Genomic DNA, 56,506 nt, shown 5'->3' with positions numbered 1-56,506 from the left:
TGGCCACCGTCGCACGCAGTGCATGGACGTCGCCCATGCTGGCGAGGTCGCAGACAAGCGGCGTGACCCCGGCGCCGGCGCCGGCGGCGGCAGCCTCGATGCGGCCGGCGTCCGAGCCGACGGTGAAGACCGTGTGGCCGGCGTCGCGAAGGGCGCGGGCCGTGGCGATCCCGGACGGCCCGCTGCCGCCCGCGACCAGCACGGTCAAGGAGCGTCCCGAACTCATCCGGCGTTCAGTGCGCCGCCGGTGGCTGCACCCGTATCCGAGGAGCCGATGATGCCGGCCGTGGATTCAATGACAGGCCGCATCTTCTTCTCGAGGGCCTCGTAGAACATGGACAGCGGGAATTCGTCGTCGAGGACCTGGTCCGTCAGGCCGCGGGGCGGGCCGGCCAGGGGGAGGGCGTCCGGACCCTTGGCCCAGACGGAGGCCGGGTGGGGTGTGACCGTGCCGGAGATGAGCTCGTAGGCGGCAAGCCAGTGGGCGATCTTGGGCCGGTCGATCGAGCGCCAGTACAGCTCCTCGATCCGGGCACCGAGTTCAACCACGACGTCGGTAGCCTCGTCCCAGTCGATGCTGAGCTTGCTGTCGGTCCAGTGCAGGACATGGTGCTGGTGCATCCAGGCGAAGAGCAGCTGGCCGCCAAGCCCGTCATAGTTCCGGACCCGGTTCCCGGTGATCGCGAAGCGGAAGATGCGGTCAAAGATGACGGCGTACTGGACCAGTTTGGCGTGCCGGCGGGCTTCGGGGTCAGCGTCCTGGTCCTTCTCGATCTTCACCGACTCGCGGAAGGCGGTGAGGTCGCAGCGCAACTCCTCAAGGGAGTAGAGGAAGAACGGCATGCGCTGCTTGATCATGAAGGGGTCGAAAGGCAGGTCCCCGCGCATGTGGGTGCGGTCATGGATCAGGTCCCACATGACGAAAGTCTCCTGCGTGAGGCCCTGGTCCTCCAGCAGCGCCGCCGCCTCCTCGGGCAGCTGCAGCGAGGTGATTTCGGCGGCCGCGCGCAGCACGCGGCGGAAGCGGGCAGCCTCGCGGTCGGCGAAGATCGCCCCCCACGTGAAGGTGGGCGTGTGGCGGACGGCGACGCTTTCGGGGAAGAGGACGGCGGAGTTCGTGTCGTAGCCCGGGGTGAAGTCGAGGAAACGGATGGGGACGAAGAGCTTGTTGGAGTAGTCGCCCTCTTCGAGTCCCCCGATGAACTCCGGCCAGATGACCTCGATCAGCACGGCCTCGACGAAGCGGTTGCTGCTGCCATTCTGGGTGTACATGGGGAAGACGACGAGGTGCTGGAGCCCGTTGATCCGGTGCTGCTGCGGCTGGAAGGCCTGCAGCGAATCGAGGAAGTCCGGCACACCAAAGCCACCGTCCGCCCAGCGGCCAAAGTCGGCAACGAGCAACTCGAGGTAGCGGGCGTCATGCGGGAAGGCCGGGGCCAGGGCCGAGACTGCTGCGGTGATGGTTTCGACATACCCGGCCGCGGCTTCGTGCGCCGCGGCGTCGGGGACGGACCCGTCTTGTTCCTGAAGGGCCTGCAGCGCCGTGGCGGCAGCCTTGAGCTGCAGCCACTGCGGGTTGCTGGCCGTGAGCGGGGCAGGGGCGGTGAGAGCGGTCGTGGTCATCGTCGACGGTCGCCTTTCTGGTTGCTGTGGAGCGTCGCTGGATCTAAATCGAGCGTAGCAAGCAAAAAGCATCTCTAATGCAAAACAGCACTGAGCATAAGAACCTCTGTGGCAACTGGCGGCGAAAGGCTGCTCCAGCCGAAGGAGTGAGCGGGCTGCAGGTGCCGCGGGCTGTGTGGCAGCTCTCGCCCGGCGCCGTCGGGACTATAGCCCGGCGTCGTCTGCGGGAACGAGCTTGAGTGAAACGGAGTTGATGCAGTACCGCTGGTCCGTGGGGGTGCCGTAGCCTTCGCCGTCGAATACGTGGCCCAGGTGGGAGTCGCACGTGCCGCAGCGGACCTCCACCCGGTCCATGCCCATGCTGCGGTCATGGATGTACCGCACGGTGCCCTCGGCGAGGGGTGCCCAGAAGGAAGGCCAGCCGCAGTGCGAATCGAATTTTTCGTTGCTGGTGAAAAGCTCGGTGCCGCAGGCCCGGCACTTGTAAACGCCCTTCGTGTGGGTGTCCCAGTATTCGCCGGTGTAGGGCCGCTCGGTGCCGGACTGGCGCAGCACCCGGTACTCCTCCGAAGACAGCTCCTGCCGCCACTGGGCATCCGACTTTTCGACCGGCGCCTGTTGCGTGGCGGCGGCGGAGGCAGCGCTTTCGCCGCTCACGGGGGAGGGCACTGTCACGGGCATGGTCTTGGACTTGTGGTTGAAGATGCTCATAGCTTGAACAACGTTCAGGAGTCGCCGATAAATCCCGAACCGGCGTACAGATGCAGGACAGGCAGTCCAAGCTTGTCCTGCGCCTTCGTGGCCCAGTCCGTGTGGAAGGTGTCGGCCACGGCGTGCGGACGGGTAATCACCACGGCTTGACCGGCGCTGAGGTCCTTGACCTTGGCCACCAGTCCGTCAACCGCCCTGCCCTCGACGATTTCGCCGGAAACGCCCCCGCCCAGGCCCGCCAGCGCCGCCAGCGACGCGGCCAGGGTGTCGGCGGCAGCTGCCCGCTCCGCCGCGGGGTCGGAGTGTGCCGTCAGCTCACGGAAGGCCTTGGCGACCTCGAGCATGGAAAGGTTCTCCAGGAAATCCACCACCAGATGCCGCTCGGTGTTGGCCGGAACCAGTACCAGCAGGGGGGCGTCACCGTCGGCAATCAGGGTCTCAATGTTGACTCGGTCATCCGCGCTCAGGGGCTCTTCTGTCAATATGACGATTGGATCACTCATGCCCCCAGCCTAGTCGTGCTGCTGTCGGGCTGCATGGTTCTGTCCCGGCGGTTTCACCCAGCGTCCCCGGGAGGGGCGACGCTGGCCAGGCAATGCCATAACAGCGGCAATACCAAGGTTGCGGCACCCTTCCGTCAGAATGGTGCCATGGCATCCTCCCTGCGCCTCCAGCCGGACCTCCACCGGACCGCCCGCGGAACGGCGGCCCCCGCCGCCCCGGTCCTTCCCGGCCCGGTCCCCACAGCCGCCTCCGGCAGCGCCAAGTGGGCGGTGGGCGGCATCATCGGAGGCAGCGCCGCCGCGGGCGTCCTGGCCGCCGGGTCGTCTGCCCTGGCGCTGTATTTCGCGCGCCGCGTCATCACCCCGGCCAGGTTCCGCGCCCCGGATCAGGAGGTGCTGGCCGTTATCCGCGACGGTCAAACGCAGCAGGCCATCTTCGCCGCAACGCCGGAGTCCACCGTGGACGGCGTGTACGGGTTTTTCTTCGACGGCGGCCTGGGGCACGCCCGCATTGGCCGGATCGTGTCCTACTCGCCGGCCGAACGCACGGTGCTCCGGGAAGTCGAGACCGTCTACAGCGGGGACATGGCCACCGCCCGGCGCGGCTGGTGGAGCGGCGCCGCCTTTCCTGATCCGGCCGCGATCGGGGTTGCGGCCGAGGACGTGCTGATCGACGTCGAAGGCGGGACCGCGCCCGCCTGGCTGATCCGGGCCGAGCCGGCGCCGGACGATGTGGCTGCGGGCGTCTGGGCCATCATGGTGCACGGACGCGGCGCCACCCGGCAGGAAGGCCTGCGGGCCGTCGGGACAGCCCGGGCGCTGGGCCTGCCCAGCCTGCTGATCTCGTACCGCAACGACGGCCTGGCGCCGTCGGCCAGCGACGGGCGGTACGGCCTGGGTTCCACGGAGTGGCGCGACGTCGAGGCCGCCATCGCCTATGCCCTCCAGCAGGGCGCCCGCGAGGTGGTCTTGTTCGGCTGGTCGATGGGCGGCGCGATCTGCCTCCAGACGGCCGACCTCTCGCGGCATCGCCAGCTGATCCGGGCTCTGGTCCTGGACGCCCCGGTGATCGATTGGGTCAACGTGCTGGCCCACCATGCGGAACTGAACCGGATCCCGTCGTCCGTGGGCCGCTACGGACAGCTGATGCTCAGCCACCCCCTGGGCCGGCGGCTGACCGGGCTGGCCGCCCCCGTGGACCTCAAGACAATGGACTGGGTCTCGCGGGCAGTGGAGCTGCGGACGCCGACCCTGATTGTGCACAGCGTGGATGACGAGTACGTCCCGTACGGGCCGTCCACCGCCCTGGCCGAGAAAAATCCGGAGATGGTCACGTTCGAAGCTTTCGACGCCGCCCGGCACACGAAGGAATGGAACGTGGATCCGGAGCGCTGGGAGCGGCTGGTCACGGCCTGGCTGCGCCAGCAGCTGGCACCCCGCCCCAATCCGGGCGGCCACGAATCCGCCGAGGGAAACACGCCGCCCGACTGATTCATTGCCTACATTTGCACTCCCGACGTGCGGAAGGCCGGGTCAGTGCTGCCGGGTCCCGATCCTGGCCGTGCGCGCCGCGGTCAGCCGAATGAGCTCCGCCGGAACCAGCTCGATGTCCAGCCCGCGCCGGCCGCCCGAGACCAGGATGGTCTCGAGCAACAGGGCGCTCTCATCCACCACGGTGGGGGAGGACTGGCGCTGGCCTAGCGGCGAAATACCGCCAAGCACGTAGCCGGTCCGTCGCTGCGCGACGGAAGGGTCCGCCATCGCGGCCTTCTTGCCGTCCAGGGCGGCCGCCATCGCCTTAAGATCCAGGCTTCCGCTGACGGGCACGACGCCGACGGCGAGCCGGCCGTCGACGTCGACCATCAGTGTCTTGAAGACCCGCGCCGGGTCGATCCCCAGCACGTCCGCGGCTTCGAGGCCGTAGCTGGCGACCGCCGGATCATGCTGGTAGGGATGGGCAATAAAAGCAACCCCGGCCGCAGCGAGTGCTGCGGTGGCCGGTGTTCCCTGGGACGCTTGTCTACGGGCCATATTGGCGGGGTGTCCTCGGCTGATGTTCCCGTGCCGAAGGTCAGGCCTGCGCCGGCGTGGGCCGGGAGGCCAGAGCGGCAACTTTGCGCTTGATCCGGCCCAGCATTGCCGTCATGCCACGCATGCGCAGGGGAGTGATGGCTCGGGTGAGGCCCAGCTGTTCGGGCATGTCGTCCGGGACAGCCAAGATCTCCGCGGCGCTGAGCCCATCGAGCCCCTCGTGGAGCACGCCGGCGAAGCCGCGGGTGGTCGGTGCTTCCTTGGGCGCCTTGAAGTAAAGCCGGACGCGCTCCGGGGCGCCGCCGTCGGCCTGTTCCGTCTCGATGGTGAGGAACAGGGGCGTCTGGCACTCCACCACCTGCTCAAGCAGTTCGGGGTGGTCGCGCAGCCGCTCCGGAAGCTCCGGAAGTCCCTGTGAGAACTCCAGGAGCAACTGCAGCCGCTCGGGTTCGGTCAGGGCCTGGAAGTCGTCAACGATATCCGCCAGTGCGGCGGGGAGGGCAGAAGTATTCATCACTCCCAGCTTACGCACGTGCGGCAAATGTGTCCCGATCGCATCTGCTGCCTGGCTGAGGAACCCTGCCGCCGGAGCCGTGCCGAGCTTGCCTGACTCCGGCCGCCTGGAATGGGCACCTGGCTCTGTCCGCTCAGTAACCGGCCGGGACGGTCCCGCGTTCGGCTCCCTTGGCGATCGGAACGCGCACGGCGTTGCCCCATTCGGTCCACGAACCGTCGTAGTTGCGCACGGTGTCGAAGCCCAGCAAGTATTTCAATGCAAACCAGGTGTGGCTGGAACGCTCGCCGATCCGGCAGTAGGCGACGACGTCGTCACCCGGCTTGAGCCCTGCCTCGCCCAGGTACAGCGCTTCCAGCTCGCCGCGGTTCCGGTAGGTGCCGTCTCCGGCAGCCGCGCGGGCCCACGGGATGGAAGCCGCCGTCGGAATGTGGCCGCCGCGCAGCGCGCCTTCCTCCGGGTAAGCCGGCATGTGGGTGCGTTGGCCGGTGTATTCCTCGGCGGACCGGACGTCGATCAGCGGCTTGCCCAGGTGCGCCAGGACGTCTTCCTTGAAGGCGCGGATCGGCGCATCGTCCCGTTCCACGACAGGGTAGGTGCCGGGGGTCGGCACGGTGGTTTCAGTGGACAGCGCGTGGCCCTCGGCAATCCACTTGTCCCGGCCGCCGTCCAGGAGTCGGACGTCCTCGTGGCCAAACAACGTGAACACCCACAGCGCGTAGGCTGCCCACCAGTTGGACTTGTCGCCGTAAATGACCACGGTGCTGTCCCGGGAGATGCCCTTGGCCTCTGCCAGGGCGGCGAAGGCCTTGCCGTCCACATAGTCGCGCTCGACTTCGTCGTTCAGATCCGTGTGCCAGTCGACCTTCACCGCTCCGGGGATGTGCCCCGTTTCATACAGCAGCACATCCTCGTCGGATTCGACCACCACGAGTTTGCCGCCCTTGAGGGCGCCGGCTTCAATCTCCGCGGCGAGCCACTCGGTGGAAACCAGCCGCCCCGGGTGGGCGTAGGCGGCGAACTTCTCGTTCTGCTCAACGGGGTAGGGCATGATGATGGCCTTTCACTGAAGCGGTCAGGAGGCCTGGCACAGTCAAGCGATAGCGGCGCCGGGCCTGTTACAACACTAGTCACGGTCCCGCGGGAATGCTCCACCCGGTTAACACGGGGAAATGTGGTCTTGCTCACGCTGGCCGCCGGGTCGCTTTCGCCGCACGGGGGCGGCCTGGCTTTGCCGGTATTCTTGCTGGGGACAAGAGACCAGCAGAACGGACCACCTTGGTACAGATCGAACAGCTCGCCGCACGTACACCGGCAGTTTCCGTGGACGAACTCCTCAACGGGTTCTATCCGTCGCCGCGGTTCGGTGAGGTGTCGTTTTCCAGTTACCGTCCCGATCCCGCCCAGCCGAGCCAGGCCCATGCGGTGCGCGCCCTCGAGCACTTCGCATCCGGTGTGGGCGCGCGTGACGGCGACGGCCTGTTCAAGCGGCTCTTCGGCAAGAAGGACACCACCCGGGCGGGCATCTACCTCGACGGCGGATTCGGCGTCGGCAAGACCCACCTGCTCGCATCGCTGTGGCATGCCGCCCCGGGTCCCAAGGCCTTCGGCACCTTCGTCGAATACACCAACCTCGTCGGCGCCCTGTCCTTCCGCAAGACCGTCGAGGCCCTGAGCCACTACAAGCTTGTGTGCATCGACGAGTTTGAACTCGACGACCCGGGGGACACCGTGCTGATGTCCCGGCTCATGCGCGAACTCGCCGACGCCGGCGTGAAGCTCGCCGCGACGTCGAACACGCTGCCCGGTTCGCTTGGTGATGGGCGCTTTGCCGCCGTCGACTTCCAGCGCGAAATCCAGGTGCTGGCGGACCAGTTCGACGTCGTGCGGATCGACGGCGAGGACTTCCGCCACCGCGGTCTGCCGGCAGCGCCGTCCCCGCTGCGCAATGACGACCTGACGCACCACATGCATGCCGAGTTCGACGGCAAGACCGTGGCCCGCGACGAGTTCAGCACCCTGATCAACCACCTGGCCGGTGTGCACCCAAGCCGTTACCGCCAGCTGTTGGAGGGGATCGAGGGCGTCGTGTGGAAAAACGTGCACACCATCACCGAACAGGCCGTGGCGCTGCGGTTCGTGGTGCTGGCGGACCGGCTGTACGACAAAGACGTGCCCATCCTGGCCAGCGGCGTGCCGTTCGACAAGCTCTTTACCGAGGAAATGATGACCGGCGGCTACATGAAGAAGTACTTCCGGGCCGTGTCCAGGCTTACCGCGCTGGCCCGCGAGGGGCAGAACCACGAACCGTCCTAGGAACCGGACCGCCTAAACACCAAACGCGGAGTCACTTCCGGCCCAACCGGAGCTTCCCACTGGGCCGGAACTGACCCCGCGTTTTCTTAATTGGGCGCAGCCGTTAGCCGTTAAACGCCGAAGTGCCGGCGCCGCCTCTCGGCGGGACCGACACTTCGCTGACGTACCTGGGTCAGAGGCCCGGCTGCCGGGGTTCCCGGGCTGCAGGGGGCTCATCCGCGACGGGACGCTGCTCGGCGACGGGTTCCGTGTTCGGCCTGTCGTCTGCTTGATCCACGAAGCCTGAGGCGCCCCTCTGCACTGCATCGATTTTGTCGGCGTACTTTCCGCCGGTCTTCGAGTCGACGAAATCGCCGGCCTTCTCGATGCCGTCCTTGATGGCCCCTTCGTTGCCACCAATGACTTGCTGAGCCTTGCCCTTCAGATCGTCAAGTAATCCCACAGGCACCTCCCTTCGGTCGCGGAGCCAGATCGCTCCTCCGGATTCGATAGTAACTGCCGGTCCGGACCGTGCCAAGGGTTTGCGTCATCCTTAGGGGCAACTGTCAAGAGTCTTGTGGCCCCGTCTGGCCGCGGGCACGAAAAAAGCAGCCCCAGGGGAGCTGCTTATTCAGTGGGCGATACTGGGATCGAACCAGTGACCTCTTCCGTGTCAGGGAAGCGCGCTACCGCTGCGCCAATCGCCCGCAACCGGAAGAATCCGGAGTGGAATTGTTTGAATCTTTTACACAAGAGAGCGGACGACGAGATTCGAACTCGCGACATCCACCTTGGCAAGGTGGTGCTCTACCAGCTGAGCTACGTCCGCAATATGAAGTCCATGCCGGCCTGGCCGGTGGTGCTGCATCAAGCAAGTTGCCTTGCTTTGGTGGGCGATACTGGGATCGAACCAGTGACCTCTTCCGTGTCAGGGAAGCGCGCTACCGCTGCGCCAATCGCCCATTTTATCCGGCCGAAACCGGAAACCATGGTTTTCACCGAGGTGGGTACGGGATTCGAACCCGTGTATACGGCTTTGCAGGCCGCTGCCTCGCCTCTCGGCCAACCCACCGTGTAAGCAGGATTCCGAAGAACCTTTGCCGTGACAGTGTCCTGCGAGCGGACGACGAGATTCGAACTCGCGACATCCACCTTGGCAAGGTGGTGCTCTACCAGCTGAGCTACGTCCGCATTATTGGACTGCATTTCCTTGCCGTATTCGGCATTTCCTCGCGTTCCAACGAGTAAGAACTCTATAGGAGGTTCCGGGAATCCACAAATCGACGTGCGTCGGCGACGCCCTGAGGGCCCAATTTCCTTGATTTCTAGAGGGTTTCGGAAATTACAGGGCTGTAATTAGTTCGGCTTCGGCCACGGCTTCAGCTTCGGTCCGGCGACACGTTGGACCGCCGGGACGGCGCCGGCGGCTCGAACGGCTTGCCGGGGCATGATGCTCCCGATCGGCGTCGGGGGTTAGGGCGGGGAACGGCTCACCCGGGGCCGATTTCTAAAATCCCTCCGGGTGAGCTAGCATTCAATGTCGTTAGGGCGATTGGCGCAGTGGTAGCGCGCTTCGTTCACACCGAAGAGGTCACTGGTTCGAACCCAGTATCGCCCACTAACGAAATGGTCTGTTCCGCTGACTCGGCGGGACGGACCATTTTGCTTTTCACCGTTGTCTGACCCCCGTGAAAGAGTCTTTGTATGACCGCTCCACTCCTTGCTCATGCCACTGATTACGGCCGGATGTACGCACGCTCCACTTCGGCGCAGTTCTCTGTCCCCTCCATCACCACAGTTATCGGGCAGCAACCCCACGGACTCGACGGTTGGTTCGGCTACATGGGAGCCAACAGCCTGGCCCAGGATCCTGAACTCCCCGGCATCCTGGGAAGCCCGGCCAAGCTGCGCCAGGCGGTAAGCCGGGCAGCCAAGGCGGCGGAGCATCACCGGGATCAGGCCGCGAATCGCGGAGACCGCGTCCACAACTACTGCGAGCAGGTTGCGCTGCGCGCACTCGGCCGGCCCCACCAGATGAAGGAAGCGCGCGAGGCCCTTGCCGCCAACGGTGAGGAAGCCTTCGCGGCGCGCTTCGACGAGTGGTGGGAGCTTTTCCAGGTTGAGCCCATCGCCCCGGAGATCACGGTGTGGAACAAGACGGTTGGTTACGCCGGCACTTTGGATCTCGTAGCAAGGATCAATGGCCGGACCTGTCTTATCGATTACAAGACCAAAGGCACCAGCCGGGACGGGACCGTCAAACCCCTGGATGACAAAGTGGTCATGCAGCTCGTCGCTGGCATGAAGGCGGAGGAAAGCCTGGTGGATCCCGTGGCGGGGGAGTGGGAAGCCTGGCAGCACGGCGAATCCCCAATCCTGCTCGCCGTGGCGGTGGGCGAGACAGAAGTCCGGCCGCAGCGGGCCAATCCCGAAGTTTTGAAACACCACTGGTGGAAGTTCTGTGCGCTGCGGCGTGTTTGGGAGATGTCCGCCGACTCGGCCGCGGCGGGTGCAGCCTTGCTCCCGCTCGCACCTCCCGTAAGGCGCTGAGCCGGCCTGCCTTCAACTGTCGCCCGCGGCACAGCTTGGGTCAGTCGCCCACAGCGTCCCGGCCTCGCCGCACAATGAGTGGGTCCGGTTCGTAGACCACCGTGGTGTCCTTCCCCTCGTAGGGGAACTGGTTGAGGAAGAAGCGCATAGCGTTGATGCGGCCGCGTTTCTTGTCGTTGGACTTGATGGTGATCCACGGCGCGTGGTCCGTGTCGGTGCGGAGGAACGTCTGCTGCTTGGCTTCCGTGTACTCCTCCCACCGGTCGAGTGAAGCCAGGTCTACGGGCGAGAGTTTCCAGCGCCGGACCGGGTCTATCTGGCGGATCGCGAAGCGCGTGCGCTGCTCGCGGCGGGTCACGGAAAACCAGAATTTGTTCAAATGAATACCGGCGTCGACCAGCATCCTCTCAAAGTCCGGCACCTGCCCCATGAAGACGCGGTAGTCCTCGTCGGTGCAGAAGCCCATGACGCGTTCGACGTTGGCACGGTTGTACCAGGAGCGGTCGAACATTACGATCTCGCCCGCCGTCGGAAGCTGCTGGACGTAGCGCTGGAAGTACCACTGCCCCTGTTCCCGGTCGGAGGGCTTACCGAGCGCCACCGTCCTTGCCGCCCGGGGATCCAGGTGCTCGGCGAAGCGCTTGATCGTTCCACCCTTGCCGGCCGCGTCCCGGCCCTCAAACACGATGACGTTCTTGAATCCGCGGTCCTGGCCCCAGTACTGGAATTTCAGTAGCTCAATCTGCAGCAGGTATTTCTCCAGCTCGTAGTCCTGCCGGGACATCCGTTCCTCGTAGGGGTAGTCCTCCCGCCACGTCTCCACAGCGGAGCCCCCGGGGTCAATCAGTTCCGGATCCTCGCCTTGGCCGCCGCTCACCGTATAGCCCAGCTCCACGAGCTCGTCGATCGCCTGCCGCAGGTTGTCCCGGACCCACCAATCCTTGCCGGGCTCCCACAGTCTGGAGGACTCTGCCATCCGGATCTCCTTCACTTCAGCGAATCGTCGACCGGAGCTCTAGAACAAAGCGTAACGAGCCAGTGCATCATGTGGAACGTTCTGATGGCAGGGATTCGATCGGCTGATGCCGGCATGGCCAGCTGAACGCCCAGCGCGGCGCGGACTGCAACTAAACTGGACTGAATCCCTAGCCGCTCACCGTGAGGACAGACTGCACATGGCCATTTTGAATATCCGCATCATCGGTGATCCTGTGTTGCGCACAGTCGCCGATCCCGTGACGGAATTCGGGCCTGAACTGGCAAAGCTCGTCGCGGATATGACCGAAACCATGGAAGACGTCGAGGGCGCCGGCCTGGCTGCGCCCCAGGTCGGTGTGAGCCAGCGCGTCTTCACCTACCGGATCGGCGGCGTCGAGGGCCACATCATCAACCCTGTGCTGGACAACAGCGAGGACTTCCAGCCGGACCAGGTGGAGGGATGCCTTTCCATTCCGGGCCTCGGCTTCCCGGTCCGCCGGCACCGCCACACCCGTGTGACCGGAGTGGACCTCCATGGCAACCCCGTCACCGTGGAGGGTGAGGGCATGCTCGCCCGCTGCTTCCAGCACGAGACCGACCATCTGGACGGCATCCTCTACACCGACCGGCTCGAGGGCGAGGACCGGAAGGCCGCCCTGCGCGCCATCCGCAACGCCAACTACGAAGCCATCACGGAAAAGACAACGACGAAGCGCGCCAAAACGGTCGGCACGAGCTTCGGCGGGTCCAGCTTCGGAATCAACCCGTGAGGGTTCTTTTCGCGGGAACCCCTGCCGTCGCCGTGCCGTCGCTGGACGCCTTGATTGACGCCGGGTTCGACGTCGTGGCCGTCCTCACCCGCCCGGACGCCCCGCTGGGGCGTAAGCGGGTCCTGACGCCGTCGCCCGTGGCTGCCCGCGCCGCCGAGCTCGGGATCGAGCTCATCCACGCGGCCAAGGTTGACGCGGAGGTTACGGCCCGGATTGCCGCCGCAGCGCCCGACGTCGCGGCGATCGTCGCCTACGGCGGACTGATTCCCCGCGCGGCCCTCGACGTGCCCCGCCACGGCTGGGTGAACCTGCACTTCTCCCTCCTGCCGGCCTGGCGCGGCGCCGCCCCCGTGCAGCGCGCGGTCATCGCGGGTGATGACGTCACCGGCGCCGTCACCTTCCGTCTCGAGGAGGGACTGGACACCGGCCCTATTTTCGGCACCCTCACCGAAACCGTGCAGCCCGGAGACACCGCCGGCATCTTGCTGGACAGGCTGTCCCACAGCGGCGCCATCCTGCTCGCCCAGACGCTGTCCGCGATCAACGCCGGCAAAGCCGTGGCGCTGCCCCAGCATGGGGAGGTCAGCCTGGCGCCCAAGCTCGGCCTCGAGGACGGCCGGCTCGACTGGAGGCAGCCCGCGCTGGCCATCGGACGCAGGGCCCGCGGCGTCACGCCCGAACCCGGCGCCTGGACGATGCTGGAGGGCCAGCGGATCAAGCTTGACCCGGTTCAGCCGGCGCGGGAGGCCGCCGCGCTCCCGCCCGGGCAGCTGGCCATGGACGGGAAACGAGTCCTGGTGGGCACGGGCTCACACCCCGTGGAACTGACCCGGATCCAGCCCGCGGGCAAGAAAATGATGGCCGCCGCTGATTGGGCGCGCGGACAGGCAACACTGGAAAGCGTGGTATTCGAATGAGCGACTCCACAACCGGCAGCAACGGCCGCGGCAGGGGACAGCAGCCCCGCGGGCGCAGCGGTGGCCAGTCCGGCTCCCAGCCAGGCGGGCAGCCGGGCAGCCAGGGTGCCGGCGCCGGCAGCCGGCGCAATGCCCAGGGCCGGGAGCGCAATCGCGGCCCGCAGCGCGGCTTCACCGAGAGCGCCCCTTCGCAACGCACCCGACGGGCCGATCCTGCCCGGCTGGTCGCCTTTGAAGTGCTCCGCGCCGTCGCCGCCGAGGACGCCTACGCAAACCTTGTACTGCCCGCCCGCATCCGGCACCACGGACTGGACAAACGCGACGCCGGTTTCGCCACCGAGCTCAGCTACGGCGCTCTCCGCGGCCAGGGCACGTATGACGCCATCCTGGCGCGCTGCGTCGACCGGCCGCTGGACCAACTGGACCCGGCGATACTCGACGCCCTGCGGATTGGCGCGCACCAGCTGCTCGCCATGCGGGTCCCCGCCCACGCCGCCCTGGACCAGACTGTAGGGCTGGCCCGCGCGGTGATCGGCGCCGGCCCCTCGGCCCTCATCAATGCCGTGCTCCGCAAGGTCTCTGCCCGCACCCTCGAGGAATGGCTCGACCTGCTGCTCAGCACCGAGACCGATGCCACGGCGGTCGCCTCCATCCGCTACGCCCACCCGGAATGGATCGTGCGGGCACTCCGTCAGTCGCTGGTGGCCCATGGCCGGACCGCTGCTGAGATCGACGAGCTTCTCGACGCCGACAATGCCGCGCCTGTCGTGAACCTGGTGGCACTGCCCGGTGTGGGCAGCCTGGACGAAGCCCTGGAAGGCGGGGCCACCCCCGGCGAACTCGTCGAAGGGTCCGCGCTCTCGAGCGGAGGAGATCTCGGCCGGCTCGCCTCAGTCCGCGACGGAAGCACCCGTGTCCAGGATGTCGGCTCACAGCTCGTGGCCCGTGCCATGGCCGCCGTCAACCTCCACGGCGGGGGTGGCGGAAACCACAGCCAGAATCCCGGCGGGGAACACCAGGAGCAAACGGGCCAGGGCAGCGAAGACCCAGGGGAACGCTGGCTCGATCTGTGCGCCGGTCCCGGCGGCAAGGCCGCGCTGCTCGGCGCCCTCGCCCGTCAGCGCGGCGCCCACCTGCTGGCCAACGAATTCGCCCCGCACCGGGCCAAGCTCGTCCGCCAGGCCCTGTCGGCAGTCCCGCACGACGCCTGGGAAGTCAGGACCGGGGACGGCCGCGACATCGGTTCCGAGCAGCCGGAGTCCTTCGACCGCGTGCTCGTCGATGTCCCGTGCACAGGCCTGGGCGCCCTCCGCCGCCGTCCCGAGTCGCGGTGGCGCCGCACGCCGAAGGACCTCGTGGACCTGGGCCCCCTGCAACGCCAGCTGCTCAACTCGGCACTCGATGCCGTCAAGCCCGGCGGTGTAGTGGCGTACGTGACGTGTTCACCGCATCCGGCGGAGACCACCGCCGTCGTAAGTGACGCCCTGCGCAAGCGGGAGGACCTCGAACTCCTCGACGCCGGTGCCGCGCTCGACGCCGTCAGCCTCACCGGAGACCTCAGGGCCGGGCACGAGCTCACCGCCCAGCTCTGGCCCCACGTGCACCACACGGACGCCATGTTCCTGGCCCTCATTCACAAGAAAGCCTGAACGCCGGGCGATACTGGCCGTTGGCTAGAACCTGATTTCATCAGACGACTTCACCAGACCGAGAAGGAATCCCGCATGACCAAGTGCTGCATCAACCCGAGCATCCTGTCCGCCGACTTCGCCAACCTTGAGGCGGAGCTGAAGCGGATCGGCAACGCGGATGCCGTGCACGTCGATGTCATGGACAACCACTTCGTGCCCAACCTCACGCTGGGCCTGCCCGTGGTGCAGCGCCTGCAGGAAGTCAGCCCCGTCCCGCTGGACGCGCACCTGATGATCAACGACGCCGACCGCTGGGCGCCGGCATATGCTGACGCCGGACTTGCGTCGGTGACATTCCACGCCGAGGCGTCCATCGCTCCCGTCAAGCTCGCCCGGGAACTCCGGGCACGCGGGGCCAAAGCAGGGCTCGCGCTCCGCCCGGCGACCGGCGTCGAACCGTACCTGGACATGCTTGGCGAACTGGACATGCTGCTGATCATGACAGTGGAGCCGGGCTTTGGCGGCCAGGCGTTCCTGGACCTGACCCTGCCAAAGATCCGGCGCGCCCGGGCGGCGATCGATGGGTCCGGCCTCAAGGTTGCCCTGCAGGTCGACGGGGGCATTACCGAGGAGACGATTGTCCGGGCCGCCGAGGCGGGAGCCGACGTCTTCGTGGCAGGCTCGGCCGTGTACGGTGCAACGGATCCCGGGGACGCGATCGAACGGCTCCGGGCGGCAGGCAAGCGCTAAGGCGACCGCCGTCCGGCAGGTATGCGCCCGGCAAGAATGACCCGGGCCGTAATATGCGGGAGCAGGAATATCGGGAGACGCGACCGGGTTGTGTCACAATAACAAAACACATACGTGCTCCGGGGTCGGTGAAAGTCCGAACCGGCGGTGACAGTCCGCGACCCGCGCGCCAGCGCCCTTCCTCGGAGGGGATGCGAGCAAACGGTTGAACCGGTGAAATTCCGGTACCGACAGTTAAAGTCTGGATGAGAGAAGCACGTACAGCTGTTACTGCGAGGCCATGAAGGCGCCGCATGATTGTGCTGTCGTATACCCCCGGAGCCATCGCGGTTCTTGAGGGAAGGAACGACACACACATGGACTTTCTGCGATGGCTCTTCGAAGCACAGATCCCCGTAGGCGGATCTGTGCTGATTCTTCGCGAAGTGCTTGGCAACATCTTTGGCTTGGCCAGCGCCGTCGGCGGCATGCGCCGGCGGGTCTGGGCCTGGCCCGTCGGCATCGCCGGCAATCTGCTGCTCCTGACCGTCTTCCTGGGCAATGTCTTTGGTTCGGCAACGCCGGCCACGCTTTGGGGCCAGGCCGGACGGCAGGTCATGTTCATTGCGGTCGCCGTCTACGGATGGAATCGCTGGCGCCAGGCCGAACAGGCACCAGGCGCCGGCGCCGCGGCCATTGCGCCACACTGGGCCAGCAACAAGACCCGGCTGCTCCTCGCGGCCTCGCTCGTCGCCGGCACCATGGCGCTCACTCCCGTGTTCGAATCCCTCGGCTCCTACCCGCCGGTCTGGGCCGACGCCTGGACGTTCATGGGGTCGCTCCTCGCCACCTACGGGATGGCGCGCGGCTGGACGGAATTCTGGCTCATCTGGGTTGCCGTCGACATCGTGGGAGTCCCGCTGCTCTTCAGCGCGGGATATTTCGCCAGCGCCTTCATGTACCTGTTCTACGGGATCTTCACCCTGACCGGTTTCTTCGTCTGGTGGCGTGCGGCAAAGGTTTTGCGCTCCGCAACCGAGCCGGTCTCCGGGCCAGCCTCCGCAGCTGACGTGGCGGTGCGGGCATGAGCGGCGGTCGCTTGGCCGCGGCGGCTGACCCCGGCCAGTCCGGCGGGGGCGCTTCCGTCAGCGCCGCAGCCTCTTTCAGCGCCGCGGATCGCTCGGCCATGCAGGCTGCTCTTGCCGCCGCGGCGCAGGGTCCGCGGGGAGCGAACCCGCTGGTTGGCGCCGTCGTGGTCGGCAGCGACGGAACGCCCCTCGCGACCGGTTACCACCGGGGGGCCGGGAGTGCCCACGCCGAGGCTGACGCCATCGCCCAGGCCCAGGCTGCCGGCATTGACCTCCGCGGCGCCGCGATCGTGGTGACCCTGGAGCCGTGCAACCACATCGGGCGCACCGGGCCCTGCGCGCAGGCGATCATCGCCGCCGGCATCACCGACGTCATTTACGCCGTCGACGACCCGCACGATCCGGCTGCCGGGGGAGCCGCGACGCTGCGTGCCGCGGGCATCCGCGTCCGTTCCGGGCTGGCGGCCGACGCCGCACTGGAGCTCAACCGGCGCTGGTTCGAAGCCGTCGCGGCCAGGCGGCCCTTCGTCACCCTGCACATCGCGCAGACCCTCGACAGCCGCATTGCGGCCAGCGACGGCACTAGCCAGTGGATTTCCAGCCCTGAGTCCCTCGCGGACAACCACGCACTCCGGGGCCGGATTGACGCCATTCTGGTGGGCACCCAGACGGTCCTCATCGATAACCCCCGCCTCACGGCGCGGAACGGCGACGGCGAAGAATCCGGCAAACAGCCCCTACGTGCCGTCATGGGTTACCGCACAATTCCCGACGAGGCAGCCATCCACGGCACGGACGGCTTGGTCCTGCATCTGGCCACCCGCGATCCCCTTGAAGCCCTGGACGAGCTGTTTGAGAACGGCGTTCGGCACCTCATGGTGGAGGGCGGCTCGCGGATCCTCAGCGCTTTCCTGGCCGCCGGCGTCGTCGATGAACTCATCATTTACCTCGCGCCGACACTGCTCGGTTCCGGCACGGCCGCCTTGGGCGACCTGGGCATCGCCACACTGGCCGATGCCCAGCAGTGGGAGTGGGACCCGGCGTCAGGGGGCGCCGTGCAGACCCTTGGCCGCGACCTCCGGCTCCACCTTCGCCCGGCGGCGGCCACCCCGGCACAGCCCGCCGCCGCTACTTCATCCGATTCAACCGCGCACCGCACCGGCGCGGACACCGCCACAGGAGGCAATTGATGTTTACCGGAATTATCGCCGAGCAGGGAAAGGTGCTGTCCGTTGAGCGCAACGGCGACGTCAGCGCCACCGTTCGGCTGCACGCGCCCGGCGCCACGGACGGACTGGCTTTGGGCGGCTCCATCGCGGTCAACGGCGTCTGCCTCACGGCCACGCAGATCGACGGCAAGGACTTCAGCGTTGACGTCATTGGCGAAACCCTCGACCGCAGCACGATAGGAGAACTGACGGCAGGCGACTCTGTGAATCTGGAGCGCTGCGTGCCCGCCGGGGGACGGCTGGATGGCCACGTCGTTCAGGGACATGTCGACGGCGTCGGCCAGCTCCTGGAGCGCGAGGGGCTCGGCAACTGGGACCGGCTGCGTTTCGGCGTGCCGGCCGGATTGGCCCGGTACATCGCTGAAAAGGGCTCTATAGCAGTCGACGGCGTCTCCCTGACTGTAGCGGCGGTGAGCCTTCCCAACGACCCGGCGCCCTGGTTCGAAGTCGGGTTGATCCCCACGACGCTGGCCGAGACCGGCCTGGGCAGCAAGGCCCTCGGTGGCAGGGTGAACCTCGAGGTTGACGTGCTGGCGAAGTACACCGAACGCCTGCTGGCGTTTGTCGGCGGCAAGTCGCCCGCAGCCCACGCAGCGCTTCCGGGCGACGCACTCAAGAGCGAGGTGGCGAAATGAACCAAAGCACGGACACGTCAGGCCACGATCTGGCTGAAGAGATCCGCACCGGCACGGACGCCGGCCGCACCGGCCTCGATCCGATCGAGGACGCCATCAGCGCCATGGCTGCCGGGCGGCCGGTCCTGGTGGTGGACAACGAGGACCGCGAGAACGAGGGTGACATCATTTTCGCCGCCCAGCACGCGTCGCCGGCGCTGATGGGCTGGACTGTTCGGTACAGTTCCGGGGTGATCTGTGTACCGCTTGACGCCGACCGGGCCGACGCCCTGGCCCTGCCGCCGATGGTGGCCGTCAACGAAGACGCCAAGGGCACCGCGTATACCGTCTCCTGCGATGCCGCCGTCGGCGTCAGCACCGGGATTTCTGCCACAGACCGCGCACTGACGGCCCGGATCCTCGCCGACCCGCACAGTCGGCCGGACGCGCTGACCCGTCCCGGGCATGTTTTTCCCCTCCGCGCCGTTAAGGGGGGAGTGCGGGAACGTCCCGGCCACACCGAGGCGGCCGTGGACCTGTGCCGGCTCGCCGGCCTGGAACCCGTGGGAGTAATCGCAGAGTTAGTGTATGACAACGGAGAAATGATGCGGCTGGACGGACTGCGTGACTTCGCTAGCGAGCACGGTTGCCCCCTGGTTTCGATTGCGGATCTGGTGGCCTACCTCGAAGCGGGGCACCACGGCAGCGACGCAGCTGATGCCGTCTGATGGAGGAGAGATAATGACGACTTCGGAAACACGAGAAGAGCTGGGCATGCCGCGCCAGCCGCATCCCGTCAGCGCAGGGCCCATCGTTCAACTGCCAACGGCGTTTGGCGATTTCGTGGCGCAGGCTTGGACCGATCTGGCCACCGGTGCCGAACATCTGGCGGTCAGCTCGCCCACAGCCACGGCTGACGGCAAGGCCCCGCTGGTCCGGCTGCATTCGGAGTGCCTCACGGGCGATGTCTTCGGCTCCTACCGGTGCGACTGCGGCGAGCAGCTGGCCTATGCCCTCGAACTGATCAATGAGCTGGGCGGAACGCTGCTGTACCTGCGCGGCCAGGAGGGCCGCGGGATCGGGCTGGCGAACAAGATCAAGGCCTACGCCCTGCAGGAGGCCGGCTTCGACACCGTGGAGGCCAACGAGCAGCTCGGGCTGCCTGTAGATGCGCGCTGCTACAAGGCCGCCGCCCAGATCCTTGCGGAGATGGGCCTGCACGAGATCAGGCTGCTCAGCAATAACCCTGATAAGCAGGACCGGCTCGCCCAAGCGGGCGTGAAGGTGGTGGAGATGGTCCCCACCGAGGTTCCCTCCAGGGAACAAAACCTTCGCTACCTGCAGACCAAGAAGGACCGGATGGACCACCGGCTGGTGCTCGACGTCGAAGCCGCCCCGGCCGCGGGTCTGGGCGGATTCGAGGCCGGGTTCGAGCGGAACCAAGACTGACAGGGCGGCCCTCCCGGCCGTCCGCCCGCTTCACCCGCCAGCGCTGCCTGCCCTCCTGCCCCGCCCGGCAGGACCGGCATGGCCGCGGGCGGCCCCCATCAACAGCATTCAGTGTCAACAGCAAGGAATACCATGAGCGGCCACGGCGCCCCCCAGATCGACCTCAGCACGTTCCAGCCGGAGGAAACCTCCCGGCTCAAGCTGGCCATCGTGGCCGCAAGCTGGCATACCCAGATTATGGACGGGCTCCTCGACGGCGCCCTGCGCGCGGCGAAGGACGCCGGCATCAGCGAACCGACAGTGCTCCGGGTGCCGGGCACGTTTGAGCTCCCCGTCGCAGCAGCCCGGCTGGCCCCGCACTTCGACGCCGTCGCCGCGCTCGGCGTCGTCATCCGAGGCGGCACGCCGCACTTCGAATACGTCTGCGAGGCGGCCACGCTGGGCCTGACCGAAGTCAGCGTCCGCACCGGCGTCCCCGTCGGCTTCGGTGTGCTGACCTGCGATACCGAGCAGCAGGGGATCGACCGCGCCGGGCTGCCGGGTTCCACTGAAGACAAGGGGCACGAGGCCGTCACAGCGGCCCTCGCCACAGCCGTTACCCTCAAGCAGTTCGGCTGAGCCCGCCGCGCTATAGCCCGAACAAATGCAGCAGAAGCTGGGGCTGCCGGCCGCGTGCCGGCAGCCCCGCTGTGTATTGCCTCACACTGCCGTCGTCATGCAGCGGCCCGGCAGGGGTTCCCGCGCCGGGAGCAAGTAGGCTTGGGGCGTGAAGAATTTCGAGTCGCTGTTCGCAGAACTGAGTGAAAAGGCAGCCGTCCGTCCGGAAGGCTCCCGCACCGTCGCCGAACTGGATTCCGGAGTCCACGGCATTGGCAAGAAGGTCGTGGAGGAAGCAGCCGAGGTATGGATGGCTGCCGAGTATGAATCCGATGAAGCCGCCGCTGAAGAAATTTCCCAGCTGCTGTACCACCTGCAGGTTCTGATGCTCGCCAAAGGACTCACCCTGGAAGACGTCTACAAGCATCTCTAGCCGCGCCGGCACGGAACGGCGCCGGACCACCCGGCTGACCCGTGCATTGCGTGGCCGACGTGCCCCAGCAGATGCTTCCACACCCAAGAGAGACATACCCCATGCTTAGAGTTGCTGTCCCGAACAAGGGATCCCTGTCAGAAGCCGCCTCGGCCATGCTTGCCGAGGCCGGCTACCGTCAGCGCCGCGATACCCGCGAGCTTGTCATGGTGGACCCGGACAACGACATTGAGTTCTTCTTCCTGCGCCCGCGCGACATTGCCGTGTATGTGGGCCAGGGGACACTCGACGTCGGCATCACCGGCCGTGACCTCCTGCTTGACGCAGAGGTCGAGGCCGAGGAACTGCTGCCGCTGGGCTTCGCCGCTTCCACCTTCCGCTTCGCCGGCCCGGTTGGCGATTTCACCGACATCGCCCAGCTCGAGGGCAAGCGCCTGGCCACGAGTTACGACGGGCTGCTGCGCGGCTACCTGGCCGAGCGCGGCATCAAGGCCAAGGTGGTCCGCCTCGATGGCGCCGTCGAATCCTCCGTCCGGCTGGGCGTCGCGGACGCGATTGCCGACGTCGTCGAGACCGGCACCACGCTCAAGGCCGCCGGCATGGAGATCTTCGGCGAGCCGATCCTGAATTCCGAGTCGGTGCTGATTGGCCGCAAGGGCGAGCAGAACCCGGCCGCCGAAGTCCTCATCCGCCGGCTCCAGGGCGTCCTGGTGGCCCGGCAGTACGTCATGATGGACTACGACATCCGCAAGGAGCTCGTGGAGCAGGCCGCCGGGCTCACCCCCGGCCTGGAATCGCCGACCGTTTCGCCGCTGCGCGACTCGGACTGGGTGGCCGTCCGATCGATGGTGCCCAAACGCCAGACCAATCGGATCATGGACGAGCTCTACGACCTCGGCGCCCGCGCCATCCTGGTCAGCAGCATCCACGCCTGCCGCATTTGAGCGCCCGTCTGCCTAGGCCTTCCAGCACGAACAAGGAGAAGTCATGACTGTCGCCGTGCGCGTCATCCCGTGCCTCGATGTCGACGCCGGCCGCGTGGTCAAGGGCATCAACTTTGAAGGGCTCCGCGACGCGGGGGACCCGGTGGAACTGGCGCACCGCTACGACAACAGTGGCGCCGACGAACTGACCTTCCTGGACGTCACCGCGTCTTCCGGCAACCGGGAAACCACCTTCGACGTCGTCCGCCGCACCGCCGAGGAAGTCTTCATTCCGCTGACGGTCGGCGGCGGTGTCCGCGGCGTCGCCGAGGTGGACAGGCTCCTGCGCTGCGGCGCGGACAAGGCGGCCATCAACACCGCGGCCGTGACCCGGCCGGACGTGATCGATGAGATCACCCGGCATTTCGGCTCCCAAGTCCTGGTGCTCTCCGTCGACGCACGCCGCACCCGCCCGGGTTCGGCGCCCACACCGTCTGGCTTCGAAGTCACCACACACGGCGGCCGGCAGGGGACCGGGATCGACGCCATTGAATGGGCCCGGGAGGCGGCCGACCGCGGCGTGGGCGAAATCCTGCTCAATTCGATCGACGCCGACGGCACCAAGGACGGCTTTGACCTCGAACTGATCCGGCTCGCGCGGGCAGGCGTCAAGGTTCCGATCATCGCCTCCGGCGGCGCCGGCAAGCCCGAGCACTTCCCGCCCGCAGTGGCGGCGGGCGCGGACGCCGTCCTCGCGGCATCGGTCTTCCACTTCGGACCGCTCGACATGATTGCCCAGGTCAAGACCGCGATCCGGCAGGCCGGCTTCGAGGTCCGCTAGAGGCCGACTTCAGCGGACTGCAGGAGCGCGACGGCGTCCGGCTGGCCTTCGAAGGTCACGAGGGCGTGGCGGGTGCGGCCGTGGGCGTGCATGAGAAGTTCCCCCGGCTCGCCGATGATGGCAACCGATACGGGGGCGCGCTTGGCGACATGCCGCGGGCCCGACGGGCTGACCAGCACAATGCCCAGGTCCACGCCGCGGTACAGGATGGCCGCCCGCTTGACGAGTTCGTCCCACAGGGCGTCCGAGTAGGCTTCGTCCAGGGCGCGGGGGGCCCAGCGGTCAACGGCCCGGCGCACGTCCTCGGTGTGGACGAAATATTCGATCAGGTTGGAGCTCTCGTCCAGCGCTTTGATCCGCAGCGGGGACAGGGCAGGGGGACCGGAGCGGAAGGTGTTGACCAGGGCGGCGTAGTCCTCGGGCGTCGTCAGCTTGCCGGCCAGTTCGGCCGTTGCCTGGTCCGAGGCCTTGGAGAAGCGTTTGATGATCAGGCCGAGTCCGACGGCGACTTTGCGCTCGCGCAGGTACAAGTGCGCGGCAAGATCACGGGTACGCCAACCTGCGCAGAGCGTGGTGGCATCAGGGCCGGCGGCAAGCAGGGTCTCGGCCAGGACTTCTCGGGACGGTTCGACGAAATGCATCACTTGTGAAACTAGCACGAGACGGCCGCGCGTGGGCACTGGAACCGCCGCCGAAACCGCCCGCGGGCCAGTGTTAAGCAAACAGGAAAGCTACGAGGCTGGCCGCCTGCCCGGAGGCACTAGACTTGATCTGATGTCTGAGCAGCCCGCCCCCGCCACCACAGTCCTTTCCGGCACCGTTCCCGCCAGCGCCGCCCCGGCCGCCGCACCAACCAGTGCCGCGGCAGACGCGGCGACGGAGCTCTCGACGCCGCCGCATTCGGATTCGTCGTCGAGCCCGCTCCCCGCCGGGCTGGCGGAGGCGCTCAAGCGCGACAGCGCGGGTCTGGTGGCCGCCATCGTCCAGCAGTTCGACACCCACGAGGTCCTGATGCTCGGCTGGATGGACGATGAGGCGCTGCACCGCACTATGACGAGCGGGCGCGTGACGTTTTACTCGCGGTCCCGCCAGGAGTACTGGCGCAAGGGGGACACGTCCGGGCATGTGCAGTGGGTCAAGTCGCTGGCCATGGACTGCGACGGCGATGCCTTGCTGGTCCGGGTCGACCAGGTCGGCGCGGCCTGCCACACGGGAACCCGGACCTGCTTCGACGGCCGCGAGCTTGACGCCGTCGTCGGCCACGGAGGCTAAGCGCCCGCGCAAAGGAAACCTGGCTAAGGAAATCCGGCAAAGGAACCCGGCCGCGCAACCGGCGGAGCTCCTCCGGGCTCCCAAACTTCACGAACCGGACCGCCCGCAGGATCCCACGACCGGATCCGCTGAGGGCCCCACTAAAGAACAGGCGGAAAGCAAAGCCATGCAGGACCTAGGAATCATCAGCCCTGGCCTCGAAGAGTTCCGTGAACTCGCAGGCCACAGCCGCGTCATCCCGGTCCGGCTCAAGGTGCTGGCCGACGCCGAAACTCCGATCGGGCTCTACCGCAAGCTTGCCCAGGGGCAGCCTGGCACGTTCCTGATGGAATCGGCGGCGGTGGGCGGATCCTGGTCCCGCTACTCGTTCATCGGATCGCGCTCCCGCGCCACGCTGACCACGAAGGACGGGCAGGCGCACTGGCTGGGGGAACCGCCCGTCGGTGTGCCGCTTGACGGCAACCCCGTTGATGCCATCCGTGACAGCGTCGCGGCACTGCGCACCAACCGTTTCGAGGGGCTGCCGCCGTTCACCTCCGGCCTGGTGGGCTTCCTCGGCTGGGAAACCGTGCGGCACTGGGAAAAACTCACCAGCCCGCCGGAGGACGACCTCGAGCTTCCGGAGATGGCCCTCAACCTCGTCACGGACATGGCGGTGCACGACAACATGGACGGCACCGTCCTGCTGATCGCCAACGCGATTAACTTCGACAACAGCTCCGAGCGCGTCGACGAGGCTTGGCATGACGCGGTCGCCCGCGTGAAGGCCTTGCTGGAAAAGATCAGCAGGCCCGTGGAGCAGCCCGTTTCCGTGTTGGAAACCGCCGCCCTGGATTTCGCGTCAAGCGTGCAGGAACGCTGGGACGAGTCCGAGTACCTCGCCGCCCTGGACCGCGGCAAGGAGGCGATTGTGGACGGCGAGGTCTTTCAGGTGGTGATCTCCCGCCGCTTCGAAATGGAGTGCGGAGCGGACCCCCTGGATGTCTACCGGGTCCTGCGCAACACCAACCCCAGCCCCTACATGTACCTGTTCAGCTTCGAGGACGCCGCAGGCCGGGAGTACACGATCGTCGGTTCCTCACCGGAAGCCCTGGTCACCGTCACCGGCGACGAAGTCATCACGCACCCCATCGCCGGGTCACGCCCGCGCGGCAAGACGGTCGAGGCGGACAAGGCTTTGGCCGAGGAACTGCTCGCGGACCAGAAAGAACGCGCCGAACACCTGATGCTGGTCGACCTGTCCCGCAACGACCTCTCCAAGGTCTGCGTCGCGGGCTCGGTCGACGTCACGCAGTTCATGGAAGTCGAACGCTTCAGCCACATCATGCACCTCGTATCCACCGTGGTCGGCACACTCTCCCCGGTTGCCAAGGCCTACGACGTCCTCAAAGCCACCTTCCCAGCGGGCACGCTTTCCGGCGCCCCGAAGCCGCGGGCCCTGCGCCTGCTGGACGAGCTTGAACCGCACCGGCGCGGCATTTACGGCGGCGTGGTGGGGTATCTGGACTTCGCCGGCGACATGGACATGGCGATCGCGATCCGTTCAGCCCTGCTCCGCGAAGGCCGCGCCTACGTCCAGGCCGGCGGCGGCATCGTGGCCGATTCGGTGAACCCGGCCGAGGCCCAGGAGACGGTGAACAAGGCCGCCGCCCCGCTGCGGGCCGTCCACACCGCCGGCTCGCTGCACAACATCGCGGCTGACGCAGTCACCGACTTGGCCCCCCACGCCGGGGAGGACAACTGATGGGGGAGCGGGAAGCTGCAGTCAAGTCCACCACCCGGCCCGCCGTCCCCGGCTGGGCCCGCAAATCCACCCTTGTCCTGGTGATCGCCGTCCTGGCCCTCGCCGCATTCGGCACCACCACCCAGACCTGGTTGATCGTGCACCTGGACCCCGCGCAGCTGGGCGCGGCCGCGGCCAGCCAGGACGGCCTGCAGGTTCCGGGCAGCAAGGCCGCGACCACTGTCACCGCCCTGGCCCTTGTGGCCTTGGCCGGCGGTTTGGCGGCGTCCATAGCCGGGCGCGTGGCCCGCTGGCTCATCACGGCGATCATCCTCCTCGCAGCTGCGGGCATCGTCGGCGCCGCAGCCGTGGTGCTGGCGGACCCGCTGTCCGCGGCGCAGGGATCGATCGCGGCCGCCACCGGAATCAGTGGAAGCCGCGTCCAAGTGGACGTGACAGTGTTCCCGGTCCTCGCCGTCGTCGCCGGCTCCCTCTTGGGGATCAGCGCCCTGCTGATCGTGCCGGCCGGACGTTACTGGAAGACCCGCACCAAATATGACGCGGCCGCCGCCGGACCCACAGCCGGAGCCGCCGCCGGCGGGACGGCCGCGCATGCCGCGCCCGCGGACGAGATTGAGAGCTGGGACCGGCTGTCCCGGGGTGACGACCCCACGTGAGCCGACGGGCGCGGCACGCAACGCGGACAATAACACCGCCAAAAAATGGCAGAATGTAAGCAGTATTCATCCTGAGGAGATTTCAATGAGCAAAGCCACTGTTTCCGCATCCACGTCTGCCGCGCCGAAGGGCGTCTACGACGACGTCGACCACAGCGAGGCGCCCGGTCACGGCAACAGCCCGGCCGCGTGGACCTGCGTGATCGTGATGCTGGTCGGCGCCCTCATTGCGTCCATCGCGTTCGTCATCGCCAACACCCCCATCTTCATCGTGGGCGCCGTCATCATGGTGCTCGGCCTGCTGGCCGGCTGGATCATGCGCAAGGCCGGTTACGGCGTCGGCGGCAGCAAGCTGAAGAACACCGGCCACTGAGCGTGAGCGTTCTCGACGACATCAATGCCGGTGTCCGGGAGGATATGGAGGCGCGCCAGCGTCTCGTTCCGCTCGCGGAATTGAGGGAACGCGCCGCCGCTGCGGCGCCCGCCCGCGATGCCTGGGCCGCGCTGGGCGGGAACTCCGATCCCCGGGACGAGCTCAAGGTCATTGCCGAGGTCAAGCGCCGCAGCCCGTCCAAGGGCCGGCTAGCGGAGATTGCCGATCCGGCGTCGCTCGCTGCGCAGTACGCCGGCGGCGGGGCCGCCGTGATCAGTGTCCTCACCGAGGAGCGCCGCTTCGGCGGCTCGCTGGCCGATCTGGACGCCGTCCGTGCCGCGGTGGAGATTCCGCTGTTGCGCAAGGACTTCATGATTGACGAGTACCAGATCTGGGAAGCCCGGGCGCACGGCGCTGACTTGATCCTGCTGATCGTGGCCTCGCTCTCCGATGCCCAGCTGCGCGAATTTACCGCCCTGAGCCGTGAACTCGGCATGAACGTGCTCGTTGAGACGCACACTGCCGAGGAAATAGAGCGCGCCGTGGCCGCCGAAGCGCGGATCATTGGCGTTAACGTGCGCAACCTCAAGACGCTCGACGTCGACCGTTCCGTCTTCGCGGAGCTCGCCGGAGGCATTCCCGCCGGTGCGCTCATGATCGCAGAATCCGGCGTGCGCGATGTCGAGGACGTCAGGCACTACGCCGCCGGCGGAGCCAACGCCGTCCTGGTCGGCGAGGCCCTGGTCAGTGATGCGACGCCCCGCGAGCGGATCGCCGAATTCATGGCCGCCGGCGCAACGGCGATCGCCCGGCGCGCCTGAGACAGGGCGGTCCTGGCGTTTGCGTCCGGGCCGCGAGCGGCACCGGGCCCGCAGACGCCCGGACAATGAGCGGATCTCGTGTGCAGATCCCCAAAGCTAGCAGTGGAACAGGATGGTGAGACTGATGGTCGATGCGCCAGCAGCCGGCTCAGACGAAAGCGCCGTGGACGCGTTCCTGCAGGGCGGCCGCCCGCAGGAACATCCCACGCAGGGCGGTCCCTCCCTGCGGCACGCCCCGGGACCCTACTTCGGGAACTACGGCGGCCGGTGGATGCCGGAGTCGCTCATCGCGGCCCTGGACGAGCTTGAGGACACCTTCGAGAAGGCCAAGGCCGATCCTGAATTCACCGCCCAGATCGCGGATCTGAACAAGAACTACTCCGGCCGGCCCTCGCTGCTGACCGAGGCGAAGCGCTTCGCCGAGCACGCCGGCGGCGTACGGGTCTTCCTCAAGCGCGAAGACCTCAACCACACCGGCTCGCACAAGATCAACAACGTCCTGGGCCAGGCGCTGCTAGCCAAGCGGATGGGCAAGACCCGCGTCATCGCCGAAACCGGCGCCGGCCAGCACGGGGTTGCCAGCGCCACGGCCGCGGCGCTGCTCGGCCTGGAATGCGTCGTCTATATGGGCGCGGAGGACTGCCGCCGCCAGGCCCTCAACGTGGCCCGGATGGAGCTCCTCGGCGCCACCGTCATCCCGGTGACCAACGGCTCCCAGACACTCAAGGACGCCATCAACGAGGCCCTGCGCGACTGGGTCGCGAACGTGGGCAACACGCACTACCTGCTGGGCACCGCCGCCGGGGCGCACCCGTTCCCGGCCATGGTCCGCTACTTCCATGAAGTGATCGGTGAGGAAGCCCGGGCGCAGATCCTGGACCAGACCGGCCGGCTCCCGGACGCCGTCTGCGCCTGCATCGGCGGCGGCTCCAATGCGATCGGCATCTTCCACGGGTTCCTCGATGACCCCTCGGTCCGAATCTACGGCTTCGAAGCCGGCGGCGACGGCGTGGAAACCGGACGCCACGCGGCCACCATCACGCTCGGCAAGCCCGGCGTGCTGCACGGCGCGCGCTCCTACCTCATGCAGGACGACGACGGCCAGACCATCGAGTCCCACTCGATCTCGGCGGGCCTGGACTACCCCGGCGTGGGCCCCGAGCACTCGTACCTTGCGGACATCGGCAGGGTCAGCTACGAGCCCATCACGGACAGTGAAGCCATGGAGGCCTTCCGCCTCCTCTGCCGCACCGAGGGCATCATCCCCGCCATCGAGTCCGCGCACGCCCTCGCCGGAGCCATCAAGGTCGGCCAGCGGCTCGCCGCGGAAGGCGCCGGAGGCGCAACAAGCACAGGGGACGCTGGCAACGCGTCAGAGAAGATCGTGATCGTGAACCTCTCCGGCCGCGGCGACAAGGACGTGGCCACGGCCGCCGAATGGTTCGACCTGCTGCAAAAGGATTCACCGGAGGCCGAAATCGGCAAAGAGGGGGAACAGCTGTGAGCACCAGCCAGGAAAGCGCCAACCAGGGCGCCGCGCAGCCCACCAGCAAGTCGGCGGCGGCCATTGACCGCGCCCGCGCCCAGGGCCGGGCAGCCCTGATCGGCTACCTGCCGGCCGGCTACCCGAGCGTCGCAGACACCATCGCCGCCGGCATCGCCCTGGCCGAGAACGGCGCCGACCTCATCGAGATCGGCATCCCGTACTCGGACCCGGTCATGGACGGCCAGGTTATCCAGGCGGCCACCACCGAAGCCCTCGCGAAGGGCTTCCGCGTTCGGGAGGTCTTCGACGTCGTCCGCGGCATCACCAGCAAGACCGACGCCGCCGTGCTGGTCATGACTTACTGGAACCCCGTGGTCCGGATGGGCGTGGACGAGTTCTCCCGCCGCCTGGCCGAGGCCGGGGGAGCCGGGCTGATCACGCCCGACCTGATCCCGGATGAAGCTGCCGAATGGATGGCCGCCTCCGACAAGTACAGCCTGGACCGGGTGTTCCTGGTGGCACCTTCGTCCTCGCCCGAACGCATGAAGCGCACAGTGGATGCGAGCCGCGGCTTCGTGTACGCCGTCTCCATCATGGGCGTCACCGGCGCGCGGGCCTCGGTCAGCTCCGCCGCCAAGGACGTCGTAGCCGCCGCGCACGCCGCGGGCGCCGAGCGCGTCTGCGTGGGCCTCGGCGTCTCCAACGCCGGCCACGTCCGCGAGATCGCCGAGTACGCCGACGGCGTGATTGTCGGTACCGCCCTCGTCGCGGCCATCCGGGACGGCGGCGTGGATGCGGTAGCCTCCTTGACGAAAGACCTCAGCACCGGCCTCACCAGGGAAGAAGCGTAAGCAATGCAGTCAGTCCTCCACGCGGCGGCGATGATTCCCGCGAGCATTCCGAGCCCCAGCTGGTCCGGTTTCGACATCCCGCTGCCGTGGGGGTCGCTGCGCATCCACGCCTACGCCCTGTGCATCCTGGCCGGCATCATTGCCGGACTCTGGCTCACCTCCGTCCGCTGGGCGCGGCGCGGCGCCCCTGAGGGAAGCGTCTGGGACATCGCCATCTGGGCCATCCCGTTCGGCATCATCGGCGGACGGCTGTACCACGTGTTCTCCTCGCCAGACGCCTACTTCGGCCCCGGCTTCGACGGTACCGGTGACCTGTCCCTGATTCCGCAGATCCAGCGCGGCGGCCTGGGGATCTGGGGCGCCGTGGTGCTCGGAGCACTCGGTGCCTGGATCGGATGCCGGCGTGCCGGCGTGAAGCTGAGCGCCTTCCTGGACGCGGCTGCTCCCGGCCTGCTGCTGGCCCAGGCCATCGGCCGGTGGGGGAACTACTTCAACCAGGAGCTCTTCGGCGGCCCCACCACGCTGCCGTGGGGCCTGCAGATCGACCCGAACAACCCCAACTTCCCGGCCGGCATGCCCGCCGACACACTGTTCCACCCGACGTTCCTCTACGAGTCCTTGTGGAACCTTGCCGGCGTCTTCATCCTGCTGGCTCTGGACCGCAAGTTCAGCTTCCGCCGCGGCCGCCTCTTCTGCCTCTACGCCATCTACTACACGCTGGGCCGCGTCTGGATCGAAGCCATGCGGATCGACGACGCCGAGCAGATCAGCCTCTTCGGGATCACCACCAGGCTCAACGTCTGGACCAGCATCTTCGTCCTGGCCGGTGCGGTGATCGCCTTCGTCCTCCTCGGGCTGCGCAAGCCCTCGGAACCGGACACCCCGTTCCTCCCCGGCCGTGGACCGGCAGGGGAGGCGGCAGTGACAACTGCCGAAGGCGAGGCGCTTTCCGCCGGCGGGCCCGACCGTGCTGAAGATAACGCGAACGACGCCGACCGTGCTGAAAGTAACGCCGGTGCCGACCGTGCGAATGCCGCCGCCGACCAGGCCGAGGCCGCCGAGGGCGCGACAACTATCCGCCATTCGGACTCGTCTGTCTCAGATAGTGAATCCCGTGATAATCTTCCGGGGAACCAAAGCGGATCAGGTCCCGCAGCCGTGCCCGCAGCAGCGGACGCAGCCGCGGAGAAGGACCCAGACGGCGGCACCAAGCCCGCCGCCGGAGCTTCGGCAGTCGGAATCTCCGGCCGCCAGACCCCTGGAACCGCGTCCGAGGCTGAGGGCGGCAAGTAGCCCCAGCGCCGGCAATCCGGGTTGCGGAGCTACCGCTCGCAGGGCCCGTCACCACAACGTCGTGGCAAGAGGGATTGATGCGGACAGCAGATAGCAGCTGTCCGCGCAAGCCCGGGCCAGCGCCTGCGTAACTGTTAGTACGGGAGGCCGGGCTGGCCTACAATTCCAGTTAGAAAAACACTCTGTTGTGCCGCTCACACCGGCGTGCCGAGTGGGGCCAATGTTGTCCCTCCCATACGCACGATCAGGAGGAAGGACGTCTCCCATGACCCAAACTCTACACAGCCCCAGTTGGTCCGAACCGGACCAGCCGCCGGCCGTCACGTCGCCCTTCACCCGCTTTGCGGCGATGCCGGCCGCGGCCGGACTCTACAACCCGGAAAATGAGAAGGACGCCTGCGGCCTGGCCATCATCGCCACGCTCCGCGGCGAGCCGGGCTACGACATCGTTGACGCGGCCCTGACCGCCCTGCGCAACCTCGAGCACCGCGGCGCCGTGGGCGCCGACGAAGGCACCGGCGACGGCGCCGGCCTCCTCATGCAGGTCCCGGACGAATTCTTCCGCGCGGTCACCGACTTCGAACTTCCCGCCCCGGGCCAGTACGTCGTCGGAACGGCGTTCCTGCCGGCCGAGCAGCGCGAAGCCGACGCCGCGCGGGCCGGCATCGAGGGCCTCGCCGCCGACGAGGGCCTCACGGTCCTTGGCTGGCGTGAAGTGCCGATCGTCGCGGACCTGGTGGGGGCCATGGCCCGGGCCTGCATGCCGCACTTCTCGCAGCCGTTCTTCGCCTCCAGCACCGGGGAAACCCTCGAGCGCAACGAGCTTGATTCCCGTGCCTGGCGGATCCGCAAGCGCGCCCAGAACAAGTTCGGTGTGTACTTCCCGTCGTTGTCCTCCCGGACCATCGTCTACAAGGGCATGCTTACCACCGCGCAGCTGGAACCGTTCTATCCGGACCTTTCGGACAAGCGCTTCAAGACCAAGCTCGCAATCGTGCACTCGCGCTTCTCCACCAACACGTTCCCGTCCTGGCCCCTGGCCCAGCCGTTCCGCACCATCGCGCACAACGGCGAGATCAACACGGTCAAGGGCAACCGCAACTGGATGCGCGCACGGCAGTCGCAGCTCGCCAGCCCGCTGCTGGGGGACTCGCCGGAGGAGCTGTACCCCATCTGCACCCCGGGCGCCTCCGACTCGGCCTCGTTTGACGAAGTCGCCGAACTGCTCTGGCTCTCCGGCCGGCCCATCACGCACTCGATCATGATGATGATCCCGGAGGCGTGGGAAAACCACGCCACCATGGATCCGGCCCGCCGTGCCTTCTACGAGTACCACTCGATGCTCATGGAGCCGTGGGACGGCCCCGCGGCCGTATCCTTCACCGACGGCAACCTGGTCGGCGCCACGCTGGACCGCAACGGCCTGCGTCCGGGCCGGTACTGGATCACGGAGGACGGCCTCATCGTCTTCGCCTCCGAGGTCGGCGTGATTGATGTCGAGGCCTCCAAGGTGGTCAAGAAGGGCCGCGTCTCGCCGGGCAAGATGTTCCTGGTGGACACCGAGGCGGGGCGGATCATCGACGACGCCGAGGTCAAGGCCGAGGTCGCCGCCGCGAACCCTTGGGCCGAATGGGTCAAGGACAACCTGATCGACCTCAACGACCTGCCCGAACGCGAGCACGTCGTCCACACCGCCGCGTCGGTCAACATCCGCCAGCGCACCTTTGGTTACACCACCGAGGAACTGAAGATCCTGCTGGGCCCGATGGCCCGGACCGGCGCCGAGCCCCTCGGTGCCATGGGCTCCGACACGCCGGTTGCGGTCCTGTCCAAGCGCCCGCGGCTGCTCTTCGACTACTTCGTGCAGTCCTTCGCGCAGGTCACCAACCCGCCGCTGGACGCCATCCGCGAAGAGCTGGTCACCTCGCTCAAGGGCGCCATCGGCCCCAACGGCAACCTGTTGGACGTCAACCGCGTCCGCCAGCCCCAGGTGTCCTTGCCGTTCCCCGTGATCAACAACGACCAGCTGGCCAAGATCGCGAATATCGAGAACGCCGACGGCGACAAGGTCGCCATGAAGGTCCGCGGCCTCTACCGCCCCGAGGGTGGCGAGCACGCGCTCCGTGCCCGGCTCACGGAAATCTGCGAGCAGGTTTCCGGAGCCATCAACCGCGGCGTCCAGTACGTCGTCCTCTCGGACCGCGACTCCAACGCCCAGTGGGCTCCGATCCCGTCGCTGCTTCTTGTCAGCGCCGTGCACCACCACCTGCTGCGCAGTGCCAACCGCACCAAGACGGCCCTCCTGGTCGAGGCCGGAGATGTCCGCGAGACGCACCACGTGGCCGTGCTGATCGGTTACGGCGCCTCCGCCGTGAACCCGTACCTGGCCATGGAATCCGTGGAGCAGCTCATCAGCAGCGGCGACGTCGTAGGGGTCAGCCCCGAGGACGGCGTCTACAACCTGATCAAGGGCCTGGGCAAGGGTGTCCTGAAGATCATGTCCAAGATGGGCATCTCCACCGTGGCCTCGTACACGGGCGCCCAGACCTTCGAAGCCCTCGGCCTCGGCCAGGAGCTCGTGGACGAATTCTTCTCCGGCACCCATTCCCAGCTCGGCGGCGTCGGCCTGGACGTCATCGCGGCCGAGGTCCTGGCCCGGCACCGGATGGCCTACCCCGAAAACGGCATCGAACTGCCGCACCAGCCCCTCCTCGGCGGCGGCGAGTACCAGTGGCGCCGCGACGGCGAACCGCACCTGTTCAACCCCGAGACCGTCTTCCGGCTGCAGCACGCCACGCGTGAACGCCGTTACGACATCTTCAAGGCCTACACCCGCGGCGTTGACGACCAGTCCGAGAACCTCATGACCCTGCGCGGTCTGCTGAAGTTCAAGGACGGCCTGCGCCCGGCGGTGCCGCTTGAGGAAGTGGAGCCTGTCTCCAGCATCGTCAAGCGCTTCTCCACCGGCGCCATGAGTTACGGCTCCATCTCGCAGGAAGCCCACGAGACCCTCGCGATCGCCATGAACCGGCTGGGCGGCAAGTCCAACACCGGCGAGGGCGGCGAAGATGTGGACCGCCTGCTCGACCCCACCCGCCGTTCCGCGGTCAAGCAGATCGCCTCCGGCCGGTTCGGCGTTACGAGCCTGTACCTGACCAACGCCGACGACATCCAGATCAAAATGGCGCAGGGTGCCAAGCCCGGCGAAGGCGGCCAGCTGATGGCGCAGAAGGTCTACCCCTGGGTGGCCCGAACGCGGCACTCGACGCCCGGCGTCGGACTCATCTCCCCGCCCCCGCACCACGACATTTACTCGATCGAAGACCTCGCACAGCTGATCTACGACGCGAAGCGCGCCAACCCCTCGGCCCGCGTGCACGTCAAGCTCGTCTCCGAGGTCGGGATCGGCACCGTGGCGTCCGGCGTCACAAAGGCGAAGGCCGACGTCGTCCTTGTCTCCGGACACGACGGCGGCACCGGCGCCTCCCCGCTGAACTCGCTCAAGCACGCCGGTGTCCCGTGGGAGCTCGGTCTGGCCGAGACGCAGCAGACACTCATGCTCAACGGCCTGCGAGACCGCGTGGTTGTGCAGGTGGACGGCCAGCTCAAGACCGGCCGCGACGTCGTCATCGCCGCCTTGCTTGGCGGCGAGGAGTTCGGTTTTGCCACCGCGCCGCTGGTGGTTTCCGGTTGCATCATGATGCGCGTCTGCCACCTGGACACCTGCCCGGTGGGCGTCGCGACCCAGAACCCCGAGCTGCGCTCCAGGTTCAATGGCAAGCCCGAATTCGTGGTGAACTTCTTCGAATTCCTCGCCGAGGAAGTCCGCGAGATCCTCGCGGAGCTGGGTTTCCGCAGCATCGAGGAAGCGATCGGCCACGCTGAAATGCTCGACTCCCGTGACGCGATCCGCCACTGGAAGGCCGAAGGGCTGGACCTGGATCCGATCCTGCACGGCCTCGAGTTCGACGACGACGCCCCGCTGCGCAACCTGACCGGGCAGAACCACGAGCTGGACAAGCACTTTGACCAGCGCCTGATCACCATGGCGGCCGAGGCGCTGACCGACCGCACCCCGGTAAAGATCTCGGTAAACGTCATCAACACGGACCGCTCAGTGGGCACCATGCTCGGCCACGTGGTCACGAAGACCTTCAGCACCGACGTGCTGGCCCCGGACACCATCGACATCACGCTCAACGGCACCGCCGGCCAGTCGCTCGGGGCGTTCCTGCCCGCCGGCATCACGCTGCGCCTGTTCGGCGACTCGAACGACTACGTGGGCAAGGGACTTTCCGGCGGCCGGATCATCGTCCGCCCGGACCGCACCAACGTGTTCCCGGCCGAACGCAACGTGATCGCCGGCAACGTGATCGGCTACGGCGCCACGAGCGGTGAAATGTTCCTGCGCGGCCAGGTGGGCGAACGCTTCCTGGTCCGCAACTCCGGCGCCACCGCGGTGGCCGAAGGCATCGGTGACCACGGCTGCGAGTACATGACCGGCGGCCAGACGCTCATCATCGGCCGCACCGGCCGCAACTTCGGCGCCGGCATGTCCGGAGGAACGGCCTACGTGCTGGACCTCCAGACCGAACGCGTCAACAAGCAGGCCCTCGAGTCCGGCGAGCTGCAACTGCTCGAGCTGGACGCCGAGGACCGCGACATCGTCCATGGGCTGCTCGTCAAGCACGTCGAGGAAACCGAGTCGCAGAACGCGGCCCGGCTCCTGGAGAACTTCGACGACACCGCAGCCCGCATAACCAAGGTGCTGCCGCGCGACTACGCGGCCGTCCTGCAAACCCGCCTTGACGCCATCGACGAGGGCCTGGACCCCGACGGCGAAGAAGTTTGGTCTCGAATCCTGGAGGTGACCGGTGGCTGATCCACGCGGATTTCTGAAAGTACGCCAGCGTGAAACCCAGCCGCGCCGTCCCGTTCCGGTCCGCATTATGGACTGGAAAGAGGTCTATGAGGCCCAGGAGAAGGGCGTCCTGAAGAGCCAGGCCGGCCGCTGCATGGACTGCGGCGTCCCGTTCTGCCACCAGGGCTGTCCGCTGGGCAACCTGATTCCGGAATGGAACGACCTCATCTGGCGGGACAAGGGCGAGGAAGCCACGGAGCGGTTGCACGCCACCAACAACTTCCCCGAGTTCACCGGCCGGCTTTGCCCGGCCCCCTGCGAGGCGTCCTGCGTCCTGGGCATCAACCAGCCCGCGGTGACCATCAAGCAGGTCGAGGTGTCGATCATCGACCAGGCCTTCGAAAACGGCTGGGTCAACCCGCTGCCGCCGGCACGACTGAGCGGCAAGACAGTCGCCGTCGTCGGCTCCGGCCCGGCCGGCCTCGCCGTCGCCCAGCAGCTGACCCGCGTCGGACACACCGTGGCCGTCTACGAGCGCGACGACAAAATCGGCGGCCTCCTGCGCTACGGCATCCCCGACTTCAAGATGGAAAAAGAGCAGGTGGACCGCCGTCTTGAGCAGATGAAGGCCGAAGGCACCCGGTTCCGCACCGGCGTGGCCGTCGGCACCGACGTCACCTGGGAGCAGCTGCGCCGCCGGTACGACGCCGTCGTGATCGCCACCGGGGCCACCGTCCCGCGTGACCTGCCGATCCCGGGCCGTGAGCTCGAAGGCGTCCACTTCGCCATGGACTACCTCGTGCCGGCCAACCGGGCCGTGGCGGGGGAGAGCGTGGAGAACCAGATCAACGCCGCCGGCAAGCACGTGGTGATCCTGGGCGGCGGCGATACCGGCGCGGACTGCATCGGCACCGCGCACCGGCACCAGGCCGCATCGGTGACCACACTGGCCATCGGCAAGCAGCCGCCGGTCGAGCGGGCCGGCCACCAGCCGTGGCCGACGTTCCCCACCCTGTTCGAGGTCGCCAGCGCCCACGAGGAAGGCGGCGAACGCACCTACCTCGCCTCCACCGTCGAGTTTGTCGGGGAAAACGGCAAGCTCACCGGCGTCAAGGTCGCGGAGACCGAATTCGTCGACGGCAAGCGCCTCCCGAAGGCCGGCACCGAGCGGATCATCCCGGCAGACCTGGTCCTCCTGTCCCTGGGCTTCACCGGCGCCGAGCCGGCCGGGATCACCGAGCAGGTCAGCGCCGACTTTGACGGCCGCGGCAACGTGGCCCGCGACGGCTATTACATGACCAATACCGAGGGCATCTTCGTTGCCGGCGACGCCGGCCGCGGACAGTCGCTCATCGTCTGGGCCATTGCCGAGGGGCGCGCCTGCGCGGCAGCGGTGGACAAGTTCCTGATGGGCAGCACCATCCTGCCGGCACCGGTGGCGCCGACGGACCGTGCGATGGCTGTGCTTTAGTCCGTCTCCAGGCCTTCGGTTGGGCCCCCTGCGGTCCTTCCGCCGTAGTCCTCGGGGATATCCGGGATTCACATTCGCTTCAGCTTTATCCATGCAACAGACCACTAGGGTAGGTATATGAGACGCGCTAAGATCGTTGCCACGTTTGGACCGGCAATCGCAAGCTTTGAAAACACGCTCGCCGTGCTGGAAGCCGGCGTCGACGTGGCACGCATGAACATGAGCCACGGCGATTACTCCGTGCACGACAACACCTACGAGAACGTCCGCAAGGCCGCGGGACAGCTCGGCAAGGCCGTGGCCATCATGGCCGACCTGCAGGGTCCCAAGATCCGCCTCGGCCGCTTCGTCGACGGACCGCACCTGCTGGAGGTGGGTGACCAGTTCACGATCACCACCGAGGACGTTCCCGGCACGAAGGACATCTGCTCCACTACGCTCAAGAGCCTCACCGAAGACGTCAACCCGGGCGATGCCCTGCTGATCGACGACGGCAAGGTCGCCCTGCGCGCCATCGACGTTGACGATGTCAAGGTCGTCGCGCAGGTGGTTGTTGGTGGGTATGTCTCTAACAACAAGGGCATCAACCTGCCCGGCGTCGCCGTCAACGTGCCGGCGCTGAGCGAAAAGGACGAGGACGATCTGCGCTGGGCGATGCGCCGCGGCGTGGACATGGTTGCCCTGTCCTTCGTCCGTGACGCCTCGGACATCACCCGCGTGCACGAGATCATGGACGAAGAAGGCCGCCGCGTGCCGGTCATCGCCAAGATCGAGAAGCCGCAGGCCGTGGACCAGCTGCACGAGATCATCGATGCCTTCGACGCCATCATGGTGGCCCGTGGCGACCTCGGTGTGGAGCTGCCGCTCGAGGAAGTGCCGATTGTGCAGAAGCGCGCCATTGAACTGGCCCGGCGCTGGGCCAAGCCGGTCATCGTAGCCACCCAGGTGCTTGAGTCCATGATCGAGAGCCCGCGTCCGACCCGCGCCGAGGCCTCCGACTGCGCCAACGCCGTGCTCGACGGAGCCGACGCTGTGATGCTGTCCGGCGAGACCAGCGTGGGCAAGTACCCGATCGAGACCGTCAAGACCATGGCCCGGATCATCGAATCCACCGAAGAACACGGCCTGGAGCGCGTGCCCCCGCTGGGCACCAAGCCGAAGACCCGCGGCGGCGCCATCACCCGTGCCGCCGTCGAGATCGCCGACCAGCTGGAAGCAAAGTACATCTGTGCCTTCACCCAGTCCGGCGACTCCGCGCGGCGCCTGTCCCGGCTGCGCCCGGTCAAGCCGGTTTTCGCCTTCACCCCGGTGGAGCACGTGTGGAACCAGCTTGCGCTGACCTGGGGCATCCAGCCGGTCCTGGTCCCGATGGTGGGTCACACCGATGAGATGACTGCCCAGGTTGACCGCAGCCTGCTGGAACTGGACGTCGTCGACGACGGCGACCTGGTGGTCATCGCCGCCGGTTCGCCTCCCGGAAAGGCCGGTTCGACCAACCTGCTGAAGGTCCACAAGGTGGGCGACCTCGCCGACCTCGGTGGCCAGGGCGAGGCGGAAGTGACCAAGGACAAGCTCGGCCCGTGGCCGGAAAAGAAGAAGAAGAACCGGGTCCAGGCCTAGTTCTGAACGCTTGAACGCTTGACACACAAAAAGGGAGGATCCCCGCCGGCTGGCGGGGATCCTCCCTTTTTGTTTGCCTCGTTTTTTATTCGCCTCGTTGCTTGTAGCCGGGCGGTGCGGCTTCACTGCACGCTCGATGCGCCGCCGGGCGGCCGCTAGTTGACCTGGTTGATGATGGTCTCGGCGACCTCGCGCATGCTGAGGCGGCGGTCCATCGAGGTCTTCTGGATCCAGCGGAAGGCTTCCGGCTCCGTCAGGCCCATCTTGGTGGTCAGGAGGCTCTTGGCGCGCTCCACGAGCTTGCGGGTGGCGAACTGCTCCTGCAGGTCGGTCACCTCGCTCTCGAGGGCCTTGATCTCCTCGTGGCGGGAGAGGGCGATCTCCAACGCCGGGATGAGGTCCGCCGGGGTGAACGGCTTGACCACGTAGGCCATGGCGCCGGCGTCGCGGGCGCGCTCCACGAGTTCCTTCTGGCTGAACGCCGTGAGCAGGACCACGGGGGCGATCCGGGCCTTGACGATCTTCTCCGCGGCCGAGATGCCGTCCATGACGGGCATCTTGACGTCCATCAGGACAAGGTCGGGCTTGAGCTCCTCGGCCAGCTGCACGGCCTTTTCGCCGTTGTCCGCCTCGCCGACGACGTCGTAGCCTTCACCGCGCAGGATCTCGATGATGTCCAGGCGGATGAGCGTCTCATCCTCGGCGACAACAACGCGGCGCGCCGGCTGGGAAGTGGGGGTTGACTCCGTCTGATCTGACACGGGAACTCCTTGGAAAGGTACGGCGGGACTAGACCATCTTAGGTTGTGCCCGCTGATGTACTGGGACCGGTTTGGTTCGATGCGGCGTCACTGGCGCGATTCTGGAATTTAGCCTATCTGCATGTAGAGTAATTTCGCGCACTGGAAGCGATCGCGTTGCTCACAGCACTGTGGCACGCCGATTGTTACACTGGTGTACTCCGCGCCCGAGTGGCGGAATTGGCAGACGCGCCGCACTCAAAATGCGGTATCGAAAGGTGTGTGGGTTCGAGTCCCACCTCGGGCACGACGTTTTCCCTGTTCAGGGGCTTGTGGGCCTCAGAACGTGTACAAATCTCCTTTTATGGGCCCCTGCGGGGGCCCATTTTTGTTGGCGGCGGTTGCGGTTTGGCGGCTCCTTCTCTTGGCTTGGACAGGGGTGCTGCTGTCTACTCCTTCATGGCGGGGAGCGCCTGGAACTGCATGACTTGCTGTGACTAGGGGATCAAATCCTCATGCTCATCTCTGTCGGCCGCCGGAATTCCTGGGAATCTCTCGTCATGACCTCGATGATGTTTTCGAGCATCGGGCAGGGGCAGCACGCGCATCGCGGCGGCGATCAGGATGGCCGTGACGACCTCCGCATAGGAGCGGTTCCCCGTCATCCCGGCGGTCTCGTTCATGAGCGGTGGGCCCTGCCCGTTCCGGCCGCAGATGGTCACCCCGCCGGCGGCGATGATTTTCCGCGGCTCGGCAATGACCTCGGCCGTGGCGGTGAGGTCCGGAAAGTAGGAAGAAGTGGGTGTAGCCCGTGGGTGCTCCTTATTTGCCAGGAGACATTGATACCTCATGAGCATTTGCCTTGAGGCTTCCGGAACCCTCGGCCACGGCGCGCTACAGCTCGGCTCGGCGGGTACTCATCAAGGTGACCCGCACGGTGCCTTCAAAGTCGAGTACAGGATACTCATGACACCTACAGTGACAGGATGCAACAGTTGGCATTCGGTGATCTGACGGGGGAGTACGAGTGACAAAACTACATCGGCCAATGCGCGCACTTTCGATTGGGGCGTTCTTTGTCATGATGCCGGTCATGGCGGGTTGCTCCGGAGCCGCCACGTCTGGACCGGCGGCCACAGTCACGGTGACGGCGGAGCCGACGGCAACGGCGGTGGCAGCGGTGACGCCCAAGACAACGAGTGCTCCCAGCCAATCCTCGCAAGCCCCTACTACTGCCAAGGCAGATACAGGCCACGCCGACTGGATCGAGTATGTTCGCAACCGGGCGGTGAGCGGTACCGTCCAGGGTCAGACAGACGATGAACTCGTGGCAAGTGCAAAGAAAATGTGCGACCAGATGCGGGGCGGAGATCTGTTCGAGGAGGCGGCCATAAAATTGGTTGCCACTGGCCTGCCGAAACCCTACCAAACCGACATGCAGCTCATCCTGGGTACGGGAACCGCCGCATTCTGTCCTGAATTCCTCGCGGGTTCAGGCACAGACAACGCCGCAATTCTCCAGAGGCTGCGCACTGTCGCTCCCACCATCGCACACAACCCCGACGCTGGCATATTGGAACAAGCACGCACCGCGTGTCCGTCCATTTCCGAAGGGTCGGCCGGCGCCGCCGCAACGATTGCGGAGGCACGCCGGGCCTGGGGGCACGACCAGGGCTACAAATTCATCTTCATATCTGCCCGGTACTATTGCCCGACCCAAATGGAAAACGTCATCGCGAAGAAGTAGCCGCCCCTCGATGCCCGCCCTTCAAGCAAGGGCCATCGGAATTCATTTCTGCTTCTGTGACCCTGCCAGCCCGGGGCAGCGCGGATCCAACGAGAATGCCAACGGCCTTCTTCGCCGATACTTCCGCAAAGGTACTGACTTCAGCGCTTTAGAGGAAGCAGAACTCCGCCATGCCGTAGACGAGATCAACGGCCGACCCCGCGCCGTCCTTGAATGGCCAGCGCAACCACCAAATTCGCTTCTATTCAAGCGGGGGCTACCTTGCAGGGCACTGCGGTTTCCCTTGCCGCCGGCGCCTTGATGGCCCTGGTCGGTGAGCTCGCGACCCGCAACTGAGTTCCGCACCTAGTGGGGAGGACGCACCGTAGGACCCATTCCACCGGAACCAAAAAGATCCACCACCCCGTCGTGGGTGACATGACCCTCGGCTATGAAGCCCTGGCCATAACGTTGACCCCCGGCCTCGTCCTCATGACCTACCTCGCCGAGCCCGCCGCCCCGTCCGCGGACGCCATGAACCTCCTGCGCAGCTGGACCGCGAACGAAGCCCGCACCAACGAGACAGTCCGCACTAGCCGCTGAGAGGCCTCTTCTCGCAATGGTGGCTCAGCAGATCGGTTTCAGGGACACGTATGGCGCCGCCCCCGCAAGGCGTTTCCCTTCTCGTTTGTGCCGCGCGGGTAGCGCCTTCAATGGCTGAACAAGGGACGCCAGAGCAACGCCGCTGGCAGGATAGCCAGTACGGCAAGCGATACGGTCCCGACAATCTTCTTCATGCGTCCCCCACGGTTGTCGGCTGGAGAGCCGTATGCACCTTACCGAATTGTTGGGGGCATGCTGTGGATCGAGGCGCTGATCGCGTCGCTACGTTGATCTGGCCAATGCAGCGGCATATCCGGATCCCGGACCTTCCGCCACTTGACCGGCCGTACGCAGGCTGGCGGTTAGGATCGGTGCATCAATGTCTAAGGGGGACAACCGTGAGTGACCAGCCGAGCAAAGACGAGCTCCGCTTCCTACGGGAATGGGAAATGACCGAGGCTGAGCCTGGCCGCTGGAGTAGCGGGTGGCAGCGGAGTGACCCCGGCATGCAGGACTGGCTCGGCAATCTGGATGGGGTCGGCTCTGAACAGCTGGTCGAGATGCTTGAACCGTACAAGGGTCGCGTCTACGACCGGGCCTGTGGCTCAGGCGGCATGATCGTGCAGTCCGCCACCAACTTTGTGCAGGCCTACAGCTTGTCGGCATTAAAGATTGAAGGCGACGACCCCACCGGTGGTTCGGAGCTCCCGACCTGCGCCATGGGGTTGCCGACCGTGGATACCGTAGATGAGCGCGAGGGCCGACCGTGAGCGATCTCGTGCAGGAGTCCGAGCGTGAGAACGTCTGGGGGCTTGTGCCGCTCACGCCCGAGTACCTGCCCGACGAGCACGGCGGATACGTCGATGCGATCGAGGCGGCGCTGGATGATGAACTGGTCCTCAATATCGCCCTCTCCGGAAATTATGGCGTCGGCAAGAGCAGCATTCTACGAGAAGTAGCTCGACGGCAAGATGGCCGGGTCGTTGAGTTGTCGCTCTCGACGCTCGCTCCCGTTGAGGCATCCGATCTTGACGATTCGGTGCCCAAGCAGGCAACCACCCCGACCAACCGGATTCAGCAGGAGATCGTTAAGCAACTTCTCTACCGCGTGGAGCCGGGAAAGACGCCGGGATCACGCTTTGAGCGGATCGAGCGATTTAGCTGGAAGCGCGAGTTGGCAGTTGCTGGACTGGTTGGGTTCGCCGGCGCGGTAGTGTTCCTGCTCACGACTTGGTCGGCTCAGATTGCGACGGTGTTCAAGCCCCTCATCGACCTCGGTCTCTGGATCCACCTGATTATTTTGCTGCTTGCCGTATTGGCAGCGTTGGGTGTCCGCCGCCTCTTCTACGGGCGGGTTCATATTAAGCAATTCACTGCAGGTTCCGCGACGGTCACGCTGGACGATAAGTCGGTGTCCTACTTCGACCAGTACCTTGATGAGATTGTCCACTTCTTCGAAGTCTCAAAGAAGGAAGATATCGTGATCTTCGAGGACATCGATCGCTTCAACAACTCTCACATCTTCGAGACCCTCCGATCGCTGAACACCCTCCTCAACGGTGCTCCTCAGATCAAGAAGAAGATCCGCTTCATTTACGCGATCAAGGACAGTATCTTTGACCGCATCGGCCTCGAGGACCAAGGCCGCAAGCTCGATCAGAGCATCATCGAGGCTGATGACCCCGCCCAAGCCGAGACGATTCGGGCGAACCGCACCAAGTTCTTCGACCTCGTCATTCCCGTCGTGCCGTTTATTACCCACCGAAGCGCACGAAACCTGGTGTCGCAGCTCCTGGGCAAATTAGACCACACAGTTAAGCCAGAACTGCTCGATCTGGCGGCACAGTACGTGCCCGACATGCGGCTTCTCAAAAATGTTCGTAATGAGTTCATCGTGTTCCGTGACCGGATCTTCTCGGGAGATGGCGCGCAACTCGACCTGAGCCAGACGGACCTCTTCGCGATGATGCTCTACAAGAGCACCCACCTCACCGACTTCGAAGGGATCCGGATCGGAAAGAGCAAGCTCGACGCCCTCTATGATCTGCAGCGCAAGCTTGTCGCCGAGAATATCCAACGGATCGAGCGAGAACGACGTGTGAACCTCCAAGCCCTCGTGCGTCTCAATAGCGCAGCCACTCGCAGTGCTCGTCTAGGCGACTTGCTACTTGCGCACATGCAGCGAACAGCAATCTCGGCGTCGGTCCTTGGGAGTCAGCGACAGAACGCTGTGACGTATTCGGGCGATGGCGCTTCGAAGTCCGACGCCGACCTCAGGAGTGCGGAGTTCTGGACAGAATTCGTTTCCGCGGACGGTGACCCGGTATTGCGTCTGCAGATGACGTCCGGCCACCCGCTATCGTTCTCTCGATCGAGTCTCGCTGCCGCGCTCAGGGATCCTCTCGACATGGAGAATTGGAACGAAGCAGATCGCACCGCGATCAACGAGGAGATCGCTGAGAAGTCAGAGGCGATCAATTTCCTGCGCGGCGCGGACATGGGTGCGCTGATCCAGCGTCCCGAGTTCCACGTGAAGCACGAAGATGAAGCGCAGTCACTCGATGCGATTGCCCGCGACCTGCTCACGCCGGGTCTTGCTTTCCAGCTCGTCCGCGCTGGATTTATCAACCGCAACTTCACTCAGTACACCTCGACATTCCACGGCGATCGGGTGAGCACGGCGGCGACGAACTTCATCATTCATCATGTCGAGCGAGACTCGATGGACGAACACTTCGAGCTAACTCCAGCCGATGTCGACATGGTCGTTCGCGAACGAGGCAAACAGGTGCTTAAGGAGTCTGCGCTCTACAACATCGCGATCCTCGATCACCTGCTTGACTCCGATGTCGAGGCTGCCGACATCATGATTCGCTCCTTCATCAGCTTCGGTGAGAGCCAGATGACGTTCCTCCAGGCGTTTCTCAGCTCTGGGAGTCAGCGCAGGTCGTTGGTTGAACGCTTGACCGCCATGTCGCCGCGAGTGCTGAAGTACCTCGTCAACGAGGCAGAACTGGACGATGCGTCACTGCTCGATCTCGCTGACGCTGCCTTGGAGAACCTTGCCGCGGGGACGAAGTACCTCACAGATGAGAACGTGGCGGTGTTCCTGCGTGAAAATTACGCGGACATCCGGGCGATGGCGGCGGTGGAGACGAGCCGTTCCCAGGCGGCACGTATCGCGGTCCTGTTCGATGCCGCAGGAATCAAGCTGCCACTGCTCTCTCCGCTGGCCATTAACGTCCAACGTCAGTTCATCGAACGCAGCCTTTATGAGATTGTGCGCGAGAATCTTCAGGCCGCGGTTGGTGTTGGCGAGGGCCTCGCACTTGACTCCATTGGCGCTGCGGACCAGACCATCTACGGATACTGTCTTGACAACCTTGAGGCGTACCTGTCGGCAATTGATGAGGCAGTCCCGACCGTTGCCGCCGCCGACCGGTTCGTTGGCGTCATCGAGGACGTGCTCGCCCGAACCGACGGCGCCCACCTCGGCGAAGTGGTTGGAGGCTCTGCGGAGGCTTGTATCATCGATGATCTCGGGAAGGTCTCGACGGATGCCTGGGAAATCCTCGCGGAGCATGAGCGGTTCCCGGCCACCTTCGAGAACACAACCCGCTACATCGAATCCGTGGGTGCCCTCGACACGAAGCTGGCCAAGTTGCTCACCTCAGCCGGGTCAGTCTCTGGAATCGATGCTGCAGAGGAGGCCGCGAAAGAAGCACTTGCCAAGACCATCCTGACAGCGAAGGCGGTGCTTCCCTCCGCTGGGCTCCGTGCCCGACTCGTTGTCAGCCTGGACCTCGACGACTACCTCGACGTCGATGAGATTCCTGCCGAAACCGGAGAGCTCTTCGCCCTTCTCCGGAGCCATGACCTAATCGCTGACGACGCGACTTCATATGAGCGCCTCGCCGGAACGGACTGGCCAACGCGCGAGGCGTTTATCCACGAGTCGAAAAAGTTCAAGGACTTTGTGACACCGGCTCATGTACAGAACGATCTCGCTGCGCTTTTTCAGAGCGAAAAGGTCGACACCGCGATCAAGGCGATGATCGTTGAGCGTGCTGACGAGTTCGCCGAGGGGCTCGGGGCGAGCGGGCTGAGTCAGCTTGCGCGATTCGCTACGCAGAACAAGCGTCAGGTTTCCGAAGATGTCGTCTACAAGATGGCGCTCGGTTCCGTCCCCGCACAGTACATCGTGCTCCTACTCGAGCCGCATCTTGTCTCGATCGCACGGGAACGGCTGTTCATGATCCTGCAGTCGCTCGGCGGCGACTACCCTAAGCTGACTTCGGTCGGGCATGACAAGCCGAGAATCCCAAACACCGCGGCGGATCGTGTTCTGCTCGATTGCATGAAGCTACACGGAACGGTGAACTCTTACGACTCGCACGCCTCGCCGATCAAGGTGAACAAGAAGCACAAGTAGCTGACGGCACGGTTGCGTGGAAAGTCAGGCTGGAGCATGGCCGGGCGCAGTGTCTCTTGGCTTTGCCACTACGGCCGCGGCCGCGTCGCGGTGCCCCAGGGTCGTGGACTGATCGCGGGAACAGTTCTCGTCATCAGTTCTGCGGATGTTTTGCTCCCGGTTCCGGCCCAGAACCGGACGTGGTCACGGCCTTTGGGGGTGTGTACATTGTGCACATTTTGGGCTGCGGATCGGGTCGTACTGGTGCCGGACTGGGCCGGATTCTGCATGTTTCCCGGGAGTTCCCAGTGTTTGCAAGGTTTGGAATGCAGTTCGAGTCCCACCTCGGGCACGACGTTTTCCCTCGTCAGAGGCGATTTTGCTTTGACGTGTGTACAAAGCTTGATTTTCGTCGCTCTGACGGGTTGGTTCGCGGGCTGTGGCCTGGCCGCCGCGGGGCCTGTTCAGGTGTGTGGGGTGGCGGGTTCAAGTCCCTGGCTGGTGGGCCTTCCGCCTGCTGGGCTGGGGTTTCTGTGTTACCTCGTTCCGGTTTTGTCGGGTGGGCCCGGGGTGGCCTACACCTATTCATCGCCCGGGGGAGCGGGGACGACATGACCACAGCGATGTCGACGCATGGCTTCCAGGCCAGGGTTCGGGGGACCGTTCGAGAAGCCATGTGCTTGTGTTTGTCCAGCCAAAGAGGGTGTGGACACTGTGCACACTTAGTCTGATTTATAGAATCGTCCCTAGCGACTCTCGCAGCCCCAAATTCCATTGCGCGCTTGCGGCCTGGCTGCGGCTCGGGGCGGCTCAGCGAACTAGAAAAATCGGAAGCGGAAGCAGTCAAGGTGCGTTTTGGTGCTTCGACCGTTGGGGGAGCGGGCTGCCACGTTGGACAGGGGTTGGCCGATCTCTGACACCCCAAAGGGCTTGAACAAAATGGCCGACCTGGTGGTGCCGTCGCCGGGAATTCAGCGTCCGGGAAGACGCGGCCCTGACACCTGAGGTCAATTCCAGCATCAAGGAATACGGCGTGGTGGAACCTGTCATCGTCTACCGCAAGGATCGTGGCCTCAGTGCCCGCCGAGGATCTCCACCAGGGCGAAGGAGAGACCGAATGCGACTGCGGTCGCGATGCCGGTGGGGGTGCCGGCGTCCTGGAGCCCCTCAGGCATCATGCGGGTCGTTATGCTCGTCAGGATGCAGTGAGGTTGTTGATGGCTGTGTATTCCTCCGGGGCAAGGATTAACTTTGCTGCGGCGATGTTTTGTTCGAGGTGTCCAATTGATGTGGTGCCGGGGATGGGCAGGACTATCGGTGACCGGTTGAGTAACCAGGCGAGGGCGAGCTGGCCCGGGGCGCGCCCGTATCTCCTGGCTAGCTTGTCCAGTGGGCCGCCGGGTGATGTGAGTTTTCCGGTGGCCAGGGGGTACCAGGGGATGAACGTGACGTTGTTCTGTTCTGCGTAGTTGAGGACGTCCTCGGAGCGGCGATCGATCAGGTTGAACTGGTTCTGTACCGTGGCGATGGGAGCCACCTGTTTGGCTGCCTCGATTTGTTCAATGGTGACTTTGCACAGGCCAATGTGGCGGATCTTTCCCTCATGCTGAAGATCGGAGAGCACCCCGACTTGGTCTTCGAGCGGCACTTTGGGATCGATTCGGTGAAGCTGTAGAAGGTCCAGGCTGTCCAGACCCAGGAAGCGGAGACTGAGTTCCACTTGCTGACGAAGATATTCGGGCCGTCCCAGTGCCGTCCATTGGCTTGGTCCTTGTCTGGATTGTCCGACCTTTGTGGCGATGATGAGGTCATCCGCGTACGGCGAGAGCGTCTTATGTATGAGTTGGTCTGTGACAAAGGGGCCGTAAGAGTCCGCGGTATCGATAAACCTGACGCCAAGTTCGACTGCCCGGAGGAGTACTTTGGCTGCGGCCTTGGGGTCGGCTGGCGGACCCCACTCGCCGGGTCCCGTTAGTTGCAGCGTTCCGAATCCCATGCGGGGTGTGACGAGGTCGCCGATCGACACAGTCTGGCCGGGAGTCATGGTTTGTTGCGGCATTGGGCGTCCAATCTGGTTCTTTGGCTCCTGCCCGTGCGAGTGGAGCCTTAGGAGGGGCCGGGAGTCACCCGCCTGTCGGGGGCTACGGTTCTGGCACAGCATATTGGTGCGTCATTGGTGCTTTTGGTTCGGCTATTGGAGGTATCGGAAAGCGCTCCACGTTGACGAGACGACTTCGCAGCCGGCAATATGGCGGGCCCCGAAGCTGGGAAGGGCGTTGCGTCCGGATTTGCGGAAGAAGGCTTTGCCGCCGCATGCGATGCACACGAGGTGGGACCGCCGCTGATTGATGGCGTGCTGTCCGAGGGAGCTGAACTCGTCCACTTTCCACTCTCTTTTGTCGGCCAGGCAGAGAACCAGTCTCACGGAGGCTCCTCCTTCTTCAATGCGCCATTGGGTCAGCGTCAGGGTGCTTCTGTCGGGTGCCGCAAGTGGCCACGCTGCAATTTCTCCTTCAGAGCGCGGGCTCGCTGGCGCCAGGTGTGGTCCTGACTATGGCCTTTCTTGCTGTGATTGCGGCGCCGTGCAGCCCCGCGTCGTCGCTGAGTTCGGCGTGCACAATGCGCGGGAGCGGGTAGCCGTCCCGGGCGAGTGAGCCGCCTAACGCTCTGATGAGTGGCCCCCAGAGTGGTTCGCCTGCCCGGGACACTCCGCCGCCGATGGCTATCATTTCGGGATCGAGCATCCTGACCAGGTTGGCGACGGCTTCGCCCACCATCGTTCCGGCGTCGTACATCAGTTGCATGCAGATCGGGTCCCCAGCAGCTGCGAGCTCCGCCACAAGTCTGGCGGTGATGGGATGGTCCGTTGCCGCCGCCGTGAGGCGGGGAGAGCTTGTCGTGCGCAGCAGTTCCGTGGCGTGGGCGGCGATGGCCGTTCCGGAGGCGTGGTCTTCCAGGCTGCGGGACACGCCGTGGCCTGGCGCCCGGACGTGGATCCTGCCGAATTCGGTGGCGGCGCCACGGTGCCCCGTTATGAGGTGTCCTCCGGAGATGATGCCGCAGCCGATTCCGGTGCTGATGGTGACGTAGCAGAAGTCCCGCGTACCGCGTCCGGATCCCAGCTGCCATTCGCCGATGGTGGCGGCATTGGCGTCGTTAACGATCTTGATCGGAAGGGCAATTCGTTCCTGGAGCAGTTGGTGCAGTGGAAATGCATCGAAGACGCCGATGTTCGGTGCGTCCCTGATTGTTCCGGTCAGCGGGTCGACGGGGCCCAGCGCACTGATGCCGACGGCCTGCAACTGTCCGTCCGCGAGCTTTTGGGCGCGTTCTATCTGGTGCACCATTTCATTGACCACCGCGGCGGCACCCCGGGGCGTCGGCACGCTCCACCGTTCCAGCTGAACGGATCCGCTGAAGACCACGGTGCGCAGTTGGGTGCCGCCCATATCCAGCGAGACGACGTCCGGCACTTCCCCCATACCTGTCATCTCAGGCCGTCTCCCACCCGGTGCTGTCCACGAAACCTGAGATGGCGGCGTTGACCTCTGCCACGAACGCTTCGGGGTTTCGGTCCTTGCTGGTCACCTCGACCAGTTGGGCGGCGGGGATCACATCGGCGTAGGCCTGGGCGATTTCCCACGGGTGGAAGGGATCCTCATGATGCCCGACGACGAGCGTGGGCGCGGAGATGCTGGCCCATTGGTCCCGGCTCACGGTAGGGGCCGTGGTGGGGAAGCTGCGCAGGATGGATGCGTTGGCGGCAGCCCGGGGGCGGGTGATCTGGTGTCGCAGGGACTGGGCTGCTGCCGCCGACTCGGACTCAATATCCCGGTAGAGTTCGGTGGCAGTGAGCCGGCCCAGGGCTTCGTCCGTCCCGTACTGCTGGATGAGATCGGCGATGAGCTCGTAGGCTGCGACGTTCCGGTGGGCCTGTCTTTGTTCCAGCCAGGCCGGCCGGCACAGAACCATCCCGGCTACCCGGTCCGGGTACCTTACCGCGGTGTTGAGCGCGGTGCCAGCGCCGAGGGAGATTCCCCCGCCGATGAACTTGTCGAAGCCCAGTTCGTCGGCGAGGGCTACCACGTCATCGGCGAAGGCATCAAAGGAGCACCGGCTCTCTATGATGTTGCTGCTGTTTCCGTGGCCGCGGGCGTCCATGCAGACCAGGGCGGTCCGCTCCAGCTGCTGGATGTATCCGAGGGGCTGGTTCCGGTCACCGCCCATCCCGTGCTGGAAGATGAACGGGAGACGCCCGGTCGACGGAGAGTCCGCCTTGACCACCTGGTATTCGAGACTGGCGCCGTCGTCCCGGATCAATACCGGCATTAGACGCTGACCTCCAGCTGCTGCCGCAGAAAGGCCACTCCGGAGGTGACGTCGGACTCGGGCAGACCGTGCATGATCAGGGCGCCCGCGTATCCCGCATTGTCAAGGCCGTTGAGGATGAACTTCCACGGCAGTGCACCCTTGCCGGGTGCGAGAGCGGGGCGGCCGGGGACGAGTTCCTTGGCATGTGCCAAGGCAATGTCTGGACCCAAAGTCTTCAGGGCGTGCTCGATGACGGGAATGGTGCTGGGCTCGGACAGGTCGGCGGTGTCCAAGATGTTGGCCGCGTCGAAGACAATTTTCAGAGCCGGCGAGGCGATCTCGTCCAGCATTGTGCGGGCGAGGTCGGCGGTGGACACTACGTTGGTGTGTTCGGGTTCGACGGCGACAATGATTCCGGCGTCTTCGGCAAGCTTGGCGAGCCGGGTCAGGGATTCGCGTGCGTCTGCCCAGGCTTCCGGCGTCGAATTGTCCGGGTGGTGCCGCCACATATCCTCGACGTCGCGGCTTCCGCTGCACAGCGTGATGACCGGGATGCCGAGTTCGACGGAGACCCGGACGAGTTCCGCGAACCGGCTGATGCCGGTGCTGCGGACGGCCGGATCGGGGTGGGCTGTGTTGAAGGTTCCCGAGATGGCTGCCAGGCGCACGTTGTGGGCGGCCGCGGCGGACTTGATCCTCTCGATCGTGTCCGCGTCCACGTTTTCCGGGACCGTGCCGATACCCGCAATGGAGAGGTTGTACTGCACGGCGGTGATACCGGCTGCCGCTACGGCGGCCATGTTCTCCTCGATGCCGGGGGCTTCGAAGGTTTTGGCGAAGATTCCGATTTCCATCAGACGGCTCCCTCGACATCGGCAAGGCGGACCCAGTCCCCGGATTCGACGGAGCGGGCGAGGGCGACCATGCCGCGCACGCTGGCGAGGCCGTCCACGGCGGAGGCGCCGCGCGGCGTGGATCCGGTGTTAGCGGCACGGGCGAGGTCCTCGAGCTGGAGACGGAAGACGTTTGCGTCGGCACCGATGGGCTGGTGGAACATGTCGTCCTTGACGGAGAAGGCCTGGACCTCGGCCGCCTTGAAGTACCAAGGATTGTGGACCTTGCCGATGACGCTGCCTTCGCTGCCGTAGACCTGGAAGCCCTCCCACCAGTCCATGCGCACGGCGAGCGTGAGGTCGAGCTGCCCGAGGCAGCCGTTCTCAAACTCGACGTCGAGGAACCAGCAGTAGGTGCCGGCCTTGGTGGACAGGCGGGCGCGGATCGCTGTGATGGGGCCGCCGAGGTAGCGGGCGGTGTCCAGCAGGTGGCTGCCATGCCCGAGCACGTAGTAACGCTGGCGGTTCGCCTTGGGGTCGCCGGCCGGGCGGCGGGCTGCTGCGCTGTGTTCGATCAGGGGACGGATCGTGTCGGTGACGGCGTAACGGTAGGTCGAGTCGCAGTACCAGTGCTTGAGGCCGATCAGCTCGCCGATCTCGTCGCGGATGAAGTCGTGCGCGAAAGCGATGCCCGGGTCGTAGCGCTTCTCGTGCCCGACGAGGACAACCTTTCCGCTGTGCTTTTGTGCGGCCACCAGCGCTTCAGCTTCCTCGACGGCCACGCCCATGGGCTTTTCAACGAGCACGTGCTTTCCGGCTTCGAGTGCGCGGATGGCCAGCGGCACGTGGAACTGGTCGGCGACTGCGACCACGACGGCGTCGACGTTTTCGTCGTTGAGCATCTTGTCGTAGTCGTCAAAGGAGGTGGTGGGCTGGTGGATCAGGGTCATGCGTTCGCGCAGGTCGTCGGCGGCGTCACAGATCGCGTACAGCTCGACCTCTTTGGACTTGCGGGCTGCGGGGAAGTGGGCGGCCTGTGCGATGTCGCCGGCGCCGAGGACGCCGACCCGGAAAAGATTCTCAGTCATGGTGTTTCCTGTCTACGGGAGGGTTGGTGGATGGATCCGGGGACCGGCGTCCCTCCCATCGGGTGGTGGGACGCCGGTCTCCTGGTGATCAAACAGTGACGGGGGCGACGAGGCCGTAACGTCCGGCGACGGTGATTCCGGCTTCTGCGGGGCCTGTAGTGATGGTCAGATCCTCGGTGGCCTTCTTTGTCGTGATGACGACCGGAGTCACCGTCGAGTAGCCGGCTTCCTTGATGATGCCGAGATCGACGTCGCAGAGCAGATCTCCGGCGGACACCTGTTCGCCCTTGCTTACATGGGTGGTGAAGCCTTGGCCCTTGAGTTTGACGGTGTCCATGCCGATGTGGATCAGGACGTCCACGCCGTCGCCGGTCCGGATGCCGTAGGCATGGCCGGTCGGGAATACGGTCACGATCTTTCCGGAAACGGGTGCAACGAAGCGTCCGTCGGCCGGGTCGATTGCGAAGCCATCGCCCAGTGTGCCCCGGGCGAAAACAGGATCGGGGACCTCCGAGAGCGGGATGATGGTGCCGTTGGCAGGTGCCAGCAGTTCCTGCCGGCCGGTGCTGGCCGGGCTTTCGACCGCGGCTGCGGCCGTGGAGGCTTCCCGGGCTGCCGTGCCGGTGGTGCGGTTCTTGCGGCCGAAGATTCCCGTGTTTGAACCCTCGTAGCCAAGGGTCAGGATCGTGGTCATGGAGACGAGGAAAGCCACGCCGATACCTACCGCGTACAGGGGGATGTTGTTGAAGGCCGGGATGGTCAGCAGGGAGGTGAACAGGAACGCGTTGGTGGTGACGCCGCCGCCCAGGCCCATGATGAAGGCGCCTGAGATGCTTCCGGCCAGGATCGCGGGGATGGTCCGTTTTGCGAAGCGCAGGTGGACGCCGTAGAGGGAGGGCTCAGAGATGCCGCCGAGGAGGCCTGCTGTGAGGGCGCCGCCTGCGACCTGCTCCATCTGGTTGTTCTTCCGGCGGGACGCGATGATCAGCACGCCGGCGGTCACGCCGAAGCAACCGAAGTTCCATGCACCCATGGGGCCCTGGATGAAGTCGTATCCGAGGGTGGAGATGTTCAGGAACATGATCGGCACGACCGACCACGCCGTGCCGGTGATCACCAGGAACGGGTACAGGGCGCCGACCAGTACCGAGAAGATCAGCGGAGAGAAGCTGTTCACCGTGACGAAGAGGTTGCCGATGCCGCTGCCGGCGTATACGCCCAGCGGCGCCAGGATGAAGGCGGTGACGGGGATCATGACAAGCATCGACAGGAACGGCACGAAGATGACCTGGAGGTTGCTCGGGATCACCTTGCGCAGGAAGGCGTACAGCGGTCCGAGCAGCAGCGCCATGAGCAGTGGCGGGAAGACCTGGGAGCTGTAGTTGAAGATCGTCAGGGGCAGGCCGAAGACTTGGACCACGGCGGGAAGCTTGGCTCCGGCCCCCGCCAGCTGGGTGAAGGCCGGCAGCATCAGGACGGCCATGATCGAGAAGCCGACCCAAGGGTCTGCCCCGACCTTCTTCGTGGCGTTGTAGGCCACCATGAGTGGCAGGAAGACGAAGACTGCCTGCCAGGCGAGGTTGACGAAGCTCAGCGACGCATCCAGTGTGACACCGGGGGCGTTCCACGCCGGGATCACCTTCAGGGTCGCCAGGAGCGCCATGACGGTGATGAAGATCGAGGCTCCGAGCATGGCGCCCAGGACCGGGCGGAAGGAGTCGGCGAGGAATTCGAAGAACCAGTTGAGCCAAGCGAACTTGCCCCGAGGCCCGCGGCCTTGGAGTTCGGCCTTGAGCTCGCGCATCGCGTCAGGGTCGGTGTCCGCGCCGCCCGCACCGAGCTGGGGGAATTCCCGCGTCATTTCGACGTAGAGGTGGTTGACGGCCCCGCCGACGATCACCTGGTAGCGGTGGGCGTCCTGCCGCACAACGCCCATGACCTCGGGAATTGCATCGACGGCGTCATCGCTGACCATGGATGAGTCGCGGAGCTCGAAACGCAGACGCGTTGCGCAATGGGTCAGGCCGGTGATGTTCTCAATGCCGCCGACCTGTTCGACGATGCGGGATCCGACGGATCCTCTTGCGGGCACGGTCATCATGATCTCCTTTGAAAAGTGATGTTCGTTCGACGAATGAACTAATTAGACCGAAGATAGCCGGTGCTGAGCAATGGGGTTTCGGGGCTCCGGCAAGGTTTGTTCACGCATCGAATTAATAAAAGCGTAGAACTGCGGCCGACGCGTGTCAACACCTTTTGCGTACATTGTTCACGACGCGAATTAACGCTAGGGTGTTCGTTCTATGAAAGAGGACCAAGAACCCGCACCGATCCGCATCCTGATTGCACCTGACTCGTTCAAGGGGACCCTTACCGCACGGCAAGCGGCCGCCGCGATCGCAGAGGGCTGGCGGTCCGTCAGGCCCGGCGACGATGTGGAGCTCCTTCCGCTCGCTGATGGAGGGGAGGGCACACTGGACGCCATCGAGGCAGTAATGCCCGGCAGTGCCCGGTGCGCCGTGGAAGGGGTCACCGGGCCCGACGGGAAGCCCCGCCGCGGCGAATGGCTTTGGCTCCCGGGAGATGTGGCCGTCGTCGAACTGGCCCAGGTCGCCGGGCTGCCATCCATGGATGAACCGTCTCCGCTGACAGCAACCCCCCGCGGCGTGGGCGAACTGATCCGGGCGGCCGTGAATGCCGGGGCCCATGAGGTCTGGCTGGGACTTGGCGGCAGCGCATCCACCGACGGCGGGCTGGGAGCCCTGCGTGCGCTGGGTGCGGTGGCGCTGGACTCCTCCGGTAAGGAAATTTCCGACGGCGGGGCCGGCCTGACACGCGTCGCCTCCATTGATTTTTCCGGGTTGCTGCCGGTCCCGGGCGGAATCAAACTGCTCTCGGACGTCACGGCCCCCCTGACGGGACCGCAAGGGGCCGCTGCTGTGTTTGGTCCCCAGAAGGGCGCAACGGGCGAGCAGGTTGACCTGCTCGACCAGGCGCTCGGGCGCTTCGCCACGTTGGCCGGAGCCGATCCCGCTACGCCCGGGTCGGGTGCCGCAGGCGGCGCGGGTTACGGATTCATGGCCGCCTACGGCGCCAGCATGGCCTCCGGAGCCGATCGGATTGCAGAACTCGTGCAACTCGATCAGCGGATCCGGAGGGCCAGCCTCGTCATCACGGGTGAAGGTTCATTTGACGGCCAAAGCCGCATCGGAAAGCTTGTGGGGAACGTCCTGCGGCGGGCCGCTGATGCCGGCACTCCGTCCGCTGTCATCGCTGGCCGCGTCCGGGCCGATGCCGGTACCTGGGCACTCGGACTCGACCAGCTGGCCGGTGATCCGCAATCCGCCATGGAACAGCCGGCCCGCTGGGCCGTCGCCGCGGGAATATTGGCAGCGCAAACGCTGCTGCCGGCTGGCGGCCCGGGTGCCGCCGTCGACCCGGCCCGTCACGCCGGCCCTGCCTAACGCTCCACCTGTCCGGCTCCGGACTCCCGACCCCCTCAACCTCATCAAAGGAGAACCCCATGTCCGAACGAACCGCCGTCGTTGCCAGCCGATCTGGACTGCACGCCCGCCCTGCCGCGATTTTCGCAGACGCTGCGGCCCAATTGGACATCGACGTGACCATCGCCCTGGGCGGCACCCCGGCGGACGAAGCAATGGATGCATCGAGCATCCTGTCCCTCATGACCCTCGGAGCGGCCAACGGCGACACCGTAGTGCTACGTGCCGATGGTGCAGGCGCAGAGGATGCACTGGAGAAACTGGCCGTCCTGCTCGAAACCGACCTGGACGCGCAATAGCACCCGGGGCGGGGGGGGGGGGGGGGCGGGGGGGGGGCGGCGCCGCCCGGCCGGCGGGGGGGGGCGGGGGGGGCGCGCGGGGGCGGGCGGCGGCCGCCGCGGCGGCGGGCGGCCCGCG

Annotated in this window: 51 protein-coding genes, 7 tRNA genes and 1 riboswitch (1 of these 59 cut by a window edge); of the genes, 35 read left to right on the top strand and 23 right to left on the bottom strand. The window is 65.9% G+C overall.

All coding sequences use genetic code 11. From position 1 onward, the window contains the following. The 4 genes from ACFVVK_RS18345 to ACFVVK_RS18330 all read right to left on the bottom strand — a co-directional run. Positions 1 to 226, bottom strand: partial view of an SDR family oxidoreductase gene (locus tag ACFVVK_RS18345; protein WP_390270189.1) — the beginning only. 509 nt of this gene lie to the left of the window's left edge; only the first 226 of its 735 coding nucleotides appear in the window; its start codon is at positions 224 to 226; the stop codon falls past the left edge of the window. Further along, the gene (locus ACFVVK_RS18340) at positions 223 to 1,623 is read right to left on the bottom strand and encodes a DUF6421 family protein (RefSeq protein ID WP_390270186.1); all 1,401 of its coding nucleotides are present in this window, start codon (positions 1,621 to 1,623) and stop codon (positions 223 to 225) included. Before ACFVVK_RS18340 ends, ACFVVK_RS18345 begins: the two co-directional genes overlap by 4 nt. Positions 1,624 to 1,827: 204 nt before the next feature. Further along, on the bottom strand, positions 1,828 to 2,304 hold the full coding sequence (gene msrB / locus ACFVVK_RS18335) for a peptide-methionine (R)-S-oxide reductase MsrB (RefSeq protein ID WP_390270280.1): 477 nt from the start codon (positions 2,302 to 2,304) through the stop codon (positions 1,828 to 1,830). Between the two features lie 44 nt (positions 2,305 to 2,348). Then, the gene (locus ACFVVK_RS18330) at positions 2,349 to 2,837 is read right to left on the bottom strand and encodes a hypothetical protein (protein WP_390270182.1); all 489 of its coding nucleotides are present in this window, start codon (positions 2,835 to 2,837) and stop codon (positions 2,349 to 2,351) included. 147 nt (positions 2,838 to 2,984) lie between these two features. Here ACFVVK_RS18330 and ACFVVK_RS18325 point away from each other — a divergent pair, with 147 nt between their 5' ends. Then, on the top strand, positions 2,985 to 4,328 hold the full coding sequence (locus tag ACFVVK_RS18325) for an alpha/beta hydrolase family protein (RefSeq protein WP_390270179.1): 1,344 nt from the start codon (positions 2,985 to 2,987) through the stop codon (positions 4,326 to 4,328). 42 nt (positions 4,329 to 4,370) lie between these two features. On the opposite strand, the gene ybaK is transcribed toward ACFVVK_RS18325, so the two are convergent. From ybaK to ACFVVK_RS18310, 3 genes are all read right to left on the bottom strand, one after another. After that, positions 4,371 to 4,868, bottom strand: a complete 498-nt coding sequence (gene ybaK, locus ACFVVK_RS18320) for a Cys-tRNA(Pro) deacylase (RefSeq protein ID WP_390270176.1) — start codon at positions 4,866 to 4,868, stop codon at positions 4,371 to 4,373. A gap of 40 nt (positions 4,869 to 4,908) precedes the next feature. After that, complete coding sequence (locus ACFVVK_RS18315) at positions 4,909 to 5,382, bottom strand: SufE family protein (RefSeq protein ID WP_390270173.1); 474 nt, start codon at positions 5,380 to 5,382, stop codon at positions 4,909 to 4,911. A 133-nt stretch (positions 5,383 to 5,515) separates the two neighbouring features. Beyond that, on the bottom strand, positions 5,516 to 6,433 hold the full coding sequence (locus tag ACFVVK_RS18310) for a sulfurtransferase (protein ID WP_390270170.1): 918 nt from the start codon (positions 6,431 to 6,433) through the stop codon (positions 5,516 to 5,518). A 227-nt stretch (positions 6,434 to 6,660) separates the two neighbouring features. Between ACFVVK_RS18310 and zapE the strand changes: the two genes are divergently transcribed. Continuing rightward, positions 6,661 to 7,698, top strand: a complete 1,038-nt coding sequence (zapE, locus tag ACFVVK_RS18305; RefSeq protein ID WP_390270167.1) for a cell division protein ZapE — start codon at positions 6,661 to 6,663, stop codon at positions 7,696 to 7,698. A 172-nt stretch (positions 7,699 to 7,870) separates the two neighbouring features. On the opposite strand, the gene ACFVVK_RS18300 is transcribed toward zapE, so the two are convergent. The 6 genes from ACFVVK_RS18300 to ACFVVK_RS18275 all read right to left on the bottom strand — a co-directional run bounded on the left by ACFVVK_RS18300 (position 7,871) and on the right by ACFVVK_RS18275 (position 8,868). Continuing rightward, positions 7,871 to 8,140: an antitoxin gene (locus tag ACFVVK_RS18300; RefSeq protein ID WP_390270164.1), complete on the bottom strand. Its 270-nt coding sequence runs from the start codon at positions 8,138 to 8,140 to the stop codon at positions 7,871 to 7,873. 172 nt (positions 8,141 to 8,312) lie between these two features. Beyond that, positions 8,313 to 8,384 (bottom strand) — tRNA-Val (locus tag ACFVVK_RS18295). Positions 8,385 to 8,433: 49 nt separating this feature from the next. Next, positions 8,434 to 8,506: transfer RNA gene (locus tag ACFVVK_RS18290), tRNA-Gly, on the bottom strand. A 58-nt stretch (positions 8,507 to 8,564) separates the two neighbouring features. After that, a tRNA-Val gene (locus ACFVVK_RS18285) sits at positions 8,565 to 8,639 on the bottom strand. A 39-nt stretch (positions 8,640 to 8,678) separates the two neighbouring features. Beyond that, a tRNA-Cys gene (locus ACFVVK_RS18280) sits at positions 8,679 to 8,749 on the bottom strand. A 46-nt stretch (positions 8,750 to 8,795) separates the two neighbouring features. Next, positions 8,796 to 8,868: transfer RNA gene (locus tag ACFVVK_RS18275), tRNA-Gly, on the bottom strand. A gap of 355 nt (positions 8,869 to 9,223) precedes the next feature. Here ACFVVK_RS18275 and ACFVVK_RS18270 point away from each other — a divergent pair. Then, positions 9,224 to 9,295, top strand: a tRNA-Val gene (locus tag ACFVVK_RS18270). A gap of 86 nt (positions 9,296 to 9,381) precedes the next feature. Further along, positions 9,382 to 10,227 (top strand): cytochrome, encoded by an 846-nt coding sequence (locus tag ACFVVK_RS18265; RefSeq protein WP_390270161.1) that lies wholly within the window; start codon positions 9,382 to 9,384, stop codon positions 10,225 to 10,227. Positions 10,228 to 10,267: 40 nt separating this feature from the next. Here ACFVVK_RS18265 and ppk2 read toward each other — a convergent pair whose 3' ends face one another. Continuing rightward, a complete protein-coding gene (ppk2, locus tag ACFVVK_RS18260; RefSeq protein ID WP_390270159.1) occupies positions 10,268 to 11,203 on the bottom strand; it encodes a polyphosphate kinase 2 in 936 nt (311 codons plus the stop codon). Positions 11,204 to 11,402: 199 nt separating this feature from the next. Between ppk2 and def the strand changes: the two genes are divergently transcribed. From def to hisF, 13 genes are all read left to right on the top strand, one after another. Then, complete coding sequence (def, locus tag ACFVVK_RS18255; protein ID WP_390270156.1) at positions 11,403 to 11,975, top strand: peptide deformylase; 573 nt, start codon at positions 11,403 to 11,405, stop codon at positions 11,973 to 11,975. Beyond that, positions 11,972 to 12,892 carry a methionyl-tRNA formyltransferase gene (gene fmt, locus ACFVVK_RS18250; RefSeq protein WP_390270153.1) on the top strand — a complete coding sequence of 307 codons (921 nt, stop codon included), beginning with the start codon at positions 11,972 to 11,974 and terminating at the stop codon, positions 12,890 to 12,892. The genes def and fmt overlap by 4 nt, the downstream gene beginning before the upstream one ends. After that, positions 12,889 to 14,541 carry an RsmB/NOP family class I SAM-dependent RNA methyltransferase gene (locus ACFVVK_RS18245; protein ID WP_390270151.1) on the top strand — a complete coding sequence of 551 codons (1,653 nt, stop codon included), beginning with the start codon at positions 12,889 to 12,891 and terminating at the stop codon, positions 14,539 to 14,541. Before fmt ends, ACFVVK_RS18245 begins: the two co-directional genes overlap by 4 nt. Before the next feature lie 75 nt (positions 14,542 to 14,616). Next, positions 14,617 to 15,273, top strand: coding sequence for a ribulose-phosphate 3-epimerase (rpe, locus tag ACFVVK_RS18240; RefSeq protein ID WP_390270148.1), 657 nt, complete (start codon positions 14,617 to 14,619; stop codon positions 15,271 to 15,273). Positions 15,274 to 15,383: 110 nt separating this feature from the next. Next, a riboswitch (FMN riboswitch) is annotated at positions 15,384 to 15,535 on the top strand. Between the two features lie 94 nt (positions 15,536 to 15,629). Beyond that, on the top strand, positions 15,630 to 16,340 hold the full coding sequence (gene pnuC / locus ACFVVK_RS18235; RefSeq protein ID WP_390270145.1) for a nicotinamide riboside transporter PnuC: 711 nt from the start codon (positions 15,630 to 15,632) through the stop codon (positions 16,338 to 16,340). A gap of 98 nt (positions 16,341 to 16,438) precedes the next feature. Further along, complete coding sequence (gene ribD, locus ACFVVK_RS18230) at positions 16,439 to 17,530, top strand: bifunctional diaminohydroxyphosphoribosylaminopyrimidine deaminase/5-amino-6-(5-phosphoribosylamino)uracil reductase RibD (protein WP_390270277.1); 1,092 nt, start codon at positions 16,439 to 16,441, stop codon at positions 17,528 to 17,530. Further along, complete coding sequence (locus ACFVVK_RS18225) at positions 17,530 to 18,204, top strand: riboflavin synthase (RefSeq protein WP_390270142.1); 675 nt, start codon at positions 17,530 to 17,532, stop codon at positions 18,202 to 18,204. The genes ribD and ACFVVK_RS18225 overlap by 1 nt, the downstream gene beginning before the upstream one ends. Next, positions 18,201 to 18,911 carry a 3,4-dihydroxy-2-butanone-4-phosphate synthase gene (ribB, locus tag ACFVVK_RS18220; protein ID WP_390270139.1) on the top strand — a complete coding sequence of 237 codons (711 nt, stop codon included), beginning with the start codon at positions 18,201 to 18,203 and terminating at the stop codon, positions 18,909 to 18,911. The genes ACFVVK_RS18225 and ribB overlap by 4 nt, the downstream gene beginning before the upstream one ends. Before the next feature lie 13 nt (positions 18,912 to 18,924). Further along, the gene (gene ribA / locus ACFVVK_RS18215; RefSeq protein WP_390270136.1) at positions 18,925 to 19,632 is read left to right on the top strand and encodes a GTP cyclohydrolase II; all 708 of its coding nucleotides are present in this window, start codon (positions 18,925 to 18,927) and stop codon (positions 19,630 to 19,632) included. A gap of 132 nt (positions 19,633 to 19,764) precedes the next feature. Further along, a complete protein-coding gene (gene ribH / locus ACFVVK_RS18210) occupies positions 19,765 to 20,250 on the top strand; it encodes a 6,7-dimethyl-8-ribityllumazine synthase (RefSeq protein ID WP_390270134.1) in 486 nt (161 codons plus the stop codon). Between the two features lie 148 nt (positions 20,251 to 20,398). After that, positions 20,399 to 20,662: a phosphoribosyl-ATP diphosphatase gene (locus ACFVVK_RS18205; RefSeq protein ID WP_018772463.1), complete on the top strand. Its 264-nt coding sequence runs from the start codon at positions 20,399 to 20,401 to the stop codon at positions 20,660 to 20,662. Between the two features lie 101 nt (positions 20,663 to 20,763). Continuing rightward, positions 20,764 to 21,606, top strand: a complete 843-nt coding sequence (gene hisG, locus ACFVVK_RS18200; protein WP_390270131.1) for an ATP phosphoribosyltransferase — start codon at positions 20,764 to 20,766, stop codon at positions 21,604 to 21,606. 43 nt (positions 21,607 to 21,649) lie between these two features. Continuing rightward, positions 21,650 to 22,426 (top strand): imidazole glycerol phosphate synthase subunit HisF, encoded by a 777-nt coding sequence (gene hisF, locus ACFVVK_RS18195; RefSeq protein ID WP_390270128.1) that lies wholly within the window; start codon positions 21,650 to 21,652, stop codon positions 22,424 to 22,426. Here the strand turns inward: hisF and ACFVVK_RS18190 are convergent. Further along, on the bottom strand, positions 22,423 to 23,067 hold the full coding sequence (locus tag ACFVVK_RS18190; protein WP_390270125.1) for a TIGR03085 family metal-binding protein: 645 nt from the start codon (positions 23,065 to 23,067) through the stop codon (positions 22,423 to 22,425). The two genes, hisF and ACFVVK_RS18190, sit on opposite strands and share 4 nt — an antisense overlap. Positions 23,068 to 23,200: 133 nt before the next feature. Between ACFVVK_RS18190 and hisI the strand changes: the two genes are divergently transcribed. From hisI to pyk, 11 genes are all read left to right on the top strand, one after another. Further along, a complete protein-coding gene (hisI, locus tag ACFVVK_RS18185; protein WP_390270122.1) occupies positions 23,201 to 23,698 on the top strand; it encodes a phosphoribosyl-AMP cyclohydrolase in 498 nt (165 codons plus the stop codon). A 166-nt stretch (positions 23,699 to 23,864) separates the two neighbouring features. Beyond that, positions 23,865 to 25,442, top strand: a complete 1,578-nt coding sequence (locus ACFVVK_RS18180) for an anthranilate synthase component I (protein ID WP_390270119.1) — start codon at positions 23,865 to 23,867, stop codon at positions 25,440 to 25,442. Continuing rightward, positions 25,442 to 26,098, top strand: a complete 657-nt coding sequence (locus ACFVVK_RS18175; protein WP_390270116.1) for a Trp biosynthesis-associated membrane protein — start codon at positions 25,442 to 25,444, stop codon at positions 26,096 to 26,098. Before ACFVVK_RS18180 ends, ACFVVK_RS18175 begins: the two co-directional genes overlap by 1 nt. Before the next feature lie 85 nt (positions 26,099 to 26,183). Then, the gene (locus tag ACFVVK_RS18170; RefSeq protein ID WP_390270114.1) at positions 26,184 to 26,471 is read left to right on the top strand and encodes an HGxxPAAW family protein; all 288 of its coding nucleotides are present in this window, start codon (positions 26,184 to 26,186) and stop codon (positions 26,469 to 26,471) included. A 2-nt stretch (positions 26,472 to 26,473) separates the two neighbouring features. Beyond that, positions 26,474 to 27,292 (top strand): indole-3-glycerol phosphate synthase TrpC, encoded by an 819-nt coding sequence (gene trpC / locus ACFVVK_RS18165; protein ID WP_390270111.1) that lies wholly within the window; start codon positions 26,474 to 26,476, stop codon positions 27,290 to 27,292. Between the two features lie 124 nt (positions 27,293 to 27,416). Further along, on the top strand, positions 27,417 to 28,796 hold the full coding sequence (trpB, locus tag ACFVVK_RS18160; protein ID WP_390270109.1) for a tryptophan synthase subunit beta: 1,380 nt from the start codon (positions 27,417 to 27,419) through the stop codon (positions 28,794 to 28,796). Further along, positions 28,793 to 29,629, top strand: a complete 837-nt coding sequence (gene trpA / locus ACFVVK_RS18155; protein WP_390270106.1) for a tryptophan synthase subunit alpha — start codon at positions 28,793 to 28,795, stop codon at positions 29,627 to 29,629. Before trpB ends, trpA begins: the two co-directional genes overlap by 4 nt. 3 nt (positions 29,630 to 29,632) lie before the next feature. Beyond that, positions 29,633 to 30,922 carry a prolipoprotein diacylglyceryl transferase gene (gene lgt, locus ACFVVK_RS18150; protein WP_390270103.1) on the top strand — a complete coding sequence of 430 codons (1,290 nt, stop codon included), beginning with the start codon at positions 29,633 to 29,635 and terminating at the stop codon, positions 30,920 to 30,922. Positions 30,923 to 31,187: 265 nt separating this feature from the next. Beyond that, positions 31,188 to 35,804, top strand: a complete 4,617-nt coding sequence (gene gltB / locus ACFVVK_RS18145) for a glutamate synthase large subunit (protein WP_390270100.1) — start codon at positions 31,188 to 31,190, stop codon at positions 35,802 to 35,804. Beyond that, complete coding sequence (locus ACFVVK_RS18140) at positions 35,797 to 37,254, top strand: glutamate synthase subunit beta (RefSeq protein ID WP_390270098.1); 1,458 nt, start codon at positions 35,797 to 35,799, stop codon at positions 37,252 to 37,254. The genes gltB and ACFVVK_RS18140 overlap by 8 nt, the downstream gene beginning before the upstream one ends. A 117-nt stretch (positions 37,255 to 37,371) precedes the next feature. Next, positions 37,372 to 38,874, top strand: coding sequence for a pyruvate kinase (gene pyk, locus ACFVVK_RS18135; protein ID WP_390270095.1), 1,503 nt, complete (start codon positions 37,372 to 37,374; stop codon positions 38,872 to 38,874). A gap of 155 nt (positions 38,875 to 39,029) precedes the next feature. Here pyk and ACFVVK_RS18130 read toward each other — a convergent pair whose 3' ends face one another. Next, positions 39,030 to 39,635, bottom strand: coding sequence for an ANTAR domain-containing response regulator (locus ACFVVK_RS18130; protein WP_090957209.1), 606 nt, complete (start codon positions 39,633 to 39,635; stop codon positions 39,030 to 39,032). 204 nt (positions 39,636 to 39,839) lie between these two features. On the opposite strand from ACFVVK_RS18130, the gene ACFVVK_RS18125 reads away from it, so the two are divergent. Continuing rightward, positions 39,840 to 39,921: transfer RNA gene (locus tag ACFVVK_RS18125), tRNA-Leu, on the top strand. A 190-nt stretch (positions 39,922 to 40,111) separates the two neighbouring features. Here ACFVVK_RS18125 and ACFVVK_RS18120 read toward each other — a convergent pair. Further along, entirely contained in the window at positions 40,112 to 40,465 is a 354-nt protein-coding gene (locus ACFVVK_RS18120) for a hypothetical protein (protein ID WP_390270090.1), read from the bottom strand. Between the two features lie 197 nt (positions 40,466 to 40,662). Between ACFVVK_RS18120 and ACFVVK_RS18115 the strand changes: the two genes are divergently transcribed. The 4 genes from ACFVVK_RS18115 to ACFVVK_RS18100 all read left to right on the top strand — a co-directional run bounded on the left by ACFVVK_RS18115 (position 40,663) and on the right by ACFVVK_RS18100 (position 46,375). Further along, positions 40,663 to 41,361 carry a DUF732 domain-containing protein gene (locus tag ACFVVK_RS18115; protein ID WP_390270087.1) on the top strand — a complete coding sequence of 233 codons (699 nt, stop codon included), beginning with the start codon at positions 40,663 to 40,665 and terminating at the stop codon, positions 41,359 to 41,361. Positions 41,362 to 41,709: 348 nt separating this feature from the next. After that, complete coding sequence (locus ACFVVK_RS18110; RefSeq protein ID WP_390270084.1) at positions 41,710 to 41,943, top strand: hypothetical protein; 234 nt, start codon at positions 41,710 to 41,712, stop codon at positions 41,941 to 41,943. A 398-nt stretch (positions 41,944 to 42,341) separates the two neighbouring features. Next, positions 42,342 to 42,713: an N-6 DNA methylase gene (locus ACFVVK_RS18105; protein WP_390270080.1), complete on the top strand. Its 372-nt coding sequence runs from the start codon at positions 42,342 to 42,344 to the stop codon at positions 42,711 to 42,713. Further along, complete coding sequence (locus ACFVVK_RS18100; protein WP_390270077.1) at positions 42,710 to 46,375, top strand: DNA-binding protein; 3,666 nt, start codon at positions 42,710 to 42,712, stop codon at positions 46,373 to 46,375. The genes ACFVVK_RS18105 and ACFVVK_RS18100 overlap by 4 nt, the downstream gene beginning before the upstream one ends. Before the next feature lie 1,174 nt (positions 46,376 to 47,549). Here the strand turns inward: ACFVVK_RS18100 and ACFVVK_RS18095 are convergent. The 6 genes from ACFVVK_RS18095 to ACFVVK_RS18070 all read right to left on the bottom strand — a co-directional run bounded on the left by ACFVVK_RS18095 (position 47,550) and on the right by ACFVVK_RS18070 (position 54,684). Then, on the bottom strand, positions 47,550 to 48,413 hold the full coding sequence (locus ACFVVK_RS18095; protein ID WP_390270074.1) for an aldo/keto reductase: 864 nt from the start codon (positions 48,411 to 48,413) through the stop codon (positions 47,550 to 47,552). Positions 48,414 to 48,867: 454 nt separating this feature from the next. Continuing rightward, complete coding sequence (locus tag ACFVVK_RS18090; RefSeq protein ID WP_390270072.1) at positions 48,868 to 49,836, bottom strand: ROK family protein; 969 nt, start codon at positions 49,834 to 49,836, stop codon at positions 48,868 to 48,870. Positions 49,837 to 49,846: 10 nt separating this feature from the next. After that, the gene (locus tag ACFVVK_RS18085; RefSeq protein WP_390270069.1) at positions 49,847 to 50,683 is read right to left on the bottom strand and encodes an alpha/beta fold hydrolase; all 837 of its coding nucleotides are present in this window, start codon (positions 50,681 to 50,683) and stop codon (positions 49,847 to 49,849) included. After that, the gene (locus ACFVVK_RS18080; protein ID WP_390270066.1) at positions 50,683 to 51,519 is read right to left on the bottom strand and encodes a sugar phosphate isomerase/epimerase family protein; all 837 of its coding nucleotides are present in this window, start codon (positions 51,517 to 51,519) and stop codon (positions 50,683 to 50,685) included. Before ACFVVK_RS18080 ends, ACFVVK_RS18085 begins: the two co-directional genes overlap by 1 nt. Then, entirely contained in the window at positions 51,519 to 52,586 is a 1,068-nt protein-coding gene (locus tag ACFVVK_RS18075; RefSeq protein WP_390270063.1) for a Gfo/Idh/MocA family protein, read from the bottom strand. Before ACFVVK_RS18075 ends, ACFVVK_RS18080 begins: the two co-directional genes overlap by 1 nt. A gap of 88 nt (positions 52,587 to 52,674) precedes the next feature. Further along, positions 52,675 to 54,684, bottom strand: a complete 2,010-nt coding sequence (locus ACFVVK_RS18070) for a glucose PTS transporter subunit IIA (protein WP_390270060.1) — start codon at positions 54,682 to 54,684, stop codon at positions 52,675 to 52,677. A gap of 205 nt (positions 54,685 to 54,889) precedes the next feature. On the opposite strand from ACFVVK_RS18070, the gene ACFVVK_RS18065 reads away from it, so the two are divergent. Further along, complete coding sequence (locus ACFVVK_RS18065; RefSeq protein ID WP_390270057.1) at positions 54,890 to 56,050, top strand: glycerate kinase; 1,161 nt, start codon at positions 54,890 to 54,892, stop codon at positions 56,048 to 56,050. 59 nt (positions 56,051 to 56,109) lie between these two features. After that, positions 56,110 to 56,388, top strand: a complete 279-nt coding sequence (locus ACFVVK_RS18060) for an HPr family phosphocarrier protein (RefSeq protein ID WP_390270055.1) — start codon at positions 56,110 to 56,112, stop codon at positions 56,386 to 56,388. Positions 56,389 to 56,506: the final 118 nt, after the last annotated feature.

This window comes from Arthrobacter sp. NPDC058192, assembly GCF_042883665.1.
Classification (GTDB): Bacteria; Actinomycetota; Actinomycetes; order Actinomycetales; family Micrococcaceae; genus Arthrobacter.
This window is presented reverse-complemented; position numbering and strand designations above follow the sequence as displayed.

Coding starts and splice junctions, on each gene's coding strand:
- hisG (WP_390270131.1), top strand. CDS start 20,764: ATGCTTAGAGTTGCTGTCCCGAACAAGGGATCCCTGTCAGAAGCCGCC.
- hisI (WP_390270122.1), top strand. CDS start 23,201: ATGTCTGAGCAGCCCGCCCCCGCCACCACAGTCCTTTCCGGCACCGTT.
- ribB (WP_390270139.1), top strand. CDS start 18,201: ATGAACCAAAGCACGGACACGTCAGGCCACGATCTGGCTGAAGAGATC.
- hisF (WP_390270128.1), top strand. CDS start 21,650: ATGACTGTCGCCGTGCGCGTCATCCCGTGCCTCGATGTCGACGCCGGC.
- ACFVVK_RS18120 (WP_390270090.1), bottom strand. CDS start 40,465: ATGAGGTATCAATGTCTCCTGGCAAATAAGGAGCACCCACGGGCTACA.
- ACFVVK_RS18315 (WP_390270173.1), bottom strand. CDS start 5,382: ATGAATACTTCTGCCCTCCCCGCCGCACTGGCGGATATCGTTGACGAC.
- ACFVVK_RS18085 (WP_390270069.1), bottom strand. CDS start 50,683: ATGCCGGTATTGATCCGGGACGACGGCGCCAGTCTCGAATACCAGGTG.
- ribH (WP_390270134.1), top strand. CDS start 19,765: ATGAGCGGCCACGGCGCCCCCCAGATCGACCTCAGCACGTTCCAGCCG.
- ACFVVK_RS18175 (WP_390270116.1), top strand. CDS start 25,442: ATGGGGGAGCGGGAAGCTGCAGTCAAGTCCACCACCCGGCCCGCCGTC.
- ACFVVK_RS18310 (WP_390270170.1), bottom strand. CDS start 6,433: ATGCCCTACCCCGTTGAGCAGAACGAGAAGTTCGCCGCCTACGCCCAC.
- ACFVVK_RS18340 (WP_390270186.1), bottom strand. CDS start 1,623: ATGACCACGACCGCTCTCACCGCCCCTGCCCCGCTCACGGCCAGCAAC.
- ybaK (WP_390270176.1), bottom strand. CDS start 4,868: ATGGCCCGTAGACAAGCGTCCCAGGGAACACCGGCCACCGCAGCACTC.
- ACFVVK_RS18095 (WP_390270074.1), bottom strand. CDS start 48,413: ATGCCGCAACAAACCATGACTCCCGGCCAGACTGTGTCGATCGGCGAC.
- ACFVVK_RS18115 (WP_390270087.1), top strand. CDS start 40,663: ATGCGCGCACTTTCGATTGGGGCGTTCTTTGTCATGATGCCGGTCATG.
- ACFVVK_RS18075 (WP_390270063.1), bottom strand. CDS start 52,586: ATGACTGAGAATCTTTTCCGGGTCGGCGTCCTCGGCGCCGGCGACATC.
- ACFVVK_RS18330 (WP_390270182.1), bottom strand. CDS start 2,837: ATGAGTGATCCAATCGTCATATTGACAGAAGAGCCCCTGAGCGCGGAT.
- ppk2 (WP_390270159.1), bottom strand. CDS start 11,203: ATGGCAGAGTCCTCCAGACTGTGGGAGCCCGGCAAGGATTGGTGGGTC.
- ACFVVK_RS18080 (WP_390270066.1), bottom strand. CDS start 51,519: ATGGAAATCGGAATCTTCGCCAAAACCTTCGAAGCCCCCGGCATCGAG.
- rpe (WP_390270148.1), top strand. CDS start 14,617: ATGACCAAGTGCTGCATCAACCCGAGCATCCTGTCCGCCGACTTCGCC.
- ACFVVK_RS18265 (WP_390270161.1), top strand. CDS start 9,382: ATGACCGCTCCACTCCTTGCTCATGCCACTGATTACGGCCGGATGTAC.
- ACFVVK_RS18325 (WP_390270179.1), top strand. CDS start 2,985: ATGGCATCCTCCCTGCGCCTCCAGCCGGACCTCCACCGGACCGCCCGC.
- def (WP_390270156.1), top strand. CDS start 11,403: ATGGCCATTTTGAATATCCGCATCATCGGTGATCCTGTGTTGCGCACA.
- gltB (WP_390270100.1), top strand. CDS start 31,188: ATGACCCAAACTCTACACAGCCCCAGTTGGTCCGAACCGGACCAGCCG.
- ACFVVK_RS18090 (WP_390270072.1), bottom strand. CDS start 49,836: ATGGGGGAAGTGCCGGACGTCGTCTCGCTGGATATGGGCGGCACCCAA.
- pnuC (WP_390270145.1), top strand. CDS start 15,630: ATGGACTTTCTGCGATGGCTCTTCGAAGCACAGATCCCCGTAGGCGGA.
- ACFVVK_RS18065 (WP_390270057.1), top strand. CDS start 54,890: ATGAAAGAGGACCAAGAACCCGCACCGATCCGCATCCTGATTGCACCT.
- msrB (WP_390270280.1), bottom strand. CDS start 2,304: ATGCCCGTGACAGTGCCCTCCCCCGTGAGCGGCGAAAGCGCTGCCTCC.
- ACFVVK_RS18190 (WP_390270125.1), bottom strand. CDS start 23,067: ATGCATTTCGTCGAACCGTCCCGAGAAGTCCTGGCCGAGACCCTGCTT.
- trpB (WP_390270109.1), top strand. CDS start 27,417: ATGGTCGATGCGCCAGCAGCCGGCTCAGACGAAAGCGCCGTGGACGCG.
- ribD (WP_390270277.1), top strand. CDS start 16,439: ATGCAGGCTGCTCTTGCCGCCGCGGCGCAGGGTCCGCGGGGAGCGAAC.
- ACFVVK_RS18245 (WP_390270151.1), top strand. CDS start 12,889: ATGAGCGACTCCACAACCGGCAGCAACGGCCGCGGCAGGGGACAGCAG.
- ACFVVK_RS18060 (WP_390270055.1), top strand. CDS start 56,110: ATGTCCGAACGAACCGCCGTCGTTGCCAGCCGATCTGGACTGCACGCC.
- pyk (WP_390270095.1), top strand. CDS start 37,372: ATGAGACGCGCTAAGATCGTTGCCACGTTTGGACCGGCAATCGCAAGC.
- lgt (WP_390270103.1), top strand. CDS start 29,633: ATGCAGTCAGTCCTCCACGCGGCGGCGATGATTCCCGCGAGCATTCCG.
- ACFVVK_RS18180 (WP_390270119.1), top strand. CDS start 23,865: ATGCAGGACCTAGGAATCATCAGCCCTGGCCTCGAAGAGTTCCGTGAA.
- ACFVVK_RS18225 (WP_390270142.1), top strand. CDS start 17,530: ATGTTTACCGGAATTATCGCCGAGCAGGGAAAGGTGCTGTCCGTTGAG.
- ACFVVK_RS18070 (WP_390270060.1), bottom strand. CDS start 54,684: ATGACCGTGCCCGCAAGAGGATCCGTCGGATCCCGCATCGTCGAACAG.
- ACFVVK_RS18170 (WP_390270114.1), top strand. CDS start 26,184: ATGAGCAAAGCCACTGTTTCCGCATCCACGTCTGCCGCGCCGAAGGGC.
- ribA (WP_390270136.1), top strand. CDS start 18,925: ATGACGACTTCGGAAACACGAGAAGAGCTGGGCATGCCGCGCCAGCCG.